Below are 57,671 nucleotides of genomic sequence, written 5' to 3'. Positions count from 1 at the left end.
ACCGCAGCCTGCGTTTGCCCTTCGCCGTGGTGGAAGGCGACGTGAAGGTCGTGGCCTTCGGCGATTCCAACGGCGTGGTCGGTTCCGATGTGCCGTACCCTCAACACGTGACGAACTACCTGGGCGATTTCGCCGACGCGGAATTGGACAACCAGTCGATTGCCGGCAGCCTAGCCCGCGAGTGGGTGCCCGGCGCGCCCGAGGGCTACTTCGACGACAACCTGCTGCCGGCCATTGCCGACGCGGATGTGATTACCTTCACCTTGGGCGGCAACGATCTGCTCGACCATTTCGGCGATCCGCCTTTTGAACTCGCCGACCTGCTTCTCGCCCTGGCGACGTTCCCGCCGGTGTTCAACGAAATCAAGGGCGACATCGAGGAAATCGCGGCGGCGGTACACGCGGCCAATCCGGATGCCGACCTGGTGTATCTCGTCTATCCGGTGTTCGCCAACAGCGAATTGTGGGCTGAGGTCAACGGCGAAGACTTGATCCCCATGGTGCGGCAACTGATGACGACCATTTTCGGCAACATGCGGGTCGAATTCAGCGACATCCCGTACCTGATTCTCGCCGATATTATGGGGTCGGTGAGCCCCGAGGTGATGATCGACGAATTCCTTTACGACGACATCCACCCCAACGACGCGGGGCACATCTGGTACGCGAATGAAGTCTTCAAATCCTTGGGCGGAATCATTGCCGGGGAGGAAAAGGCCACGTTGGAACGGAGCTTCGGTTTCGATGCGGCGGCGCTGACGCCCGGCGAGTCTCTCGACCCGGGCGACTACGAGCCACCGGGGGCAATCGGTGACGATGACGACACTACCGGTGACGATGACGACACTGCCGGTGACGACGATGCGTCGGATGACGACGCTACCGGTGACGATGACGACGCCGACGGCGACGATGATGATGACACCGATGGCGGCTGCGGCTGATCCTCAATCCGACCGTAAATAACGAAGTTGCCGGCCTCTTCGCGGGGCCGGTAATTTTTTTCCAGCCAATCCGTCACCCGGGGTAGAACGCCGCGCAAACGGTTGCGGCTTTTGCCGTCGGTGACGACCCGCTCTTCAATCACCGCGCGGGGCGGTCGGGCTTGCAGGAGTTCGAGAATGCGTTCCTCGCTGATGCCGAGCAGGTTTTCCGGGCGGTCGAAAAGGACGAGGGGCACGACGTTCGGGCGATCGGCCAGTGCGTAAAACATCGGCGCAAAGGGCACGACGAAAATGGGGTCGTCCGGCGCGGGGGCTAGAGCGTGGGTGGCGGCGACGACCGCTTCGATTTCCTTTTTTTCGTTCCGCGTGACTTGCATCGGCGCGAAATCGTTGTCGAGCGTCATCTCGCGACCGCGGCTCATGCCGGGGCCGCCGATGTAGTAGTCGGGTTTTTCCAGCGCCCACCACACGAAGCCAAGCATCCAGATCGCCAGGAGACCGACGGCGATACGCGGCCATTTGCCCTTGACGTGTTTCAGCGTCCATCCACCCAGTACGCCCGCGAGTACCAGAAACGGCGGCCAGTTTTGCAGGAAGTGGCTTTCGTCGAAACGCGCCAGCACTTTGAGCAACCCGGCCGCGGCGATCAGCGCGATGCCGAGCAGGTCGACGGCCCAACCCTCCAGCAGCCACTGCGGTCGACGCCAGTACAGATAGAAAGCGACCGCGAGCAGAATGAGGGCGACATCGAAGAAACTAGCAAAAAACAATCCGCGTTCGGCGCCCGTTATCAAGCTCCAGAAAAATTCCTGAACACCGAGCCAGTCGCTCTTGGCAATCGCCCAATGCCGCACGAAAAAGGCGCTCCACGCCACTTTTCGCGCCCACCAGGCCAGCCCAAAGCCGATGAGGATAAAACCGGACGTAACGAACAACGGGGCTTGCCATCGCCCGGGGTGTCCGGGCGCCGCCGCCACGCCGCGAAAGGCTGCAATAGCCACGACCGGGAACAACAAAAGGCCAGTGTAAGGGTGGATCGCGAACGTCAAACCGCACAAGGCGCCGAGCAGGATCGCCTTGCTTTGCAGGGGTCGGTGCCGAAAGTAAAGAAACGCCGCCATCACCACAAGCGTGAGGAAGGGTATCCAGGCTTTGTGCCACGGGCCCGGTGCCGCAAGAAAGAGCAGCACCATCGGGAACGCGGCGTTCTCCGAGACCATGTAGGCCACGATGGCAAAGATCAGCGCCGCGGTGGCCGCGCGCAACAGTGCCCACAAAATGCGCAGCGTCAGCAAGCTGTTGCCGGCCGCCAGTGCCTTGCTTTCCACCGCGTAGCGGCTGCTGTAATGCGCGAAGACGTCGGGCTGGTACGTTCCGGCCGCATACTGCCGCGCGCCTTCGACCACCAAGCCCTCGTCGGCCAGGTTGATGCCCACGTCCATAATCTGCAGTTGCACCAGCAACACGACGAAAAACACGATCGCCGTGAGGATTTGCCATGTCGAGAATTGAGGCAGCTTTATCACTGGGTCAACAGCCTTTTCGGATTGGCGTATTCACGAATCTTATAGCCTGTCAGTTCACCGCGCCACAGCATACGCAGCGCCATGACTCCCAGGCGAAACCAGCCCAGTCCGTATGCCAGGGCGACGACCGGGCGCGGGTTGCGACGCAAGCGCTCACTGGCCCACGCGCGGCGGATCCAGGAGTAGCGCACGCCCCGGTGCCCGGCCAAGCTGATCAGCGCCGCAAACAGCGACTCTTTCGCCGGGCGCGGCCACGCCAAGGTCAAGCGGAATTGACGCAGGCTACGCATGCTGCGGCCTTCAACGGCTTCGGGCGGCGCAGCCAGGCTGTCTTCGATACCGGTTTGCGGAAAGATGTTCAAGCTGTACAAAAACAAGCGGTACGGCTTGGGCATTTGTTCGAGCAAATCGAGCAGTTCCTCGCGGTCGGCGTCGCCACTCTGCGGATTATCGAGTATCAGATCGTAGACCGCGTCGATTCCCAGATCGCGACAGGCGTGGGCGAAGGCAACGGTTTTGTCCAAACCGGTGCGCTCATATAGGTCGGCGGCTTCGGCGCGGCTTGCCGCTTGAATACCGACCTGTACGCCTACCAATCCCACCTTCCTCAACTGCGTCAGGTGCGATTCCGTGACCGCCTGCGGATGGGCGAGGATGTCGAAAGGCAGGCCCACTTCCTCCGGCCACCGGCGACAGAACTCGTCGAGCCAGCGTTGCGGAAAGATGAACGTGTCGTCGTCGAAGGTGATGCGGCGCACGGCGGGCAGCACCTTCAGCAAGTAGCACACCTCGGCGATCGTCCAATCGACGCTGTGAATGCGATGTCGATTGCCCTGCGCGCCGTACACTTTTTTCAGGCTGGCGTTATAGCAATAGGCGCAGGCGAATGGGCAGCCGCGGCTGGCATGCACCCGCAGCCAACGTTCGCGGCGCAGGGGGTCGCCGGGCACGACGCGCCGCCCGTACTGGGTCATCTTCCCCTCATCGCCGAAATCGCGGAAAGGCAGGGTATCTAAGTCGTCGATCAGCGGGCTGACCGGGTTTTCAATCGTCCGCAATCCCTGGCGCACATGCAGGCCCGCTATATCGGTGGGGTCGCCGCCGTCGCGCAAAGCGGTGGCGAGTTCAACGAGAAGCGCCTCTCCTTCGCCCACGGCTACGAAATCAGCGTGGCCGTGCAAATCCGCCGGTTTCAACGTCGGGTGAATGCCGCCGGCGACGGTCGGCACGCCGAGTCGGTCGCGCACTTCGGCCAACACCCATCGCGCCCAGGCGAGATAGGGGGAGCCGAAACTGAGGCCGACCAGGTTCGGTTTCCGTGCGGCGATCGTGTCGAGAAGGATATCGATTTCCCGCCGGTCGGGCATACGCACGCCGTTGTTGATCCAGCGGTTGAAGAAAATGACATCGCAGCTAAAGCCGGCGCGTTTGAGCACGGCAGCCAAGAGCCGCGGCCCGCTGGCGATCGTGCCGTAGGGCGTCACGAGCACGACATGAAAGCGGGCTGCGGACATCGTAATGGATCAGCCTCCGACGCGCTTTTTCATGGCTTTGACGACTTTGGGCAGGCTGCGCTTAGTCAGGAATTCCTGCACCTTGGACGGGACTTTCAAGCCGGTATCGACATCGGCGTAGTAATAGACGAGAAAGCCTTCTTTGTACGGCTTGAGGGCCCAATAGCCATCAGTGCCGACGATGTCGTTCTCTTTGCTTTTGTCGAGCGTGAAGCGCACGGTGCCGGCTTCGCGATCAACGGTATGGGTCATGTAGTATCGAATCGTAAACAGGAAAACCTTGATGGTGAACTTGACGTTGTGCTCATTGCCGGAGTGGTTCACTTCGGTTTCACTAACCTGCGGCATGAACTGCGGATAGTCTTCGTATTTCAGGATCGTGTCGATAATCTTGTCTTTCGGCGCTTTGAAGTAGCCCACCGCCAAGCCGCCGCCGGACACTTTGCCTTCGGCGTCTTTTTTGGCTTCGCTGCGGAAGTAGATTTCGCCGCTATCCACCTTGGCCAATTCGGCAGCAGGCAGATCCGGTGTCTTGATCTCCATCTCAGCAAGGGCGAACCCGGCGCTCACCACCAATACCAACACGAACAAAAAGGCAATCTTCCCGTAACGCATGAGGACCCCTTTCATTGCAGTTTGATCCACCAAATTCAGAACGGAAATTGTAGGCCAGTTACGACGCTTCCGCAAATGCGAATGACGCCCGTATGACGAGCCGGTAAAGGGCTAAACGAGGGGGCGAATGCGCGGACCGGCGGGGGTGTCGGCAATCTCGAAACCGCGGCGGGCCAACTCGTCGCGAATCGCGTCGGCGGCTTCATAATCGCCGGAGGCGCGGGCTCTTTCGCGTTTCTGCAACAGGTCTTCGATCTCGCGGTCGATGTCGTCGTCGGCGAATTCGAAGATACCCAGCAGGGCGTCGATGCGGTAGAGGGTGGCCAGGATGTCGCGGGCGTCGGCGCGAGCCAGGGGCTCATCGGCCAGCAGCGAGTTGATCTTGCGCTGGAAGTCGTGCAGCGCCGCCAACGCGACCGAGACGTTCATGTTGTCGAACATCGCGGCGAAGAATTCATTCTCGGTTTTGACGGCCAGGGACAGCACGGCGGGGTGACGTTTGGCTCCGCGCACGTGCTTGAGGTGACGCACGAAGGAGTCCAAGCGCGCCAGGGCAATTTTGGATTTCTCGAGGGCTTCGTCGCTGAAGTGCAACGCCTGGCCGTATTGGACGCTGAGCATCCAATGGCGCAGCAGTCGCCCGGGGTAGCCGGCCTCGATCAATTCCCGCACGGTTTTGACGTTGCCGGAGAAGGCGGTCATTTTCTTGCCCCCCGCGTACACGAGCCCGCTGTGCACCCAGGTATGGGCGGGCGGTTGGCCGGTGAGGGCGGAGATCAACGCGATTTCGTTTTCGTGGTGCGGGAAGGCCAGGTCCTTGGTCGAGGCGTGGATGTCGAAACGCATGCCCAGGTAATGAGTGCTCATCGCGGCGCATTGCACGTGCCAGCCGGGGCGCACGTTGCCCCACTTGGATTTCACGCCGATGCCGCGCCGCATTTCCGACAGGTCGCAGCGCTTGAAGACGACGAAATCGCGCGGGTCGTCTTTTTCGTAGTCGTCCAAATCGACGGTGGCGCCGACGCGAATCTTGTCGGTCTTCACGCCTGACAGGCAACCGTAGCTTCGCAGCTTGCTCACGTCGAAATACACGTTGCGCAGCATTTCGTAGCAGTAGCCGGCGTCGATGAGTTTCTGCGTCAGTTCGAGCATCGGCTCGATGTGGTCGCTGGTGCGTGGCGTGTGGTCGGCCGGCAGGCAGCCGAGCGCGGCCATGTCTTCGAAAAAGGCTTCTTCGAAACGCCGGGTATAAGGCTGGATTTCCTCGCCGACTTCCGCGCTGGCGGCGATGGTGCGGTCGTCCAGGTCGGTGATGTTCATCACATGCACGACCCGGTAGCCCTTGGCGATCAGCGTTCGCTTGAGCAGGTCGTTGACGACGATCCGCCGCGCCAGGCCGAGGTGTACATGCGCGTCAACGGTCGGGCCGTCGGTGTACATCTTCACCACGCCCGGTTCGAGCGGCTTGAAAACGGTTTTGCGACGGGTCAGGACGTTTTTCAGCTTCACGTCGTCACTCCTGCGGCACGCGGAACAGGTCGGTCGACAAGTAGCGCTCGCCGCCGTCGGGGAGGATCACCACGATCACACCGCGGTCAACTTCTTGCGCCGCCTGCACCGCCACATGCATCGCCGCGCCGCTGGACATGCCGCAAAGGATGCCCTCCTCGCGGGCCAAACGGCGGGTCATCGCGTAGGCGTCATCATCACTGACGACGTGTTTTTCGTCGACCGCCTGCTTGTTCCAAATACCCGGAACGTACGACGCCTTCAAGCTCTTAAGTCCCTGAATTTTGTGGCTGATATTCGGCTCGGCGGCAATGATGCGGATGGCGGGGTTCTTTTCGCGGAAGAAGCGCGAGTGGCCCATGATCGTGCCTGTCGTGCCCAACGCCGCCACGAAGTGCGTAATTTCGCCGTCGGTCTGCCGCCAGATTTCCGGCCCCGTGCCCCGGTAGTGCGCCATGGGGTTGGCGTCGTTGTTGTACTGATCGACCAGGCAGTAGGTGCCGCCGCCGTCCTCGCGTTCCATTTCGTAGACTTTTTCGATCGCGCCGTCGGTGGCCAGCTCGGCCGGCGTGAGCAGGAATTCGGCGCCGTATGCGGCCAGGATTTTCCGCCGTTCGATCGACACGCCTTCGCTCATCACCAGCAAGCAGCCGTAGCCCTTGACCGCGCAGACCATGGCGATGCCGATGCCCGTGTTGCCGCTGGTGGCTTCCAACACCGTCATGCCGGGCCGCAGGCGGCCGTCGCGCTCCGCCCCTTCGATCATCGATAGCGCCACGCGGTCTTTGATCGAACCGCCCGGATTTGCGCCCTCCAGCTTGGCCATGATTTTGACCCGGCCCGGCTTCGGGTTCAGCCGGCGCACCTCGACCAGCGGCGTGTTGCCGATTAAGTCGAGCACACTGGGGGTCTTGTGATTCACGAATTCTCCTCACCGGTAGTGACGGCAAATCTGATTAGCAATCTTTTGCGGTAGTTGCAAACGGCGAAGGTTTATTCGTTGTCCTGCAACCATGCGAGAATCGAGGTAAAAATCTCCCGCGGCGCGGTGATGCCGATGATCAAATCGCCGTGGCCGTAGTCGGCCAAATCACCGTTGGCCCGCGAGAACATGCGGTATTGTTTCTTGCGGCTGCTTACACGGTCCACGATGCTCTCGTTGGCGCCCGGCGGGCAGAAGTGATCGACCGGCCCGCCCAGGCAGTAGATGGGGCACGTGATGCGGTCGAGTAATTCCTCGTAGGGTTCCTCGCGCTCGCTGCCCCATTGGCGATGCTCCACCCACTGGGCGAACTGAAGAAGCAAATCGCGCGGCATGTTTTCCAGGGCGTTCACTGCGGCGATGGCGACGGTTTTCCCCGTCACGTTTTCCGGATTCACCAGGTTGGTGCCGGCGAATCGCGGCCACAGATAAGCGGGCAGGGCGATGATCGTCGTCCAGAGGCGTTGATGGATCACCTTGAAGGGTCTCATTAAGGGGCGCAGCGGCAGCAGCGAGCGAAACTGTTGCATGTGGCCGAAGATCGCCGGTCCCGCGACGGCGGTCAGGCTTTGCATGCGTTTGCCGTACTCCCCTTCGGCCAGTGCGTAGCCGATCAACCCGCCCATCGAATGCCCCACATAGTGGACCTTCTTGCGACCGGTGGCGCGTTGGATTTCCGCGAACACCGCGGGCAGGTCCTGCTCGACGAAATGTTCGAAGCGGATGTTCCAGCGATCGATGGCGCCCCATTTTCGCGGCAGAGAAAGCCCGCCGCTGCGTAGGTCGGGCGCAAAGACGTCGTAACCTCGCGCCGCCAGATAACGGCACAGGCTGACCTCTTCGTGCATGTCGAAATTAAGGTGATTGGCGCCCAGGCCGTGCTGCAGGATCACCGGGATTTTCTTCGGCGTGTCGCCTTTGGGCAGGAAGCGCCAGATGGCCACCATGCGGTCGTCGTCGGTGAGGGCGAAGAGGATTTGATCCGCGAGCGGTTGCTTCCGAAACAACAGGCGACCCGCCACGTACAAGGCCATCATCGCTATCGCGACGATCGCCACCAGCCAAAGGATGATGGTACCGATCATGTATTCCGCCCTGTTCCAATGTGCGCTGTGCGCCGTGTTGGAAAGCCGGTGCTATACGAAAGTCAGCCAGCCGTATTTATCTTCCGCGTCGCCGTCGATGACCGCGAAGAAGCGCTCTTGCAGGTCCTTGACGACCGGTCCGCGTTTGCCCGCGCCGATCTGGATTTGGTCGATGTTGGCAAGCGGCGTGATTTCGGCCGCCGTGCCGGTGAAGAACACTTCGTCGGCGATGTAGAGCATTTCGCGCGGCATCGGCGCTTCGAGCACTTGGTAGCCGGCTTCGCGGGCCAGGGTCATAACCGAGTCGCGGGTGATGCCGGGTAGCACCGAGTTGCCCAGCGGCGTGGTGGTCAGCGTATTGCCCTGGACGATGAAGATATTCTCGCCGCTGCCTTCGGAGACGTAGCCATAGACATCCAGGGCGATGCCTTCGGCGTAACCGTTCAACAGCGCTTCCATCTTGATCAATTGGCCGTTGGCGTAGTTCGCGCCGCATTTGGCCAGCGCCGGCATGGTGTTGGGGGCGAGGCGGTTCCAACTCGACACGTGCACGTTGACGCCGTTTTCCAGCGCTTCGGGCCCGAGGTAAGAACCCCAAAGCCAACAGCAAACGGCGATGTCGATGGAGTTGTTCATCGGGCTGACGCCGAAGGGGCCGGTGCCGCGGAAGACGATCGGCCGAATGTAGCATTCCTCGAAATTGTTGAGTCGGATCACTTCCAGAACGTTTTCGCTGAGTTCGGCTACCGGAATTTCCGGTGTCATTCGATACATCTTGGCCGAGTTGTAGAGGCGTTTCATGTGCTCGTGGAAGCGGAAGACCGCAGGGCCTTTGGGCGTCTTGTAGCAGCGAATGCCTTCAAAGACGCTGGAGCCGTAGTGCAGGGCGTGTGTCATTACGTGCACGGTGGCGTCTTCCCAATTGATGAATTCTCCGTTCATAAATACTTTGGTGTCACCGGGTACGTCTGCAAACGTCGTCATGGCTTTCCTCCAGACTTGGTCGCGAGGGGTTTACTGTCTCGAAAAAGCATATCCGCCGCCGGCCCTTGGCAGGCTTGGACGGCGGGATTCGACTCACCTTGCTCGCAACTGGGCACGCACTGGGCCACGCATGAGGATGAGGTGTCGAAGGTGCAAGCATCGCGCGAAATGTTGATGCAGGCGTCCTCGCATAGAGCATCGCAAACGTGTTTGGAAGGGGGTGGGGTGACGGTAGGAGTGGATGACTCGGCTCGATCGCAAGACTGTGTGCAAGCGCCGATCCCGACGAGAAAAAAGCACGTCAGGATCAAGCTACGTATTCGATAAGCCATAGAAAAACACCCATATCATCCCAATCCGAGGCGAGTGGATATTTACACTTGCACGGTGCCTTGTCAAACCATACTCTACAAACGCAGCAAGGGGGAAACGTGAGTCGAATTCCGCAGATACCGGTCATTTTGCGTCGTTTGCAGGGCTTTCGATGGGAAGACGTTCCGGACGCGGAATACAAGCCGGCCGGCGACCATTTCCGTAACGTGCGGCGGGTTAATCTGGCCGGTATGCGTGGCGAGAATACGACTTTTCATGTCCGGTATTTCGAGATCGGCAGCGACGGTTTCACATCCCGCGAACACCACCAACACGAGCACGTCATCGTCGTGCTGCGCGGCGAAGGCGAACTGCTGATCGGTGACACCTGGCAGACGCTGCATTTCGGCGACGTCGCCTACGTGCCGCCGGGCGCCTCGCACCAATTGCGCAACAATTTCGACGAACCGTTCGGCTTCTTATGCGTCGTAGACACCCACCGCGATCGGCCCGTGGTGGAAAACTCATCGCCCGGCGAAGACGAGGATAGCCTTTGTCGGTCCTGACCGCAGAAACAGGTGAACACCACATGACACCCAGGCAAGCTCTCGACTTGTTGCTAGCGCACTTGCATGATTTGCGCCGCGCCGAAGTGCCGCTCACCGAGGCCATCGGTCTGACTTTGGCCGAAGACTTAACCACCGTCATCCCTAACCCGCCTTTCGACAGCGCCTTGAAAGACGGCTACGCGATCGCCGGCGACGCGACGCGCACCGCTGCCCCCACAGCGCCCGTGCCGCTGCGCGTCCGCGAAATGATCCCGGCCGGCACGCTTTTTCTGCGGCCGCTGGAAGAAGAACGAGCCGACAAAATCATGACCGGCGCAGCGTTACCGGCCGGCGCCGACGCCGTCGTGGCTGTGGAGCACGCAAACGTGAATGGGGACGTGCTCAGCATGACCGAAGCGGTCGCACCGGGCCACAATGTGCAGCCGCGCGCCGAGTACTGGGATAGCGGTGAAACGCTGCTCGAACGCGGCGCCCGGGTTACTCCGGTGACGTTGTCCTTGGCCGCGTCGGCCGGCGTCGATTCCGTCCACGTGCGGCCGCGGCCCACCGTGGGCATCATCGCCACCGGGAACGAATTGGTGGCGCCCGGCCACCCTCTGGAACACGGGCAGATCCCGGCATCGAGCCCGCCGATGTTGGCCGAACAAATCAAGCTGGCCGGCGGCGTGCCGCGTTACTACGGCATCGTCGGCGACAACGCGCCGCACCTTACCGGCGTGATGCGGCAGGCCTTTTCGGAATGCGACGTCGTGCTCAGCACCGGCGGATCGGGCAAAGGCGATTTCGATTTGATGGCCCGCGTCGCCGCCGATTTGGGCGTCGAACTTCTTTTTGACAGCGTCGCGCAACGTCCGGGCAAATCGATGATCGGCGGCGTGCTGGATAACGCCGTCTATTTGGGACTACCCGGCCGGCCGGTGGCCGCGATGATCTGCTTCGAAATCTATGTGCGCCCGATCATTCGTCGCCTGCTGCGGCAGGAGCCCAATGAGTCGCCGGTGATTCACGGCAAAATCAATCAGGAAGTCGAAAAGCAAGTCGGTGTCACGCAGTGGGTCGGCGTCAGCCAGCGCGCCGATAGCGTCGATGTGCTGCGTTTTGATTTGCGCCGGACGCCGGGCAGCGGCCTGCGCGATTTGATCGACGTGCATGGCTTGGCCGAATTACCGCCGGAGTTGGATCGCGTGGGCACCGAGACCCAGGTGACGATTTACCTCCTGGACGAGGCTTTCCGCACCGGCGTGGTTCGCGAGATGGAGCAAATCGAGCCGGAAAACGAAATAGAACTCTGAACCGCGAGCGAAAAGGTTGTGTCTACCGTGAAACGGTGGCCGAAAAAGGGAGATAACAAGATGCAACTGATCAATCGTAAGTCAATGATTTGGTGCTTGATTTTGGTTATGCCCCTGGTTTTCGCCTGGGCGTGCGGCGGCGATGATGAAGCCGACGACGACGACGATGACGACACCTATCCGGGAAGCGGCGATGACGACATTCCCGGTGGATATGAAGATTTCATCGGTGCCTTGCCCGACAAGGAAACCATGACCCTAACCCTACCGGGTGATGAAAAAATCACTCCCCAAGCGCTCGGCGAACTCGCTGAGTTCTACGACGATACCGTCGATATGACTCGCGAAACCAACGAGTACATTCTGTGGTTCCTGTCGATTATCGACGAAATCGCCAGCTATCCGCCCACGACCTTCGACGGCACCACGGCCGTATGGGGACCGGTGGACGGCACCGGCCTGGAGGCCCACGACTGGAAATTCACCATGGTCTCGACCGGCGGCGACAGTTACACCTACCATTTGGACTGGCGTCCGAAAAATTCGAACGACGACGAAGATTTTATCGTCGTATGGGACGGTAACATCGAGGAATCCGCCGACACCGAACGCCGCGGCATCGGCACCTACGACGTCGATTTCGACGCCGCCTACGCGTTGGATCCGACCGTCAACCTCAGCGGCGGCATCGAGGTCGCGTACGATACGTTGACCACCGGGCGCAGCATACAGATCACCTACATCAATCTCTTGGACCTGGAAGAAGACGACGCCCAACCCGTCAACGGCACCTATGACTATCTCGAAAACGCGGACGGCTCCGGCGAGTTCTTGTTTGATGTGTGGGCCGACGTCAACTTCGAGGAATACCACGGCGCGCAGTATGCGGACGTCGAGCATTTTTGGTTCAACACCCGCTGGCAAACCGACGGCCCCGGCCGTTGCGACGTCGCGGTAACCGACGGCGACCTGCCCGCGATGAACGATGACTATCCGGGTGTGCCGGAAATCGTGCAGGTCAACTTCTCCGAATGCTGGGACGACGGCTTCCTGCGCGTGTATTACTACGACGAACTGCTCGACGAAGAAGGCGGCGCGTGGCCCCTCAACCAAGAGGGCGTGGAGAGTAGCTGCGTGTTCGATCAGCAGTTGCCCGTTGTGAACTAGATCGCGGGATAATCACACTGATCCAAGCCCGGCCTCGCGCCGGGCTTTTTTCGTTAAGGTTCCCGCGGCTTGCCGAAGAACGTCAGCGTCGCCGGCTCGAACCAGACGCGATAATTCTCGGCCACCCAGGCGCGGGTTTCCGGCTGTTTGGCGACTAGGTCCGCCACCGCGTAACTGAACACGATAAGCCTTGGCGGGTGCTGTTCCAGCGCCGTTAAAGCGCGGCGGCCGGGCGTGAACGTGGGATCGCACATGCCGGGCATGAAGGGCCGCAGTGCGCGGCACAACGCGTGGCTTCCTTTTGGGTCGAACTTCAACAAATCGGCGACCACCTGAGTCTTGATTACGCGCAAGGGCTCCGGTCGAACGATGCCGTGACCGGCTTGGCTCAGCACGTACTCACCGGGGTCGGTCAGTTCACTAATGCGCTTGGTCAGGGCGAGCGATTGCCGGAACGAGCGAACGGGGTAGTAATGAATCCAGTCGTGCTCGCCCTCGAGAAACGCCAGGAACTGCTCCGTGTCGACGGCCACGCGCTTGGCCGGCGGCGTTCTGGCGTTCCAGAAATGCGCCACGACTTCTGTGTAATACCCGATCGTGCGTTGCGTCGTGAAGCGCTCGTACGCGACCCCTCCAAGGAGAGGAACCACCAGCATCACGGCGACGAGAATCGCCACGGCGCCGCCACGACGGCGTGGCGAAGTTAGTGGGAGAGGGATCCGCCGCACCAGGAGCATCGCGGCAAGCGGCGTCAGCAACAGTCCCGGCAGGATCAAATCCTGCTGAAACAGGCTCTTTCGGACCAAGATCATCGCCAGGCTGAACCAGCCGAGCAACAACAGCAGGCCCACGGGCCAGGCCGGCTGACGGCGTCGCCAAAGTACCGCCAGGCGAACGTGGCCGTACACAAAGCCCACGACGGCCAACATCCAGAACAAGGGATTGGTGATGAAGGTGCTGAGCACAAACCAATTCGTGCCGTGTTGGCCTTCAGTAATCCGCAAGCCGTGCGCGATGAGCCAAATGTGTTTCAGCGCCGCGAACCAACGGCCGCCGCTCGCCAGCATCATCGTACCTACAATCGCCACGACGGCGCCCCCGGCGAGCAGCAACGCGGCGAAGAGGCTCTCCCGACGGCGACCGCGGCGCGTGAAGGCGTCGATAACAAGCACCACGCCCGGCGCCAACGCGACGAAGGGCGCGGAGTACTTCGTGACCACGGCCGCGCCCAGCAGCAGCCCGGCGAAGAATACCGCGGGCAAGCGACCGGCATCGGCCCGCCAGCGCGCAAAAAGGTACAGCGCGGCGAACAGCAGAAGCAGCAACAACGGTTCGGCGCGCACCTGCGTCGTGCGAACGACGAAGAAATCGAAACAGGACACGGCAATCAACGACCACCAAGCAGCGCGACGGCCCGCCAAGCGGTCGACGAAAAGGAAATAGAAACCCAGCCCCGCCGCCGAGAGAGCGAGCTGCATCGCCCGCGCCGCCCAAATGATGTGCGTCGGACGGTCAAAGAACGCGAACAGCGGTCGCAAAATGAAAAAGGACCACGGCGGCCTGAAACCGGCGGTGTCCAGGTAAGGCACCACACCGTTTGCGAACTGCCACGCCATCTGCAGGGTGTTCATTTCGTCTTCGTTGAATTCACCCATGAATAGGTAAAACAGGCGCACGGCGAAGGAAACCGCCAAGGCAATCAGCCCAATCGAGCGCAGCAGCGGGGGCGTGGCGGGCACACCGTCGGTTGGTTGGCGAGACATGATCCCCGAAACAATGGCACAGCCGCCGCGACGCTTCAACACCGCGAGGCTACCGTCGCGGCTCGCCGTGCGGTACAAAGAGGGCCATGAAATCCTTCTATGCTATCGCCTCGTTGCTGGCCGGGGGCGGTATCGGCAACACCGCCTACCACGCCGTGGCCGGGCTCGAACGCGCCGGGCGACTGCAACGCCTGGTCGCGCTGGGTCACCGGCCTTGCGATATCCCCGAGGAGCGTATTACCGACGTTCGCTTCCTGCCGCGCCGCGCGTTGTTCCCCTTGGGTGATAAAGCGTTTTATTGGTTGAAAAATCGACGCTTCGACCTCGCTTGCCGCCGGGCGCTACGCGGGGATTCCTCAGTCGTGCATCTGTGGAACAGCCAGGCGACCGGCACGGCGCGGCAAGCCAAGGCGGCGGGGCAAAAGCTCGTGATCGACCGCGCCAGCACGCACATTCTCACCCAAACCGATATCTTGGTCGACGCTTACGCGCGATTCGGTATCCACTATTCGCCGACCTACCGCGAAACCATCGAGCGGTGCCGGGAAGAGTACGAACTGGCCGACGTGGTCCTGACGCCCAGCCCGAACAGCTACGAGAGTTTCGCCGCGCACGGTTTTGAGTTGCGCAAAGTCGTGCGTTGCCCCTTCGGCGTCGATTTCACCAAGATCACGCCGCGCCGGGAACCGCCGGAGCGCTTCGTCGCGCTTTTCGTCGGGCAAATCGGCGTGCGTAAAGGCGTGCCGACGCTGCTCGATGCGTGGGATCGCGCCGGCCTGGACGGTGAACTGTGGTTGGCCGGTGGCGAAGAAGAGGCCATTCGTCCGCATCTGGTGCCGTGGCGCGACCGGCCCGACATCCGCTGGTTGGGTTTTCGCCGCGACGTGCCCGAACTGATGCGGCGCGCGTCGGTTTTTGTGTTCCCCTCGTTGGAGGAGGGCAGTGCGCTGGTCACCTACGAGGCGATGGCCGCGGGTCTGCCGCTGATCGTCACGCCGGCCGCCGGTAGTGTCGCACGACCCGGAGAGGAAGCGCTTTTCGTCGACGCTTACGATGCCGACGGCTTGGCTGCGGCCCTCACCGAATTGCAGGCGAATCCGGACCGCGCCGCCACCATGGGCCACCGGGCGCGTGGGCGCGTCGAGCAATTCCCCTGGCAGGCGTACGGGGACCGCGTGGCCGCCGTTCATGCAGCGCTGGAGAGTGGCGAGTCCCTGCCGGTTTTCGAGTAGTCCTTGCAGTCGTCGATGCTTTCATAGAAAGCGCGAAGATACCGCCACTTCGAGTTGGCCGCGGCGGGCGCTCTGGTTTACACTACCGGCGTGATCCGCCATGAACTCACCATCGTCAGCGTGCTTTTATTGATCCTGGCCGTCGTTTATGCCGGGCCGGTATTCACGCCGCTTGATGCCGTCGAGTCCGCCGAGCCGCTCAAAGATTTCGACTGGCTGAAAATCGCCGCTTTCGAACACTACGCGCGGGCGAACCTACTCGAGCATGCTTCGTTGCCGTTGTGGGGCTCGTATTTCGGCGGCGGTTACCCGCTGGCGGCACATCCGGAATTCAACGGCTTCAGCCCGCTCTTTTTGCCCTCGCTGGTTTTCGGCGAAGTCGTGGGGATGAAAATCCAACTGGTCCTCGTGCTGTGGTTGGGGGCGCTCGGCATTTACCTGGTGGCGCGGCGGACGCTTCGGTTGCGGCCGGAGGGCGCGGCGACGGCGGCGGTCGGCCTGCTTGCGGCGGGGTGGATGGCGTGGCGGGTGCACTACGGCTGGCCGATGCACTTCGGCTACTACCTGTTCCCGTGGGCGTTTTACTTCACGTGGAAGGCGGTGACCGACCGGCGTTGGATCGTCGCCGCCGCGGCGGTCATGGTCGTCGTGTTGCAGCAAATCGCCCAGGGTTTGCCGCTCTTTTTCCTCTTTTTGCTGCTTTGGGCGGTGGCGGAAGACGCGGCCGAAAAGCGACTGCGGCGCGTCGGGCTGGTCGTCGCGCTGGCGGCGCTGACGGCTCTGCTGGGGGCCTTCAAGGTGGCGGGATTGCTGCACCTGCTGCAATTCAACCCGCGTTCGGTGCCCTACGAATTGTATATGCCGCTCGACCACTTCTACACCGGCTTGTATCAGTGGCTCCGCTTTACCGTGACCGAGGCGGATGTGTATTACAAAAACATCGGCGTCGGGCCGTGGTTGTTCGGGTTGGCGGTTGTGGGCGCCGTCGTCGAGTTCCGTCGCTTGTGGCCGCTGCTCGTGCCGACCGCCGTGCTGGTGTGGATCGGCCTCGGACCCAACGCGCCGCTGGACGTGTTCGCCCTGCTGCACCGCCTGCCCGTGTTCGACGCGATGCACTGGCCGATGAAATACACGAATTTCTTCGTGGCCTTCGTGCTGGTTCTGCTGGCGGCCGGCGCGGTGCATCATGCCGCCGAACGCGCACCGGTACGCCTGCGCTGGGCGGTGCTGGCCGTGGTGCTCGTTCCGCTGGCGCCGATGATGTGGGCGCACATGCAATTGCTGGACCGCTCGTTCACCAAACCCCTCGACGTGGGCGAACCCGCGCCGCACTTCCGGCAGGTGGCCGCGTTTGCCGGCGCACCGCGGGGTGGGGCCAGGCCGGAGGCGGCGAATCTCTATCGCTTGATGCTGCAAAACGAGGGCACAATCGATTGGGACGGCGATATTCTGCTGCCCGAGCACGCTTCCCCCGCGTTTTGGATTCAAGATAACAACACACGCCGGGCCAATCCGGATTACCGCGGCGAGGCCTACTTGGCGGGGGCGGGGCAGATGTTTTCGCTGGCGTGGCAGGGTGATGGCTGGGAAGTGAGCGGCTTGGCCGCCGAACCCACACGGGTGGTGATCAACCAGAACTATGCGCCCGGCTGGCGCGCGCCGGCCGAATCGTACCAGGGCCTGATTTCGGCCGAAGTGCCGGCGGGGCCGTTTCGGGTCGAGTTCACCTACCGTCCGCTTTGGTGGCGGATCGGCCTGCTGGTTTCGGCGCTGTCGTGGCTTGCTGTACTTGCCTGGCTTGGCTGGACGTGGCGGCGGGCCCGCGCGTCGGCGGCCCCGGGCGTCGGTCGCGCATAAAAAACGGCCCGGCAATCGCCGAGCCGTCGCAGCTTCTAATGAACGAGCGGACTACCCCTTGAGCAGTTCCATCACGCCGTCGAAGATCACGTCGCTGGACTCGCCGGGGAAGCGGTGCAGGTGGCCCTTGGCTTCGTAGTAGGCGATCAGCGGGGACGTGTTTTTGTCGTAGACGTCCAGGCGCTGTTTGACGACCTGCTCGGTTTCATCTTCGCGCACGATGAGTTTGCCGCCGCACAGGTCGCAGACGTCTTCCTGCTTCGGCGGTTTGAACTTCACGTTGTAGATCGCTTGGCAATCGGTGTTGCTGCAGGTACGGCGGGAGAGGATGCGCTCGAGGATGACTTGCTCGGGCACTTCGATGTTGATCACGCCGGTCAGCTCGATGTCCAATTCCTCGAGGATGGCGCCGAGGCCCTCGGCCTGGGGCACGGTGCGCGGGAAGCCGTCGAGGATGAAGCCCTTCTGGGCGTCGTCTTCAGCCAGGCGTTCTTTCATCATGTCCAGGATCAGTTCGTCGGGCACGAGCCCGCCGGTGTCCATGAAAGATTTAGCCTGTCGGCCCAATTCGGTCCCGGCGGCGACGTTGCCGCGCAGGATGTCGCCGGTGCTGATGTGCGCGGCGTCGACGGCGGTGAGCAGTTTTTTCGCGACGGTGCCTTTACCGGCGCCCGGAGCGCCCAAAAGGATCAAGTACATGAGAAACCTCCGAGGTGTTTGTGTCGATGCAAAGCGGCGCAAACATAAGGGAAAAGAGTGCGTGGTGCAAGACGTTCGAATTGACCGTCGCCCGGCCGTGGTTAGGTTGGGGAAGGCAAAAAGGGGGAGATAAAAGATGACTTACCGCAGTGCTGTTTTCACATTGATTGCCGCGTCGTTACTCTTGACGCCGTCGTTTGGGTCGGCAACCGGAAGCGACGGCGAGGCCTACATCGACGAAAACACCGTAGTCGATTGGCTGGAAAACGACACCGTTCCCCGCAACGTCGTATTGTTGGATGTCCGCACGCCGACCGAGTTCGCCGCGGGGCACCTTCCCGACGCGGTCAACATCAACCTGCTTTCGATGGAGTTTCCGGACCGCATCGACCAGCTCGACCGCGACAAGCGCTACGTCCTCTATTGCCGCACGCAAAATCGCAGCGGCTTCGCGTATCGGCTGATGAAAAAAATGGGTTTCGAGAACATACGGATTCTCCAAACCGGCTACGCGACTTGGTTTGCGAAAGGATGGCCCACGACGCAGTAACGACCCTCCGCGTTGACAAATCTCTTGCCGTGTAGAATGGTCGGAAAAACACACCCCATAGTCTGCAATCGGTAAAGGAGTACGATTTGTCGAACGAAAATTATCAACCACCGCAGCCGCCGCAACCGCCGCCCGCACAGTACTACGGACAACCCACCGAACACGTGCCGTTCGCTATTTTGACTACGTTGTTCTGTTGCATGCCTTTCGGTTTGCCGGCGGTGTACTTCACCGCCAAAGCCAACGGCCAGAAGGAATCCGGCAACAACGCCGGCGCGCTGGAATCGGCGCGCAAGGGCAAAATGTGGTGCTGGGTGTCTTTCGGTTCGGGGTTGGTTTTCTGGCTGCTCTACGTGGGCCTGATCGGCTTCGCGGCGATGATGGAAGGCCTCAATTTCTAGAACGAAACCAGTGGAAAAAAAGCGTTATCTTGTCGCCGCCTTGGGGCTCGTAGCCGGGCTCGGGGCGGCGGTGCTTTTGTACTTCCGGAACCCCCACGTACCCGGCGCTTACCCGCCTTGCCCGTTTCACTACTTGACCGGCCTTTGGTGCCCCGGCTGCGGAGTGACGCGCGGCATCCACGACGTGATGCACGGGCGATTTTTAGAAGGCTTGTTGCAGAATCCGTTGCTGATGCTGTTTCTGCCTTTTGCGGTTATCTGGGGCGGACGCGCGGCGTGGCGTCTATTCGTCGATCCCACCGCGGCGCCGATCGTGTTGAAAGACAAGTGGATCAAGGTCGGACTGATCGTGGTTTTAATCTACGGCATCTTGCGTAACCTGCCGTGGTGGCCCTTCACGATCCTCGCTCCGGGAGGATGAGGGGCATGGTGCCGGTAGCAGAGCTATCCAATCCTTGACAATTCGCGTTGCGTAGAATACGTCTTAGGCATAGGGGCAAGAAAGGAAGCGACGGTGACCATTTCGCAACGCTTGCGTGCGCCTTTCCTTCTGCTTTTTTCCGGCATTTTGATTCTTCTTTCGTTGACCGCGGCGGACGGCCGCTCGGACAACTCGTCGAGTGGCTACCAAGAGTGGCGCACCGAGGTCATTTTCGAAAGTGAGGACCTACAGGACGCAATATCGCTGGCGGTCGCGCCCAATCGCGAAGTGGCCGTGGCCTATGTGGAATACGGCACGCCGACGCAGTCTCACATTTCGCGGCTTGCGAGTGCGGAGTGGCGGCACGACACGATCGATATCAGCCCGTGGGCCTACGAACTCGGCGTGTTTTACGACCAAACGAGTCGTCTGCACGCGCACTTGATCGACTCCGGTGATTCCATCGGATACTCCCAGCTTTGGCACCTCTGGGACGCGGGCGATGAGTGGAAATCCGAATTAGCGATGTCGTACTGGGCGATGGAGTTCACCGACATGGCGATGGGACCGAACGGAGAGGTCTACGCGATCGGCCGTTTCGTGACCTACCAATTCTCCGCCGCGACGTTTGTGCTCAAACGCGGCCCCTTCGCGGTTTGGCTGCCCGTGCAATTCCGGTTAATCGACCTTTACTCCGGCGGCCGGAACACGACGCTGGCGGTCGATTCGGCCGGGGAGCCGCACTACACCTATGAAATGGGCTGCTTCGACAACTTCGGACCGCTGCGTCATGTGGAGCGCCGCGGCGCTAAATGGCAGGTCCAATGGTTGGCGTCGCCCTGCAGCGCCGTCGACACCTCGCTGGCCTTGAATTCGGCGGACCGCTCGTACGTCGCATTTTCCGAAACGATCGACGACGAAACCCATTTGATCCTGGCCTACGACGACGGTCAGCAAGGACGCAGGATACGCGTGCCGGGCGGTGAGAACGCCGGCCCCTCCGATATCGCCATCGACGCGCAAGATCGCGTGCACCTGGCGTTCGTCGACAAGGATGCGGGTTTGGTTCGCTACGGTGTGTTGGCCGGTGAAGAGTGGACGACCGTTGTGGTTGACGAAGAGCCCGCGAACATCGTCGCGTTGGAGCTGGTCGTGGATGCGGACGGACAACCGCACCTGGCGTATCTGGATCAGGATGCCGGATTGGTCGTATACGCAACCACCGGAATCTAACCCGCCGCGCTTAGTTGGTGATTTCTTCCATGTCGTAGTGCATGTCTATCGTGAAGGAGAAGGTCGTGCCGTCGGGGCCGGTTTCCTGCAGATGCAGGTCGCAGTCGTGGCCCTTGGTGACGGCTTTCGCGATGGCCAGCCCCAAGCCGAGGCCGTCGGGTTTGGTGGTCATGATGTCGTCGGTTTGGCAAAAGTCTTCAAAGATGAACTCGCGCAGATGCTCGGAAATGCCGGGTCCGGAATCGGCAACGAAAACTTCCAAATGGGTGGGGCGCCCATCACCGACCAGCTTCCCGTAGAGGCGGACCTTGCCGCCTTTGTGGTTGAACTTCACGGCGTTGTCCAGCAGCGCCAGCAGCAGTTCGCGATAGTGTTGCTCGTCGCCCACGACCGCATGCCGCATCGAGGGCGCGTCGATCTCCATGGTCACTTGTTTTACTTTGGCGCGCCCGCGGATTTCGTCGATGCACTTCCAGGCGAAGACGTCGAATTTGAACGGCCGCTTATAGAATTTCGCCAGGCCCGAATCGAGCGCAAAATACGAAACGAGGCGTTCGGCCAGGCGTGAAAGATGCCGGCCGCGTTCGTGTACTTTTTCGAGAACCGCCGATACTTTTCCGGGGTCAATCATGCCGCAGCGCAACAGGTCGACATAACCCTGGATCGCGGTGAGGGGCGTTTTGAGTTCGTGGGAAAGGTTGACGATCAACTCGCTTTTCGCCTGGCTGATGCGTTTGAGTTGCTCGTTCAAACCGGCCAATTCATCGGCGTGCCGCAACAGTTGTTCGAAGAGGCTGGCATTGTCGATGGCGAGCCCCGCCTGGTTGCACAGCGTCGTGAGCAGCGCGAGGTCGCTTTGGTCGAAACCCGTGCCGTTCGTTTTGTTGTTGACGTTAAGCACGCCGATCGTTTGGTTGCGTGCTTTGATGGGCACCGAAAGCAGGCTCTTGTTGGCGTAGCGAGGCCGGTTGGCGGCGACGCCCAGGCCGGCGGTTTCCACATCGGTGATCAACAGCGGTTGCCCCGAGGCGATTACTTTACCGCTGATCGCTTCGCCCACCGCGACCTTCGTATCGCGGCGCACGCTATCTTCCAGACCGCGCGCGGCCTTGATCGTCAACACCTGGCGCTCGTGCTCCTCGTCCTCCTCCAGCAGCATGAGGCTGACCAGATCGACTCCCAGGGATTCGGAGACCACATCGACGATGCGGTCGAAGATGAACGTCAGTTCGGCGCCTTCGGATGCGGCCTCCGATAAATCGCGCAAGTAAAAAAGATCGCCCGCCAGCACTTCGGAGTGCCGCGAGGCGCGGGATTGCTTCAATACGGCGCGAATCGACGTGGCCAGATCCTCGGGGGAACTGGTGCGCGGCAACACGTCAGCGGCGCCGGCGCGAAACCACGCACGCGCGGCCTGAAAATCGTCGGTGGCGGACAATACGATAACCGGCGGCGTATCGTAAAAGGTTTTGAAAAGGATTTCGTCGATGCCGTCGATCACGAGCAGAAGCGCACCGTCGACGCCCTCACACCATGCGAAGTCGTTAAGCGCGCGGGAAAACCGCTGACGCAATATTTCGTCGTTCGTGAGTAGCGCGATGGTGGTTTTGTCTTGTTCCATTTCCTAACCGCTGGCCTGCCGATCCTTATCCCAGCAGCATTTCTTGTATTTCTTTCCGCTGCCGCAGGGGCAAGGTTCGTTGCGTCCGACTTTTGGACGATCCCGTTTGACCGGTTGTTGTTTCGGCCGATCCGTGGGAGCGTTCGCCACTTGTTGCTGTTGGGCCGTCTCCTCGTAGATGTTGCCGGAAGCCTCTTTGACCGTCTTCGCATCCTCGGATAGATCGTCCATGGTCGGTAAATGGACCCGTCCGGTGCGCATGTCGTAGCCGATGTGAAATAGCAGATTCACCGCGGTCTTCTTCACTTCCCACATGACTTCGTCGAAGGCCTCGTAGCCTTCGCGCTTGTATTCCAGCAGCGGGTCGCGTTGCGCGTAACCCCGGAAACTCACGGCGTCGCGCAGGTTGTCCATGCGCCACAGGTGGCGCATCCAGTGATGATCGATGGCCCACAGATAAAGGCGCTGTTCGGCGACGGCGACCATGCGCTGCTGCTTGTGTTTCTTGGCCGAATCCCAATCCTCGCGCACATATTGGGCCACGGCGTCGTGATTGGCCGCGAGGGCTTCCCTCATCCGCGCTTGAATCTGCTTGACCAACCCTTCCAGGCTCATCGTGACGCGCGCCGCGGGCTCGATCGAAAGGGTAAAGCCGTACTTTTGACTCAATACGGCGTCCAATTCCTCGTAGCGCCACTTGCCCGGCGGTAATCCTTCGGGCGCGTAAATGTCGGCATGAAACAGCGCCACCTGGCCGATGAGGGCGTCGAGGAATTTCTCCTGATCGCCCGCGTTTTGTTCGATGCTTTCGTAACGCTTCTTGTCCAAGTCTTTAATGGCGTTGAGGCGCTCTTCGAGCCGCTGGGGCATCACGATGGCCATTTCCTCGGCAATTATATCAGGATTGATGCTGAACACATCGCTGCCTTCGGGCAACTCGATCTCGACGCCGTAACGCCGTTTGAACACGCGCCTCAGCCCATCGAGATCCCACATGTCCGGGGACTTGCCCATGGCCGAGGTGTAGCCCAGCACCGTGTTGCCCGCCACTTCTTGCGCCATTTCGAGAATCTGCTCATGGACGTCGCGTTCCATCAAGCATTGCTGGCGAATCCGGTAGATCACCGTTCGCTGCTGGTTCATGACGTCGTCGTATTCCAGCAGGCGTTTGCGGATATCGAAGTTGTGCCCCTCGACAGCCTTTTGGGCGCGCTCGATGGCGCGGTCCATCATGCGGTGGCTGACGATGGGCATGTCTTTTTCGATTTGCAGGCGCGATAGGATCGATTCCATGCGGTCGCCGAAGATGCGCAGCAGGTCGTCTTCGAGCGAAAGGTAGAAACACGACGACCCGGGGTCACCCTGGCGCCCGCTGCGGCCTCGCAACTGATTGTCGACGCGCCGTGACTCGTGCCGCTCGGTGCCCACGACGCGCAAGCCGCCGACGGCGAGTACTTTTACGCGCTCCTCGCGGCAGATCGGCGTCCACTTCTCGACCGCCCGTTCGAACGCTTTGGGGTGCTGCTCCCGTTCGATGCCGTCTTCGGTCAGGGTCAGGGCTTCGGGATCGCCGCCGAGTTTCACGTCGGTGCCGCGGCCGGCCATGTTGGTGGCGACGGTGACCGAACGGAAGCGCCCGCCCTGGGCGACGATCAATGCCTCAGCGGCGTGGAACTTTGCGTTAAGCAGATGGTGCGGCACCTTGTAGATTTTCGGGTCGAGATCTAGGCCGTATTCCTCGTTTAGGCGCGTAAAGGTTTGCTCGATGCTCGGCCGGTCCAAGATGTCGCGCACGCGTTTTTTCTTGCGGGCGTTGTTGAGCAGGTCGCTGACCAGTTCGTTCATCTCAACGGAAGTCGTACCGACCAGCACCGGCTGACCGCGCAGGTGCGATTCGAGGATATCGACATACACGCCGGCGAATTTTTCGTCGCCTGAGAGGTAGACTTTATCCGGTTGATCGTCGCGGACCATCGGCACGTTGGTAGGAATGACCACGACATCCAGATCGTAAATTTTCTTGAACTCGGCCGCTTCGGTGTCCGCCGTACCGGTCATGCCCGCCAGGCGCGTGTACATGCGGAAGTAGTTTTGCAGCGAGATGGTCGCATACGTTTGGCTCTCGGCCCGGACGGTGACGTTTTCCTTCGCCTCGATCGCCTGGTGCAAGCCTTCGGACAAACGGCGGCCGGGCATCGTGCGGCCGGTGTGCTCGTCGACGAGAATCACCTCGCGCGCTTTGACGATGTAGTGGCGATCGCGCTGGTACAGGGCGTAGGCGCGCAGCATGTTCTCGACTTTGTGCAGCGTGTCGGCGTGTTCGTCTTCAAAAACATTGGCGATTTGCAGACCCTGCTCGACGGCGGTGACGCCCTCGTCGGTCAAGGTGACGTTGCGGTGCTTTTCATCCACTTCGTAATGGTCTTCGCGCTTGAGACGCCGCACCACGTCGCGCACCGTGAACAGCGCTTGCGGGTCTTCGCGGACCGGCCCGCTGATGATCAGGGGCGTGCGCGCCTCGTCGATCAAAATGGAGTCCACTTCATCGACGATGACGAAACAATGGTCGCGCTGCATGAGTTGGCTGAAGTGGGTTTTCATGTTGTCGCGCAAATAATCGAAGCCGAACTCGTTGTTGGTACCGTAGGTGATGTCGGCGCCGTAGCTGGCTTGTCGCTTGTCGGGGTCGACTGCGTGGATGACCAGACCGACGGACAGCCCCATCATGTTGTAAATCGGCCCCATCCACTCCGCGTCGCGCTTGGCCAGGTAGTCGTTGACGGTGACCAGGTGAGCGCCGGTGCCGGCCATCGCGTGCAACGTCATCGGTAATGTCGCCGCCAGCGTTTTTCCCTCGCCGGTTTTCATTTCGGCGATGTTGCCTTCCCATAACACGATGCCGCCGGTTATCTGCACGTCGAAATGCCGCATGCCGGTCGTGCGAACCCCGGCTTCGCGGACCATGGCGAAAACTTCAGGCAGGTTTTGGAGCTGGGCTTCGAACATGGCTTCGTGGGCTTCTTTTTTGTCGTCGATGCCCTCGCCGGTGGCCTGAATATCAGCGGCGATCTCTTTGGCGCGCGCGGTGATCTGCTCGTCGCTCAGCGCCTGGACTCTCTCCTCCCAGGCGTTCACTTCTTCAAGGGTTTTGTCGAGCCGCTTGAGTTCGCGCTCGTTTTTTGTGCCGAAGACTTTGGTCAGTATGCCCATGTTGTTTTTACAATCCGTTTTTCATCAAGCCGTCGCTCGGCGCCCGGCTAGTAATTGCGGCGCGACCAGTCGTAGGGAATCTGGTCGGTATCCCACGGCAATCGGAACTCGTCCGGCTCGTCGTGGTTGTAAGGCTTGGTCGGCACGTTGAGACACATCGCCTCTTGCTCGCCGACGCATTTGAAGCCGTGGTACACGCCGGCCGGTATTTTCACCACCACCGGGTTGTGCACGCCGAGAAAGAACTCGTTGACTTCCCGGAACGTGGCGCTGTTTTCGCGACTGTCGAACAGCACGACCTTCATCATGCCTGTCAGGACGCAGAAGTGATCGTCCTGATTCTTATGGTAGTGCCAAGCTTTGACGACGCCCGGGAAGGCGGTGGTGATATACACCTGACCGAAAGCCTCGAAAATATCGTCGTCGGCCCGCAGAATTTCCATCAAGCGACCGCGCTCGTCCGGGATGGGTTTGAGCTTCTTTGTTTTTACACCTTCAATCATCTTAGCCCTCCGTCGGCCTGCTTTGGTTGAGCACTTTGATCAACGTTGACACCGCTCGCTCATCCTTGCGCATTTGATGAATGCCGCCGGGTAGAACAATGCGCTCGGCTTTGTCGCCGGCGGCCGCCGCGAGCGCGTCCAGATGCGAAAGGGGCACAACGTCGTCGGCGGTGCCGTGTATCAAGACAATCCGCGAGGCGTGCACGTTCCCGATGGCGTCGCGGGGCACCATGCGAGCAAAACGGGACGCCCAACCGGCGGCGTCATCCGGATAACCGTCGCGGATCATATCCAGATCGCGGTAGAAAGCAAACCACGATTCGGCATCGGTCGCCAGGGGCAAAAAGGAATAATCGGCGGGCGCGGCGAAGGTGATGAGCGGGTCGATGCGCCGGTCGTTTTCGGCGGCGAGAATGCTCGCGGCGCCACCGGCGGAAAAACCGGCCACCGCGTAATTGGGGCGGTGCAGTGGCGTGGTGTCCAGGTGATCCAGCACGGCGACCAGATCCTGGGGCCACAAGTCGATATCCAGATGGCCGCCCGATGGACCGGTGCCCCGAAAATTGAAAATCGCGACGTGAAAGCCGTGCGTGGCCACGCGGCGGGCAAGGCCCGGGTAGCCTTCGTCATCCGCCGCGCCTTCGGCCGACGTGGGGCGACCCGCGGGCAGCCCGTGACACAGCACGACCGTTCCGCGAGGCGCACCGATGGCGGAAAAAACCGCGCCGACGATTTCGACGTCGTCAGGAGCTTGGCAGGAAAAGGGATTCATTCCGTTGCGGAGACTTCCACGTTCCCGTCGCCGATGTGGTTTTTGGCCCGCAGCCAAAAGATCAGTACGAGTAGGGCCACCGACCAATCGGCGATCGGCAGTAGCAGGTTGGCCAGATAGGCATAGCTCCAAAGGTAATAGCCAAGCCCGAACAGGCCGGTAAACACGTTGGCGGCGATGAATATCGGCACATAGGGCGCGGCGGTTTCCGGTTTGAAATACGCCAGGAGGCAAACGAAGGCGCCCAGGAGGATGAAGCCGACCGCCGGTGCTAAGAACAGGCCGTGATCGGGAAAAAAGGGCATCATCAACGCCTCGTCCGCTTTCGGTACGCCGACGAACACGAAGTGCCAGATTTCATCCGCCGGAATCCGCCAGATATTCGGTGCTTGCATCTTGGCCGAAAACACGCGGGCGATCACGTTGACCACGCGCAGCAATATGCCGGGCCAAAGGGCGATCCACGCCCCGAGCAACAAGTGGTATACGCCTAGCACACCCAATACCTTGCGGTATTGGTTCACTTCTTTCGGATATTGAGTAGCCATGTTTCTCTCCTACGTATGGGCACGGGAGGGCAATTCATCTTGACACAGGCCACCGCGCCGGGCAAACCGCCGCGCGGCATTTTGCGGGTGCGGCATCAGTTGAGTTTCTTGCCGTAGATGCGCGAGACGAAGCGGACGCGGGCCGCGGCGACTTCCGAGGTTTCCTCGAAGCGTAGTACCACAGCAGCATCGATATACTCGTTGGGCGCCAGCGGCGGGTCGAGTTCGATGTTGTAAGCATAGCTACGGCCGATGCGGCCCGGGCTGGCCCGGCCGGCGGCGTCGGTGGAGTCGACCTTAACTTTGAACGAGGCGATCGGTCGGGAGCCCGCGTTGAGAACGGTGAAACCCACCGCGACATCATGGCCGTCGGCGGGAGCGATCTTCGGATCGAAGGCGACCAGCGAACCCTTAACGGAACGCAGGCGCCGCTGGTGTTGGGCGAGGGTCTTCTGCACCGCGGTCATGCGCGGGTCGTCATCGGCAACGCCGCCTGTGTGCAGGATATGGAGCAGTTGGTCGGTGGCCAAGTGCGCCGCAAGCCAATCACGGTTGGCGACGGCGACATCGATTTGAGCCTGCTGCTTGCCGATCGCGGCCGCGAGGGTTTCTTGTTGGCGCAGCGCGGCGCGTAGCTCGTGAATCAACCGGCGCCCGCGCTTGCCGCACTTGCTTCGGGGTCGCGTGCAATCTTCGACGAGCCCCAGTATGTCCATCGTGGCTTGCAGGTCCCGCTTGCCGTCGAGATTCTCTTGGGCCCAATCCAGAACGTCCTGCATGGCGGTCTTGTCGCCGGCGTTAATAAGTTCGCGCTTGGCATCGTAGAAACGCTCGAATTGGCGAACGTTTCGCGTCGGCTTGTGTTCGGAGCGATCGAGTATGTAGTTATTGCCGGGCACCACGAAAACGCCGCGAATCGTGACTTGTGTACCTTCGTCAAGCGGTTTTAGCCGCACCATGATCACTTCTTTGAGCTTGTTTTGATAGAAGGGAACGAGGGAAATCAACGGTCCGATCATGTCGCCCCGACTGACAATTCGCGCCGTGGGCACGTAATCGAATTCCGAAAAAAGCTGCTGTACGCTGCGGTACACGGTCGTCGCATCCTCGGCGACGGTGAACGTCGTGTTGCGCTCCGGCCGGTAGGTGAAGTCCATGGCCGCTTCGGCGGCCTTTTCCGAAAGGGAAATCGGTTCCCCCGCAGCGGCGGGCAGCGCGACGACAATCAGCAGAAAAACGGCAATGCCGGTTAGAAAGCGCATGTAATTGTGTACCCTGTCCCCGGTTGGGCGTAAGTTGTTTCGTGAGCATCGTTCGTAAATGCCGACGCTATTATTTTCACACCACCCTTCGACCGTCAAACCCTCACAAAAGGGCCGGCGTATTCGGCCCGTGCCCGTTACCTACTCGTGTTGTCGCTTAGGGAACGATAATAGTGACCATTTTGAAGTACGGCAGGAACATCACGATCGCGATGAAACCGACGACCACGCCGAGGCCGACGATCAAAATGGGCTCGATAAGCGTGCCGAAAAAAACGGCCATTTCGCTCGTGCAAGGAGTGCTTGTCGGCCCTGGGGTGCTCTGGTATAGTTCGTTGCCTTTTTTCACAAGGAAGGGGTCATGGGGGAGGTTCTGGACAAGCTGCGGCATATCGTCGTCGAGGGACCTATCGGCGTGGGCAAGACGAGTCTCGTCAAGCTCCTGGCCGAACGGTTTCAAGCGCGGTCCATCTTCGAACAGGCCGACGAAAACCCCTTTCTCTCCAGGTTCTATCGCGACCGGCGAGGCTACGCCTTCCAGACCCAATTATTCTTTCTTATCCAGCGTTTTCACCAGCAACGGGCGCTCATTCAACAGGACCTTTTCAAGCGGAGCACCGTGTGCGATTACATGTTTGCCAAAGACAAGATTTTCGCTTATCTTAACCTGGACGGAGATGAACTGCGTCTCTATGAGCAGATTTACGATCTTTTAGCGCCTGAAACCGTGCGACCCGACTTGGTGATCTACTTGGTTGCCGAACCTCGGGTTCTGTTGGAGCGAATCCGGCACCGCAGTATCGACTATGAAAGGCCGATTACAGCGGATTATCTGTCGGAGCTAAACGCCGCGTACAGCCGTTTCTTTTTCGCGTACGACGACGGTCCGCTCCTTGTGGTCAATACCAACGATATCGATTTCGTCAACAATCCCGACGATTTCGAGGCGTTGGTGGAACACATCCAGACGCACAGGAAGGGCACGAAGCAATTTATCCCGCTTGGATCCGGATAGACCGGACTGAGACGGAGAGGCAGCACAAATCAAGGCCGCACACCTGTGGCCGCGCGTTTGCACACTGACCTCTTTCGCTCGCCAAGCGGAACGCGAAAGGGGTTTGTCGTTAATGCTCGCGCAAGAAATCAAGCTGGCGAAAGTCATCACCACCGTGGCGGACATGCAGGAATGGGCCTACTTCCGCCGCGCCGAGCACCGCACCATCGGCTTCGTCCCCACCATGGGCTACCTGCACGACGGACACCTGTCCCTGGTGCGCATCGCCCGGGAACGCGCCGACGACGTTGTCGTCAGCATCTTCGTCAATCCCACGCAGTTCGGGGCAGGCGAAGACCTCACCGCCTACCCGCGTGATTTCGAACGCGATAAGCGCATGTGCGAGTCCCAGGGCGCCGACGTCATCTTCTTCCCCGACGTGGAGGAGATATACCCACCCGGTTACCAAACGCAGATTACCGTGCCGCAGGTGGCGGGTCCGCTGTGCGGCGTAAGCCGACCGGTGCATTTCGGCGGCGTGGCGACGGTCTGTTGCAAGCTGTTCAACTCTGTGCGGCCGAATTTCGCGGTCTTCGGCGAAAAAGACTACCAGCAGATTCTCGTCGTCGAGCGCATGGTTCGCGACCTGCACATGGACGTCGAGATCGTGCCCGGACCCACCCTGCGTGATCCCGACGGCCTGGCGATGAGCAGCCGCAACGTCTACATGACGCCCGAAGAACGACACCAGGCGCCGATTATCCAACAAACGCTGCAGCGCGCGAAGATTTTGGTCGATAGCGGTGAACGCAGCCGCGACGGCATCCTGGCCGCGGTGCGCGAAATGATTTCCACCGCTCCGGCCGGGCGCATCGATTACATCGAATTGCGCCGCCTGCCGAACTTGGAAGAAGCCGAGGAATCTCCAGCGGGACGCCACCTATTGGCGGTGGCCGTGTATTTCGGAAAGTCCCGTCTGATCGATAACCAGATTTTAGAATTCGTGAAACCGAATTAGGTCCAGGAGGCGCACCATGCGACGCACCATGCTCAAATCCAAGATCCACCGGGCCACCGTGACGCAGGCCGATCTGCACTACGAAGGCTCGGTGACGATCGACGACATCCTGTTGCGGGCCGCGGACATTCTGCCCAACGAGCAGGTATCGGTTTGGAACATCACCAACGGCAACCGTTTCGACACCTACGCCCTGCGCGGCGAAGTCGGCAGCGGCGTGATCTGCGTCAACGGCGCGGCGGCCCGCCTTGTGTCGCCCGGCGACTTGGTCATTATCGCCAGCTATGTCGGCATGGATGATGCCGAAGCCAAGCAGTGGGAGCCGCACTTGGTCTTTGTCGACGAACGAAACCGCATGAAGGCCGAGGCCGACCCGGCCAATCTGCATTCGGTTCAATAGCACTCGGCCCGCGTCCGTCTTCCGCCGGCGCAAGGCATGGATTCGTCGGCGATCCCACGTCCGAACGCTACGAGCTAATCGTCAGGGTTAATCTCACTACTTAGAGGCTGCTGCCTCGCCGGCCGGCGCCGCCTTCGGCTTCGCTTTCTTGCGCCCCAGAATAAACGGCATCCAGCGATTGACCGCGTAAGCGACGGGCACCAGCAGTATCATCGCGCCGAGGCCGAAATACATCGCCCAAGGCGTGGAAGGTAGCTTTTCTTTAGGCAGAATGCCCAAGGCGAAGCGGTTGAAGGTCATGAACAGGCCCATGGTCATCACCTGCGCGCCGACGTACACCACGGCGTTGTTCCCGATGAAGTCGAACATGCGCGGAATGGCGTCCAGCGCGCGTCGCCACCACCGGCGTATCGCCGAGAGCGAGGGTGCGGCGTCGGCGGGCGTTTTGAGTTTGACGAGCATCTGCGCCGTGAGCATGAAGGCGATAACACTCGCGATCGCGCCGAGGTGATACAGGAAGTACTTGCCGAGTTGGTTGAACGACGGATGACTGCCGAAGTTCAGATGGATGACCACGATGCTCACCGCCAACGCCAACACGGTTACGAGGGCCTTGACGGCAACGGGCATCGGCCAGCCTTCGCCGTAGCGTTTCCGGAACAAGTACCCCAATCCGTAGTAAAAGACGACGGAAAATGCCGTGTCGATATTCCACGGCAGGCGCAGCCCGGCGCGGCCCATCAGGTAACCGAAAACGGAGAAGACGATCAGCCATATCAGCAAGGAGCGGTCGGAACCGCTGTTTTTCTGCAGCCAATAAAAGATGCCGTCGATGACGAACAAACCGGGGAAAAACCAGAGCGGAATGTTGTACCACATGAGTGAGGAACTGCCGTACAGCATCGGCAGAACAAAGGCCGCAAGTACGATACCGATCCCCGGCTTGGCCTGTCCGGCGATCCCCCGCGCCCCCTCCAGCGTGATGGCTTGGTCGACGTTCGGCAGCATCTCGGGCCCCAGGGCGCTGCCCAGCGCCTTGAACCCGCCGACGTACACGATCCAGAAGATGAAGCTGAACAACGTGAACCACAAGTAGGGAATCAACAGCACCCGCGCCCGCTTTTTGAAATATGCACCGGCCGTCGGGTACCGGTCGCCGCTGAACAAGAAGCCCGAAGCGAAAATGAAGATGGCCAACATCACTGCCTGCAGGTAGTTGGTCAATTCCAACCCAGGCTTCTGGTGCCCGCAAATCACCAACACGATGGCGAACCCGCGCAGCGTGTCCATCCAAGCGTAATAGGTCTTCGGCGGTGTTGTCCGGCTCATACTTCATTTCGTTGTTTGCGGCATGTGCCGCGTTCATTGTGCCGACTTCGCATTTGTATAGCAGGGTGGGGCGCGAAACACAATTTCGCGCCGCGGTACGCGGTTTTCGGCGCGACGACCCGCCGGGTCTTGCCGCCTCGGAGTCAAACGACTAAATTGCCCCCACAACGAGGCACGGGAGGTCACGGTTTATGGATAAAAAGCAACGGCTGACCCGCATTCTGCACGAACGCAGCTTCCGCACCGGTCGTTTCGTGCTTACCAGTGGCAAAGAAAGCCATTATTACATCGACGTACGCGCCACCTCGACCCACGGCGAAGGCGCGGCGATCATCGGCGATTTGCTGTTGGACCTCGTGACCGAAATGGGTGGCGTCGACGCCATCGCCGGCATGGAACTGGGCGCCGTGCCCGTGGCCATGGGCGCGGTCGCGCGCGCTGCCGACCGCGGCATGAATCTCGACGCCCTGCTGGTGCGCAAAGGGGCCAAGGGTCACGGCGCGGGCAAGCGCGTGGAGGGCGTCATTCGCCCCGGCATGCGCGTGCTGGTGGTCGATGACGTGGCCACGACCGGCGGTTCCACGATCAAGACGATCGAGGCCGTCCTCGCCGAAGTGCCCGACGCGCAGATCGTCGGCGTTGTGGCGATCGTCGATCGGCAGGAAGGTGGGACGGAAAACCTCGCCGAAGCCGGTTACACGTTGCGGTCTTTGGTGAAGGTCGAGGAGTTGTTTGCGCTGGGCGAGCACCCGGTCGACTGACCCGGCTTATTCGAACACGACTGTAGACACACCTTCGGACAGCGCTTTCCAATTCGGCACGGCCAAGCGGCGGCCGTCGAACTCAAATACAACCGAGCGTCTTGTCTGCGTGCCGACGTGCAAATCGTAGAGCTTGATGTAATTGCGGCTGGGCAGTAGCGAGAGAACCGTGTGGTCGCTCAGGCCGTTCGCGTTCAGATCGTCGAACATCACGTACAAGGTCGTGAAATCCGCGTCGGCCACCTCCGGCGTCGCCAGGTCGATGCCGTCCACCGCGAACGTGTCGCGCCCGGTGATCACGGACCGATTGATGCTCGTCCAGGAGATTTTCGCCAGCGAGTCGTCGGTGGGCAGCAGGCTGAACAGCACACCGAACCAACTGTCTTTCGGCGGGTACACGCGGAAGTACACGTTGTTGTTCGAGCGCACGAAGGGCTCGCGGTACGTATGGGCAGGGGGCCACTCGCCCAGCGGATCGAGACAGACGAACTCGTAATACGCGCCGGGTTCGGCGAGGAAGTCGCCCCAGGAACCGTCCGCGTCGGAGGTAAGAACCGCGTCGGGCGCGGCGGACAACCGCTCGCCTGTGGCCGCGTCGACTTCGAAGATGCGAATTTCCGTGCCCGCTATCGGTTCGTTAAACATGTACATCACCGTGCGGCCGGAAAGCAGGATCGGTTCTTCGGGCACAACCTCGGTCGTCGCCGGCTGCCGCCCGTCGTTGAAAAAGGTAAACAGTTCGGCAAACGTTTCGGCCGAAGTGACCGTCTGCAAATGATCGACGCCGCTGAGCACTAGGTTGTCGGCCCCTTCGGGCTCGCAGACGCCGACGATCCGGTCGTCCACCGACGACAAATTGAGTGACGGCACCGTCGGCGGGATCGCCAGGCACGGCACCGCGGCGACCTGGGCGTAGTGGGCGATTCGCGACGCGCCGGCCGGATCGGACAAGCAGCCGACCACAACGCCGGCTCCCAGGGAATGACTGATTACGTCAACCTGAGTTGCGCCCGTGGCGGCCGACACCGCGGCCACGTAGCGCGCGAAACGGGGCGATTCGTTCCAATAACCCGAGAACGCGTTCCAGTCGTAGGTGAACAGGCGGTCGCGGCAATACCCGTTGGAGGTAAAACGCATCGACTGCGTCGAAAAGGAATCGCCGTTTTCCATGATGCCGTAGACGAAGATGACCGGCCGCAAACTCGCGTCGCATGCCGTTTCGTCGTCGTTGTCGTCATTGTCGTCGTCATCATCGCCCGCCACGCCGAAACCCCCGACCTCCGTGCCGGGCGGGGGCGGGTCATAGTCGCCCCTGTCGCAGCACACGCCGAACAAGGCGAACGCGAGTAGCAGAGCGAAAATCGATCGGCGCAGCGAATCTTTCATTAAGGCGTATCCCGTGCACGGTGAGAATTTCCTACTGCTCTTGAAGCATACACGGAGTTGAACGACAAGCCCGGCGCCTTCCCGCACCATGCAGGGGCGAAGGATTTCCGCTCAGTTGCTGTTGAAGACCATAACTGATAATAATCGACGTCTTATTTCTCTTTTGAGAAAGAAAACAAGGAATCGGCATGAACGAAAACCCGCCGCGCTCCGGCGTTTCATTTTATTTCGGCTTGGCGGTGGTAACGGCCGCCACGCTGGCGTTGGAAATCATCCAGACACGCCTGCTCTCGGTCGTGACGTGGTACCACCTCGCCTTTTTCGTCATCAGCATGGCCATGTTCGGCATGACGGCCGGGGCGCTGCGCGTTTACCTGGCGCCGGAAAAATTCAGCCCCGATAATGCGCCGCGCGCCCTGTCGCGGGCCTCCCTGATCGCCGCGGTGGCGATGGTGCTCTCCTATCTCGACCAAATCACGCTCGCGCCCGACGCCATTGCCTCGCCGACGACGGTGATCGTGTTCGCGCGCCTGGCGCTGACGCTTTCCATCCCCTTTTACTTTTCCGGCATCGCCGTGACCTTGGCGCTGACCCGCACCCACTACCGCATCGGTTTGGTATACGGGGCCGATCTGGTCGGCGCCGCGGCGGGCGTATTGTTGGTGCTGCCCATGTTTCGGCTGCTGGACGGGGGCGGTGCGGTGTTTGCCTCGGCCGCTCTCATGGCCGTGGGCGCGTGGCTGTTTGCCCGGTGGGGCGGCGAGCGGAAACTCGCTCGTTGGGCCGGAAGGGCCGCGGCGGTCATGGTCATACTCGCCATCGCCAACGCGGCGACCATCCACAGCTTCGACCCGATTCTCGTCAAAGGCGTTACGGAAAAACGGCGGCGCGTCGCCTACGAAAAGTGGAACAGCTTCTCGCGCGTGGTCGCGTACAAACCGCGCACCAAGCCCTTAACGGGCGTGCTGTGGGAAGCCGGCAAGAACACGCCGAAAGACGCGTCGATGGAAGTGATGGACATGAACATCGACGGCCTGGCGGGCACCATGCTGCCCAAAGCCAACGCCGAAACCGCCCGGGGGTTTCTGTATGACGCCACGAGCCTTGCCTATTCCGTACGGCAGGGAAAAGTCGCGGTAATCGGGGTCGGCGGCGGCAAGGATATATGGACCGCGTTGGCCGCGGGCGCCGACGACGTGCTGGGCGTGGAGATCAACCCTTCCTTCGTGCATATTTTGCTCGACGTGTTTCCCGATTTCGCCAACCTCGCCGGTAATCCGAAAGTGCGTTTGGTGGTCGACGAAGCGCGCAGCTATTTCACCCGTAGCGAGGAAAAGTTCGACGTCATTCAAATGAGCCTGATCGACACTTGGGCCGCGACGGGCGCCGGGGCTTTTTCGCTTAGCGAGAATTCGCTGTACACGGTGGAGGGGTGGCGCGTCTTCCTGCGGCGGCTCAACAAGGGGGGCGTTTTTACCGTCAGTCGCTGGTACGGCAAGGGTAAATTCGACGAAACGGCCCGCCTCATCAGCTTGGCGGCGGGCGCGTTGTTCAACCAAGGCGTCACGAATCCCGCCGATCACATTTTGCTGGCCGGCGGCGAGAAGGTGGCGACGATTCTGGTCAGCAACGAAGCTTTTTCGGCGGCCGATGTTGCGGCGCTGCGCCAACGCGTGGAGGAGATGGGCTTTCACATGATTCTTGCGCCGGGCGAGCCGACCCAGGAGGCGATCATCGGCCGCATCATCGGGGCGCGGAACTACGAAGAGCTGGTCGACATCACCTCCGCGTATCCGCTGGATCTGACCCCGCCGACCGACGACCGCCCTTTCTTCTTCAATCTGTTGCGCCTGACGCGGCCGTGGAAAATTATGGAATACTGGGGCCGTCCTTCCGGCGTGGTGACCGGCAATTTGCTCGCGACGCTCACGCTGCTGTCGATCTTGCTCGTCTCGTTCGTGTTCGCCGGCGCGATTCTCTTGATCCCTCTCAAATATGCACCCGCCGGCGTGAGTAGGCCGCGGACAGTGGAGTTGGCCTATTTCGCGCTCATCGGCCTCGGTTTCATGTTCGCGGAGATCGCTTTCCTGCAACGTCTGTCGGTGTATCTCGGCCACCCCGTGTACGCGCTGGCGGTCGTGCTGTTTTCCTTGATCTTGTTTACCGGCCTGGGCAGCCTGCTCAGCGAAAAAATCCCGCTGAACACCTCGCCGCGCATGATTGCCTACGCGTTGTCGTTGGCGGGTTACTTGGCCCTCGTCGCCTTTTTCCTGCCGGAGATCACCGGCGCGACCGCCGCCGCCAAGCTCGCGGGCCGGGTCGGCGTGTCGTTGCTGCTACTGGCGCCCGCCGGTCTGGCGATGGGCCAGGCCTTCCCCTCGGGCATGCGTCTGGCGCGGCGTGACGCCACCGATCCCACCCCATGGTTGTGGGGCGTCAACGGTGCGGCGGGCGTGTTCGCCTCGGTGCTGGCGGTGATTCTGAGCATTGCCTTCGGCATCACGACGACAATGTTCGTCGGCGCTTTTTGCTACGCGTCGCTGGCTTTGTTGGCGCCGAAGTTGGTCGGCAAGTCGTAAGGAACGACGTCTTACAGCGGGAAGTCGGCGTAAATTCCGTGGTGATCGGAAAGGCCGTTGAGCGGCGCTTCGTATAAAACGCGCCCGCCGGCAGCGTCGAGTCCGCGGCTGAATATCCAATCCAAACGCATGTCGGGAATGGGCGGGTCGTTGCCCACGGTCCAGTTCTCGTTATGGGGCAGGTGGTCGAGCGCGTCGGCGTGACCCGCCTCGAGGATCAGCTCGATCGACGGCTCCCAGCGCAGCACCCACGATATGCCGGTGTTCAGATCGCCGCCCCAGATCGTCGGCGCGGCCGATTCGTCCAGCAAGTCGAGCGTTTCCTGGGCTTGCGTGTTGTGCGCTTCGAAATAGAACAGCACGCCGCTGGTGTAATGCACCGAGGCGAACTGGTAGACGTCCTCGCCGATCAAGATGTCGGCCACCAGCGACATGCGGCCGCCGAGCCGCAGTTGCCCCGGGTCGAGATACCACCGCTCGAAATCCGTGTGGCGCAATTGCCGTACCGACAAAATGGGAAAGCGCGATAGGATCGCCTGGCCGTGCTCGCCGCGGTCCTGGTTGAGCTCGATGAACTCGACCCCGTAGGCGTAATCCATCTCCAGCGCCTCGGCCATATCGCGGGCCACGTTGCGGAAATCGGTGCGCGTGCAGTGGCGATCGACCTCCTGAAAGAGCAGCACGTCGGCCTCGAGAAGATCGGGATGCGATTGGAACTGCGCGATCATTTCGTCGGCCTGCAGACCCCTCAGAATATTCCAGTCGACCACCCGCAGCGTCGCCGGCGCGGGCAAGCCGGTGGGCGCAAAGGAATCGGTTTCAATCAGGCAGTGGATGTTGACGGGGTCCTCGAGGTCGTCCGGATTCAGGTCCCATTCGAGACAAAGCGGCGCGTCGGGGTCGTCGGTGGTCGTGTCGTCGTTGTCGTCATTATCATCGTCGTCATCGTCGTCGTCGTTATCGTCATCGTCATCATTATCGTCGTCGTCGCCTGTGTCGTCGTCATCGATTGTGTCGTCGTCGTCGCCGCCCGTGTCGTCATCGGTGTCGTGATCGGCGTCATCGGTGTCGTCATTAGTGTCGCCGTCGCACGCGGCAGCGGCGATAAACAGCAGGGACGCCGCAAGCAACATCAGTATCCAAGTCCAACGCCGCATGGGGGCCTCCGTGAAAGTTGCTCCGTCGAATGTGACCTTGATTGTCGTGACGAGCGAAAAAACGTTACTCGATTTCGACCTTGGTGATGCGCGGCTTGGCTTCCTTCGGGCCGTGCTCAAGTTCGTGCTCCAGATAACGCTTGAGCGAGACCAGCGCTTCGACTTTGAGCACGTCGCGCTCATCTTCGGCGAAGCGGCCGGTCCGTTCGGCTTCTTTGTCGATCAACGAGATCAACTCCTGCAACGCCTCCTGCCGCGCCTTGAGAATTTCCTCGGGGGGCGGGCCGGGCAGGTAGCTGATCAGGTAGTCGATCATCGCCGCCGACGTCTCGAACAGGTACACCGGCACACCGGCAATGGAATCCGGCGCCTGGCCGGAAATATCGGCGAGAATTTTGATGATCTCCCGCACGGCAATGAGAATTTCACGCTGGCCGACCAGAAAATGCCCCTTGGCGTCTTCCAAGCGGTTGAGCAGTTCGTGCAGACGAATCGATGCCTTTTGCTGCTCCTGGTCGTCTCGTCCGCTGCGGTCGTCGGTTGGGATGTCGCTCACGCCGAATCCTTTGCGAAAATGATCGTGAAAATGTCGCCGTTCAGGCGCGCCTTGGCCACCACATGTTCGTCGAGTTGCCGCGGCAGGAGAATGTGCCGTTTGAAGCCCGCCGCGCCGAGAATCAATTCGCCGTCTTTCACCAACAGCGACACGTCTTTTTTCGTCACGCCCGGCAGGTAGAGGCGCATTTCGTAATAGTCCTGCTTGGCTTCCAACTCGAAGGGCTTGTGCTGGTACATGATCTCCGCCGGATCGCGGTCGCCGAAAACCTCGTCGGCCAATACGCCGACTGCCGGCAGGCCGGTCATCTCGCGCGGGAAGAGCTTGCACTGCAAGCGCGGCAGCGGATGGAACGATGCGTCGATGGTCTGCATGTGGTGTTTCTGGATGCCGACCCATTCGGCCAGGTAGCCGTCAACGTCCGCCGGCAGCACACGATTGACGATCACCGCGTCGAGCGGGTAGCCGTACAGGCCCAGGCAGGTGTGGGCCCGGCGGCTTTCGGCAATGACCATGCGTTCCGGGTTCACGACCAGACGCACGCTGGCGCGCGTGGGATCGGTCAACATCGTTTTGATGGCCATCATCTTTGCGTACAGATCCTCGACTTGGCCGAACACGTCGTCGCCGGGCAGGGGCGCTTGAATGATCCTCTCGGCCACGGGCCGGATGGCGCGCACGAGCCTGCGTTCGATGTCGAAGAAGCGATTCATGTACCAATCGAAGACGTCGGTGAAACCGAGCAACTGCAGCGTAGCGCCGGTCGGGGCGCAATCGATGACGGCCACGTCGTATTCGCCGCTTTCCTCCATCTCCAGTAGGCGCAGCAGCGAAAACAAATCTTCCATGCCCGGCACGACCGAAAGCTCGTCGGCCAGGACTTCGCCGTAGCCGCGGCTGGACAGGAAGTGCTTGATGTAGGCTTGGATCGTGCCCCAGTTTTTCGCCAACTCGTGGTGCACTTCCACTTCGCAGGCGTAGAGGTTTTCGCGGATCTCCGTCGGCTCGGGACCGATTTCGCGGTCGAACAAATCGGCCAGGCTGTGAGCCGCGTCGGTGGAAATCACAATCGTGCGCTTGCCGCGCAGGGCGCACCCGTAGGCGGTCGCCGCACTAATCGTCGTTTTGCCGACGCCGCCTTTGCCCGTGTACAAAATTACGCGCACACACTCTCCTTACGGAAATGGGTGAACGTACGATTGCACTGTCCCGCGGGAAGGTCAAGATACGCCGGGACGGCGCTTAGTCGGTGTACTCGTCGGCGCCGACATCGAAACCGGACCCCTGCGGGCGGCTGTCGCCGTCGATGTCAGAAAAGATCGACGGCCCCGTAAACCAGCCGTTTGGATCCGCGCCCGCATCGATGCAGGGGCTGCCCGCCTTCAGGTGCAGGTCGTTCGGGGCGACAAACAACGGGTCCGCCGTGAAGTTGCCCGCGGCTTCCCCGCAGCCGGGCCAATCGCAGGCGTTGACGGCGCCGACGCTGAGAATCGGCCCGTATTCGGCGAGGTAACCCGGCATACACAGCAAATTCAAGCACGCAAAATCGTTGTTGATCAGCACGTACTCCTCTTCGTCTTGAAACGAGCCGAACAGCACCTGTATCGTCCCGGCGGCGGAGTAAAGAATGTTGTTGATCAACGTGGCGCCGGCCTCGAATTCAACCGCGTAACCTACGGTCGCGTCTCCGGTGAAAATCGTGTTGCCGATCAACACGAGTTCGTCCATGTTAAAGTGAGAATGCACGCCGGCGGCGATCGAAAAGCCGAGTGATCCCGGCTCCGCGCGACCCGGCAGCAGCAGGTTGTTGGTCAGCACGATGTCGCCGGTGTAGAGATCCACCGCGTCGCTGAATGCGATGTAGCCGCCCGAAGCGAGGCCCGAGCTCACGACATTACCGTCGATCAACGCTTCGATAGCGAGTCCGTTCACAAAAATGCCGGCCGAAAAGCCGAGATTGCTGCCGCTGGCGGCGACCTCTCCGGACATGACGGTGTTGTGGCGGACCTCCACGACCTCAGACGGATATTCCAACGCGATGCCGGTGGAAAGGGAGATGCTGCCTAACGCGTCGCCCCCGACGATTTCGTTATCGAGGATCCACACGGTGCCGGGTGCTTTCACGTACACGCCGTGTGCACGCAATTCATATCCTCCGACGGCCTCGCCGAAAATCCGGCAGTTCGATAACGTGGTCCCTCCGCCCGTGATATACACGCCGCTGACAAAATCTCCAGACGCTACGCCATCGCCGGCCACCGTGAAGCCGTCAAAGGTCATCGTCGGACCGGCGCCGCCGACTAGCTGCACCAGGTCGGCATTGTCGCTCAGAATTTCCGAGACGAACACATCGGGCCTGCGCCGCCAGTCGGATTCGCGAAACCCGCCGTACACGGAGGTCGTGACCGCGAGGGCCTCTTCGTATTGGCCTTCAGCGACGTAGACCGAGTCGGCCGCGGGTTCGGCGGCGGCGATCCCGGCGGCGATCGTGCGTTTGGGCAGCAGTTGGGTGCCGGGGTTGGCGTCGTCGCCGTTTACCGAGACGAATATGCCTTCCAGCGGCGGTGTGGTGTCATCATCGTCGTTGTCATCATCGTCGTTGTCATCATCGTCGTTGTTATCATCATCGTCGTTGTCATCATCGTCGTCGTCATCATCATCGTCGTCACCCGGTGTGGTGTCGTTATCGTCATCGCCGGGTGTGGTGTCGTTATCGTCGTCGTCATCATTGTCGTCATCATCGTCGGCCGTGTCGTCATCATCGGCATCGTTGTTATCGTTGTCGTTGTCATCATCGTCGTCGTCGTCGCCACATGCCGCGACGAACGAAAGCAGTAGCGCCAACAGAAGCACCAACAAGGCTGCGTTTTTCATTTCGAAAGCCCTCCGTTAACGTCTTGTATCAGAAAATTCGTCGGCGCCGATATCCCAGTTCGGTCCGGCGGGCCGAGCGTCTCCATCCAAATCCAGATTGATCAACGGGTCGCTGAGCCACGGGGCCGGATCCACGCCTGTCTCCCGCGCCGGGCTGCCGGGCTTGAGGTGCGGGTCGTCGGCCGCGACAAGCAGCGGGTCGCCGTCGATGTTACCCCCGGCCTCTGTGCAGGCACCCCACGTGCAACCGTTGATCAGGTCGAGGCGATTGATGAAATCTTCGACATCAACCAGCACCTTCGTGCAGCCGAATGCGGCGCAATCCAGCAAATTGTTATAGAGGACGTATCCGTGCGTGGCGGTGGTCGTGGTGGCCACCAGATAGGTCGGCCGGATGGCGAGATCCGACCAGACGAGGTTGTCGATGATCACGCCGCCTGCGTCGAGTTGAATGCCCGCGCTGACCGGGGCGTCCCCCATGGCGATCGTATTGCTGATTATGAGCGGCGAGCTCGAATACTCGTGCGAGTGTACGCCCGCGGCGATGCCGAAGCCGTTGACTCCCGCGATCACAGCGCCGGGGTAAAGGGCGTTGGCGATCAGCGCCACTTCGCCGTACTCGATTTCGACGGCATCGGAAAAACCGACGAATACCGTGCTGGCTTCGCCGCCGTAGATCCAATTGCGGGCTAATGTCACCGAACCATTGGCGTTGACGTATACGCCTGCCGAAGTACCGAGGTATTCGGTGTTGACCGGGCCGCCGATCAACGTGTTGTCCGTGGCGATCACGTCCGACGCGTCGCCAAGGACAGCCAATCCGGCGGAAAAAATTTCGTAGCCGTATACCGAGCCGCCGGTGAGGTGGCAGCCTTCGATGCGCACCGCGCCCCCGCCGTTAACCTGAACTGCGGCGCCGTAGTGCGTGCCGTAATAATCGGCGGGCGGGCCGACAACCGTGTTGCGCGCAAACGTGACGTCACCGCCCTCGATGCGCACGCCGAAACCGTACTGATCGGGCGTGACTTCGCCGGGTTGGACGGTGAAGCCCTCCAACAACATCGCGTCTTTGGTCGACGCGTCGATGATCATCAATGTGTTGGCGTCGCTTTGCACGATCGTCGGGTAGGCGTCGATGTCGCGCAGCCAGTCGCCGTCGTGGTATCCGCCGAGGATGGATTGCGAAACGGTCAACGTTTCCTCGTAGGTTCCCTCCGCCACATGCACCGGTCCGCCGTGGATCCAAGCGGCGTCAAGGCCCGCGGCGATGGTCAGCAAGGGTTCGTCGTAGGTTCCGGGGTTGGCGTCGTCGCCGCTTTTGGCGACGAACACGCCCTCGGTGGGCGGGGTGGAGTCGTCGTCATCATCGTCGTCGTCATCATCGTCGTCGTCATCGTCGTCACCGGGTGTGGTGTCGTTATCGTCGTCGTCATCGTCGTCGCCGGGTGTGGTGTCGTTATTGTCGTCGTCATCATTGTCGTCGTCATCGTCGGCCGTGTCGTCATCATCGGCATCGTTGTTATCGTTGTCGTTGTCGTTGTCATCATCGTCGTCGTCGTCGCCACATGCCGCGACGAACAAAAGCAGTAGCGCCAACAGGAGCACCAACAAGGCTGCGTTTTTCATTTCGAAAGCCCTCCGTTAACGACTTATATCAGAAAATTCGTCGGCGCCGACATCCCAACCGGAGCCCTGCGGACGAACGTCGCCGTCGATGTCCATGTAGATTTCCGCGCCCGTGTACCAGGGGTTCGGGTCCGTGCCCGCGTCGATGCACGGGCTGGCGGTGCTCAAGTGCAAATAGCCGCCGGCGAACAGCGGATCGACCGCGATATTGCCGGCCGCCGCCGCGCACCCGTTCCATTGGCAAGCGTTGACTTGATCGACATCCTCGATGAGGAGGGGCCAATGAATCACGAGGTAACAAAGACGCGAGCCGCAGACCAAATCGTTGCGCTGGAGGTCGACTTCCGCCGTACCGGGAACGATCGATAACGGACTGGAAATGCCGTCGCCCCGCGCGATCAAAATGTTGTTCACCAGTGTCGCGTTCGATTCCAACACAACCGCCGCCGTGTCATCCCCGTCGCCGCCGAAAATCGTGTTCCCGATGAAGACGGGCGACTCGCTCGGGGCGCCCACCACCACGCCGGCCGAAAAGTCATCAACGGACCTGCCCGGGCGGATATAATTATTGGTCACCGTCACGCTGCCGTGCTCCAAATGCAGGCCGAGCGCGTTCGCGTCGTAGCTGCTGAAGGCGTAGCCGCTGAAGATCACGTTGCCGTCGATCACCACGTGGCCACCCGGCGTGTCGACGAACATCCCCACACTCTGGGCCGGAAAGGCCAACGCCGCGGCGTCACCCGAGTAAATGCTATTGCCGGTTACCTGCGCCTCCACATCATCGGCCGCAATCGCAACGCCGATGCAACTCGCGCCGTAAAATCCGCCGGCGGCGCCACCGGTGATTTCATTGTCTTCGATGACCCAGGTGCCGCCCCCATCAATCGTCAACCCAACGGCTTGCGTGAAGAAGCCCCACGCGACAGGTCCCAAAACACGATTGCGGGAGAAACGGCCGTTGCCCCCGGAGATCACCACGCCGAAAGCGTCCTCGCCGGGCGTTTCCAGGTCGCGGTCGATCGTGCAGCCGTCAACCACGATGTCCTCTTCCAAGAAACCCAGGATCAGGACCGAATACATGCCGCTAGCGAGAATGGAGGTTTCGTATGCCGCGATATCGCGCCGCCAATCCGTTTCACGGAAGCCGCCGTACAGCGAGGTCGAGACCGTGAGGTCTTCGTGGTATTTCCCGCGTGCGACATACACCGGCAGGCTTTCCGGCGCGGCGGCGCCTAGGCCCGCCTCGATAGTCAGTTTCGGTTGATCGGCTGTGCCGGGGTTGGCGTCGTCGCCGGTGGTGGCGACGTAGATTCCCTCGGGCAGGGGAGATGCGTCGTCGTTGTTATCATCATCATCGTCGTCATCATCGTCGTTGTTGTCATCGTCGTTGTCATCGTCGTTATCGTCGTCGTCATCTGCCGTGTCATCGTCGGCGGTATCGTTATCGTCATTATCGTCATCTTCGATGTCATCATTGTTATCATCGTCATCGTCGGCGGCAGCGTCGGGCGCGGCGTCGTTATCGTCGTCGTCATCGAGGCAGGCGGTGGTGAGCAGGGAAAAAGCGACGAGTAAACAAAGAAAAAAAAGGGCCGTGTGTCGCGTCGTCAGGTGACACTTACACTGTGCCATGTTCGTTCTCTACTTCCCGCCCCCGGGGTGAAAAACGCGATCATCGACTCGAATCAGCATAGGACAGAAAACTACCTTTGTCGCCAAAAAGCAAGCAAATTTTGCAGTTTGGCGGTCAATGGCCAAACGATTATAATGTCGCCGCGCTTACCCCGAAATGAAAGGAACCGCCATGAAGGTCATCGCTTTGAACGGCAGCCCGAAGAAGAACGGAAACACGGCTCTACTACTCAACACGGTCTGCGAGGTTTTTCAGGAAGAGGGGATCGAGACGAGCATTATTCACCTGCCGCCGCTGAAACTGCAGCCGTGCACCGGCTGTTTCAAGTGTAGAAAAACGAAGGACGGCAAGTGCCACGGCGTGACCGACGACACGCTCAACGACGTGCTGGCGCAGGTGATCGAGGCTGAGGGCATGTTGATCGGCTCGCCGGTTTGGTTCTCCAACGTCACCGGCCACGTCAAGAACTTCATCGATCGCGCGGGCATGGTCGTGCGGATGAACGACCACCTGCTGTCGCGCAAGGTCGGCGCGGCGGTCGTGGCGGTGCGGCGCGCGGGCGGGATACCCACGTTTGACGCCATCAATCACTTTTTCCACATCAGCGGCGTGGTCGTGCCCGGGTCCCATTATTGGAATGTCGGCGTGGGCGGCGGGCCCGGCGAATGTCGAGACGACGCCGAGGGTATCGAAACGATGCGCGTGCTTGGACGCAACATGGCGTGGGTGCTCAAGAAGCTGAACGCGTAGGGATTATTTGGCCGCAGCGTCCATTTCCGGCGGCCAGTGGAACTTGAAAAGCTCTTCCAGGCTCTTGATGTAATCGGCGAATTTCTCCGCGCCTTTACCGGCGAAGGAAATGATTTTGAATCCCGCTCCGTAGGGATGGTCCAGGTCGTCGAGATCGCAATCGAAGACGGCTACGACTTCGGCCAGTACGAACAAGGGGTCGGCTAATTCTTCGCTTTCCAACTTGAATTCGTATTGGCTGCCGACCACCAGGGGCGAGCCGGTGCGCACGTACAGACCGCTGGCGGAAACATCGGAAATCGCGGCGTCGAGCAGGTCGAGTACGTCGTCGGCCTGCACGGTCAACACATCGGTGAAACGCGGGTCGGTGCGGCGCTCGTATTCCCTTTTGAGCAGTTCGAGGACGTACGCGTCGTAGATATCGCTGTGCTCGGTCAACCCGATGCCGTACTGGAACTTGTTTTTCGCGATGGACGGCAGGTTACGTTGCCAGGCGACGCGCCCCTTCATGACCATGGTCGGCTTGCTCGGCGCGTTCAGTTTTACTTCCACTTCTTCACCGATCGACAGATTTCGGTTGCACGAAAAGCCGAGGCCGGTTTTGGCCAAGTCTTGAACGTAGGCGAAAAATGCACTCGTTTGGGTCGTGACTTGCGCGAGAAGGTTTTTCGAAACGCGTTTTTGTCGTCTGTTTTCCACGCTCGTTTCCCCCTGTTTAGTACCGGCGAAAGATTGGTCGATTGCTTTGGCAACGCTAGCACAAGGATCGTTCAAGCGGCAAGACCTTTGCCCTTGAAACCGGCGCGCAATTTTAGAATGATGAACTCGGGTTCAAAGCGGGTTACCCGCTTGCTGAGGTGTTTTATATGCGTTGTTTAGTATTTTTCTTTACTCTCTGTTTGCTTTTTACTCTCGTGTTCGGCTGCGACCACCAGGACGGCGGTTCCGCTGACGATGACGTGGTGTCCGACGACGACGACGACAACCTTCCCGACGACGACTCTGCCCCCGACGACGACGATGATACGACCGACGACGATTCCGTCCCCGACGACGATGACTCCGCCGACGATGACGACACGCCCTTTCCGCCCTGCGGCCCCGTATCCCTTTGCGAGCGCGCCGTCCAGGATTGCGGCGTGGATACTTCGGTCGACGACTGCGTTGAGCAGTTGACCGACGCCGATGTTTGTTACGATCCCACGGCGCTTCTCTCGTGCAGTTGCGCCTGCTACCCCGGCGCCGACTGCGGGAGCTTTGTGGCCTGCATCGAACAATGCGAACAAGCCCATTGCCCCTATCCCGCCGCCGTGCCGCCCGAACAACCGGAACCGGCGATCCCGGGCCAAAAAGAACAGCTCCCCGGCAAGGTCGACTACACGATGGATGAGGAAGAAAACAACTTCATCCTCGTTGGCGGCGGATTGCGCGTGACGCTGCGCCGTGACCCCTTCGCTCTTCAAATCGTTCGCATCGCCGACGAAGAAACCTTGCTTGCGACCGTCGACGACCCCCGCGACGAAGGGTTCGCCCCGTTAGCCGTTTCGGCCGACAAGGGCTTCTATTGGAACCAATTTTATTGGGGGTATCGCGGGTACTACCACCACGAAGGGCCGTGGACGAACATGGCGCGGGTCGTCCGCTTTTGGCAGAAAGCCGACCGCATCGTGTTCGACGTGCGCGACCAAAGCGACCGGGCGCGCACCATCATCGCCATCGGACCTTTCTACGACGGCGCCGTTCGCATCGCGGCCGCCACGCAGCCGGGCAACGAAGCCGACGACATCGACCGCATGGCCTTCACCTTCCAATCGCCCAGCGACGAGGCCTACCTGGGTTTCGGCGAGCGTTTCAATCGACTCGATCAGCGGGGCAAGAAGATCGAGTCGTGGCTCGAGGAGGGCGGCATTGAACCCGGTTCGTTGCGGCCGTTGATCGAAGCCCTTTTCCCGGAGGCGACGCCCGAATGGGTGCTGCCCTCGGGCGAAGACGGCAGCTACGCGCCGATCCCCTTCTTCTTGTCCAACCACGGCTATGGTTTTTTGGCCGACGTTCCCGAGCCGACACATTTCGACCTGGCCGCGACCCATGAGGACCTCTGGCAGATCAAGGCGGAATCAAACGAATTGGCCTTTGTGGTGTTTGCCGGGCCGACTCCGGCCGAAGCGCTGGGCCAATACACGGCCCGCACCGGTCGCAGCCAGGTGCCGCGCCCGTGGATGTTGGCGCCGTGGAATTTCTTCGCGGGCTACGGCGGCGAAGATTTCCGGCTGGCCGACATCCCCACCAGCGTCAACCACGAATGGACCAACATCACGCCCACCGGCAGCTTCCGCGGGCATGAGGCCGAAATCGTGGCGCGAAACGAGGCCAAGCACGACCTGGGCTTCAAGGTGCTGTGTTACCTCCAGCCGCGCATCGACGCCGACGACTACCCCGAGTTGTGGCAGGAGGCCGCCGATCTCGACTTGCTCACGCGCGACGAAAACGGCGACGCCTACATACAGACCGTCTACCTGAACATCATCAGTTTCGCCGAGTTTCACGTCAGTCACATCGATTTCACCGCGCCGGATGTGGACCAATGGTGGCATTCGGTGTTGCAGAACATCGTCGACCTCTCCTACGACGGCACGATGTACGATTTCGGCGAGTACACGCCGCCTATGGTGCAGTTCGCCGACGGCCGCGACGGCCATTACTGGCACAACCCGTACCCGCTCATCTACCAGCGTTCCGGCTACAATTTCTTCCGCGAACTCGACGACGACCCCTACGACGGCCTGGCTCCGGATTACCTCTATTTCAATCGTTCGGGCTATGCCGGATCGCAAAACTGGACCTACGCCATGTGGAGCGGTGACCCCAGCGCCGATTGGAACGTCTCCGACGGTCTGCCCGCGCAGGTGAAGGCGGGCTTGAACGTCGGCCTGACGGGCTTCGCGTTTTGGGGGCACGACATCGGCGGCTACCACGCCTACCTGGTTCCCGCGCCGACGCCGGAACTACTCAAGCGCTGGATGCAGTTCGGCGCGTTCTCCGGCCTGATGCGCGACATGGTTAACAGCGAAGTCGTCAACGGCGAGCGCCCGCTCATTTTTGATTCGCCCGATATCACGTACGTCGTGCGCAAGTTCCAAAAGCTGCGCACCCAACTGGTGCCCTACATCTACAACACCGCGTGGCAATATCGTGAAAGCGGGTTGCCGTTGATGCGCCATCCGGTGCTGGTCACCCCCGAGGATCCGGCGGTGTGGGATGTGGAATACCAATACTACTTCGGCGATGACTTCTACGTCGCACCGGTGATTGAAGCCGGCGCCACGACGTGGACCTTCTACCTGCCGGAAGGCGAGTGGATCAACTTCTGGGCGCAAACTGAATACGACGCCGGGGAAACCGGGGGCGGCACCGGCGGCTTCCGCATCGGCGGCGACCAGATCATCGGCGGCGGGCAGGAAATCACGGTGGCGGCGCCGGTCGAGACCATTCCCTTGTTCGTGCGGCTTGGCGCGGCGATTCCGGTCGTGGACCCCTCGGTGGACACTTGGGCCGACGCCGCTCCGGAATCCGGCGTGGTCACCGCCACGGACGTCGCGCACCTGCTGCACGTGTGGGTGTGGCCCGACGAGACGACAACCACGACGCTGAGCGACGGTAGTGAATTGACCGTCAAGGTGAAAAACGGCTCCATCGACGTGGAACGCGACGCCGTCGACGAAGAAGGCGAGCTGTGGGCGCAAATCGCCTGGACCGTTGACGCCGACGCGCCCGAAGCGGTCGGTGACCTACTATTTGTCGAAGGCGGCGATCCCTTGGCGCTGGCGGCGGGTGAATGGACGTGGAGCGAAACGCGTCGCGCCGTGGCGTTTCACGGCAAGGCGGGGCGGAAGAAGTTCGTCATTACCTGGGATTGAACGAGCCGGCGCCGCGCGTCAATTCGGAACGATGCGAATGACGTGAGCGCCCAGGGTCGGATCGGTCCAAATCGACAGCACGCCCGAATCGGCGTCCCATTGGCTGGTCCACGTGTCGGGCGGATCGTCGACTTCCATATCAAAACCATCCGGATAATCGCGCTCGGCCGGGATGAAAATCTCCGTCGGGCCGCTCGCACCGGGGCGGTCGTCAAACTCCAACGTCAGCGTGCGCGTGTCCGGGTCGTAACCGTACGAGGTGGGGAACCCCGCCACGACGCGCGGATAAGCCGATGTGACCAGATCGAAGAAGTGCGCTTCACTGTTGTGCTTTAGCGAACCGCAATCCCAATACGCCCACCCGGCCGTGACGCGCTCGAACATGCGCAACGCTTCGTCGTTCCATTGCGTGCGATTTTCCTCGTCGAACCAGGACAACATTGCCCATTCGCCGGCGAACAACGGCGCGCGCTGCCTCTCACCTTCGGCGCGGCGGAACGCTTCCCACAGCGTCAACGTGTGATCGACCTCCGGGCGGTAACCGCCGAGTAGATCGATGAACGCCGAGTAGAGGTGCGGGAAATACGCCAGGCGCGGCTCGCCCGGACGCGGGTCGCTCAGCGCGCGCAGGTGGTTGGGCAGGCCTTGGTTGGTGGCAAACGCGCACGGTTCGTAGAAAATCCAGTTGTCGGCATCGACCTCGCGGATGGCGTTGATCACTCGCTCGTTGAAATCCGAGTACAGGGTTTGGTCGAATTCCTGGTAGCGGAACATGTTGGTTCCCTGCCACGATTCGTTGAGCGGATCGTAGCCGATGACCGCCGGATGGTCGCCGAATCGCTCGGCCACATGCGCCCACATCGCGGCGAAATGGTCCTGCAATTCGGGGTGGCGATCGTAGGCCCAGAAGTTGTCGAAGGCGCGGTTGATCGCCGGCGACAGGTAATTGAACGCCCAGCCGCCGAAGATTTCATCGAAGGGAATGTGCGGCCAACCGTCGGTGATCGTCGCCCACTCCGGCGCGCCGTCGCTGCCTTCGCCCTGGCGACTGCCGACGAAGGGCCCCCAGAGGTCCTGGTGCATATCGAGCACGACTTTCAGCCCGGCCTCGTGGGCCCAGTCGAGGCGGATTTCCACTTCGTCGAGATAGTCCTCGTCGTACACACCCATTTCCGGCTCGATGCGCGCCCAGAAAATCAGGTACCGGGCGAAGTTGAAGCCCCACTGCTCGCTGAGGGTCAGCACCTCTTCGCGGGTGAATGCCGGGAGACCCGACGCGCCCTTGGCCGAGCCGTCGAGGTTGCAGCCGTGGAAGATGATGGCGCGGCCTTGGTCGTCCCACATGTATCGCCAATCGTCGTTTTCGGGGGGCGTGGTGTCGTTGTCGTCATCGTCGTCGTCATCGTCATCGGTGTCATTGTCATCATTGTCGTCATCAATTGTGTCGTCGTCGTCATCGATCGCGTCGTTGTTGGTGTCGTCGTCGTCATCGTTGGCGTCGTCGATTGTGTCGTCGTCGTCGGTTGAGGGTGACGATTCATCGCCATCACACGCCGGAAACGCGGCGAGAAGCAGCACGAGAACGAGTGTGACAAAACCGAGGGCGGGCGATTTGCGCAGCATGGCGTGGTTCCTTGTGGGTTCAGTTTTCTGGAAACGAACTATACCAGACGGCGGCCTGAATCGTCGATTTGAATTGGCCGGTGTGCTGGATTTCGACGCCTATCACTTTTCCGTTAAAATGTTAACATAACGGTGCCTGGCCCCAACGCAGCGGTGCTAAGAGGTTGAAAACAAAGGCGATCTCAATAGAATATAATTACCGCGACCTTACGTTTCGTAATCGACGGAAATGATTTGGCTGAGGTTCGGCTTGATAAGTTCGTCCACGACACGACGGTGATCGGGGTGCTCGATGTAGCGCTGCAACGCGCTAGCGTCGTCAAACTCGGAAATCAAGCTGATATCGGCGCTGTTGGCACCGCGCTTGCTATCGACGCCCACGTCGTATCCACGTATCTCCTTGATTTTCGACGGTAATTCATTCAACGCCGGCACAATCGCCGACAACGCTTCGGCACGCTTTTGGGGATCCAACTTAATCAAAACAATATGGCGAAGCAATGTGTTTCCCTCCGAAGTCAGATTTGAAAACAACCGTTGAGACTTAAGATACAAAAAAAAAGCCCGGTTGCAACCGGGCTTTTTTCTGCTGGAGAATCAGTGGTTTAGTGGTGACCGTGTCCGTGTCCGCCGTGTCCGCCGTGGCCGTTGCCACCGTGGCCGTTGCCGCCGCGGCAGCCACCGTTGCCGCCGCCTTCGATGCAAAGCACGTCGACGCCGTCGCCGTTGTTGATCGCGTCGGCGAGGTCATTGGCCAAACCCAGGTCGTAGCCGCCCAGGATGAAATCTTCCACTTCGTAGAAGGCGTCGCCGACCGTTTCGGCATCGGTCAACCAGAGATCGAGCGGCGTGTAGAAGCTCAGGCCGGCAGCGAAGGTGCCTTCTTCGTAGGTCAAGAAAGCGGCCAGATTGAGCGTGAAAGCCGCGAATTGCTTCTTGGCGCGAGCCGCCGGGCCCTGGTTGCCGCGGGCGTTCAGGAAGTATCTGAAATCGTCGTAGGTCGCGAAGACCGGAGTCAGATCAAGCGCGGTATCCACGATGACGGCCAGTTCATCAGCCGTGAATTTGGCGGAATTGCCTTGCTTGAACTGCTGCTTCCAGAAACCGATCGTCTTGGGGCAGGTGAAATCAGGTTCTTCGATCTGGCCCTCGTTGAAGCCGAAATCGAAATCCAGGTAATCCACATCGCCCACCGGAGCGCCGAGGAAATCCGGCGTAGTCGGCACGTACGTATCCGGGATGGTGTCGATGTCGACGAAGGTGACGTAGCAGCGACCGCCGAAGGCGGGAATGTAGTAATATCCGGGGTTTCCGAACTCATCTTCGGTCGTGTAATCGTAATCGTAGATTTCGTCGTCGCCGTCGATGACGCCGTTGCAGTTGTAATCGCGATAGGCAATCACGCGTACATCGTTAATGCCGTTTTCCGCGGGCTCGTCCTGCAGGCCGTTGCCGTTGGTGTCGTACCAAACGTAGTCGCCGACCCAAACGGCCGGACCAGCCAGCGCACTGCCGACGCCGAACACGGTAACCAGAATCACAATAAACGCAGCGGTCATCATTTTGTTCGTTGTCATCTGTCCCCCCTGAAACGATTGTTTTGGCGATTTGTCAAATGCTTTCAATCTAAATACCCTTTGTAGGTCGTTTGTTTCGCTTATGCATGTTTCATATCTTCTAATACTTCTTTTGTAAAGAATTTTTTGCATGTTCTTTGTTTTTTTTGTCAAAGGCGGGTAGGAGGGTGTATTTCTTCTATAAATCAACATGTTACAAATGGTGCTCAGGCGCAAAATCGCGTGAAATAAGCAAAATGGCGCGGAAAAAAGGCGGAAATTTCTACCGATCGGTCGGAAATTTCGTTATGCAGATGGTAGCGAAACGGGCCCGCCGCGCAGGACGGACCCGATGCTTCTTTCAACAGGTTAGTCGGCGGGAATCAACTCGACGGGCTCATCCAGTGTACGATCTTCACCTGTAGCCAGGGAAAGCGCTTCCACATATATGCCGGTTTCGTATCCCGGCGCACCGGCAACGATGTCGTAATCGCCGGCCGGCAGCGCCGCGATGGTGAACGCTCCCTGGTCGGGCATCGTCGACTGAATCGCATCCGCGAAGTTGTTACCGGTGAACGAGCCGTTTTCAAACGCATACACCACCGTACGGTCCACAATCGGCTCGACTTCACCAATGATGTTGCCCGCGTCCTCGGCTTGGATGAAGCGGGCGACCGGATTGAGTATGTATTTTCCGTTCCCGGTTTCCGTGATCGACTTCCGCGCATCCAAATCCATGACCAGAATGGTTTCCGCGCCCTCCTGGACGGTAAAATCGCCCTTTAGTTTGAAGCCCGACTGGCAGCCGCTGGGAACCTTCAAGGGGTAGGTTTCCCCGTCGATCACGATCTCGCCGCCGCTATCGCCATCACATTCCAAAATCAAGCGGATCTCACTGTAGTCACCGAACGGCAATTCCTCTTCGGCCAACACGGCGAAGACGTTGTTCTGCAATGCCAGCAAGTCGTACGTGGTTGGCTCGATTTCGAGTTCGATCCACGAGGCGTAGTTTGGTCCATCGTCTCCGGAGTTCATGTCGTCGTCGCCCTGATGGGGTTCTTCGCCGCGCACCGCGATCGAGCTGATCGTCAAATTGACGGCCTCGGCATCGTCGATCGGCGCGTCGATCATGCGAAGTTGAAAGGATGCGGTCGCCGCGTCATCATCGCCGTCATCATCTCCATCACCCCCGCAAGCGAGGATTACGAACACACCCAGCGCGACGAGTGCAATAATAATAAACCATTGTTTTTTCATATTATTTATCTCCTTCGTGTCCGGTTCTGGACAATTATCCACACTAGCTGCCGGTTCCGAGTCGAATCCGGACAGCCCATCTTGCTAATCTACAAATCTAATCACGCAAACGGCTTCGGAATACCTCATATAGCGCCACGGTCGCGGCCTGGGCGACGTTGAGGCTGGCGATGGGGCCGCCGGCGGGAATTCGCAACAATTGATCGCAGGTTTCTTCAACCAGGCGGTGCAGGCCGTCGCCTTCGCTGCCCAGCACCAGGACGATATCGGGCGGCAAGTCGGCGTCCGGCAACGCCGCGTCGGCTTCGGCGGCCAAGCCGAACACCCAAAAGCCTTCTTTTTTCAATAGATTAAGTGAGTTTACCAGGTTGCTTTCGCGAGCGATGGGCACGACTTCAGCGGCCCCCGCGCTGGCTTTGACGACCGCCGGTGTAACCGGAGCGCTGCGTCTCTTGGTAGTCAGCACGAGGTCGGCGCCGAAGGCCCCGGCGGCCCGCAGGCACGCGCCGAAATTCTGGGGATCGGTGATGCCGTCGAGCGCTAAAATGGTGCGGGGCGGCTTCGTCTTGCGCTGCAAAAACATCTTAATGGAAACATAATCGTGCGCTTTTAGTTCCGCTACCGCACCTTGATGGCCGGACCGGCCGGCGATTTTCTCGAGGTTCTTTTTTGACTCCCAGCGGATTTCAAGCTGCGCCGCGGCGGCTAAGTCGATGATGTCCGACAGCGCCGCGCGGCGCCCCGGATCCAAATAGAGGGCCTGGACCGCTTCGATTCGGAATCGCAGCGCTTCGGTCACCGGCCGCTTGCCGTAAACAATATGTGCCATGCGCGTATCATAGACGAGCGAAGGGTACGGGTAAATCGCGGGAGCGGGCGTTTATCGATCGGCATGCCCGAGTGAATAAATTTGAATTAAAAGGTCAATGAAACGTCAAGAAAATCGACAAATGGGCCGAATAAGAAAGTAATTACAACTTGCTGAAAGGGCGCGGGATGTCCGCGTGTATAAACAAGCGAACCGCCGGCTTCACGATGATCGAGCTATTGGTCGTGATGCTGATCCTCAGCTTCCTGATCGGCGTGGGCATTATTTCGACTCGCCACCTGCGCAACCGCGCCATGCTGGCGCTATTCTTCGAAGACATGCGGCGCACGAAGGAAGCGGCCAATCACTTCGCGCAGGATTGCGGATTCATGCCGCCGGACGTGTGGCGGGGTGTGGATCCGTCGTTCGTGGAAATCGACGGATACAAAAAGGGCAACCACAGCGCCGTTTGGCAGCAGGTCGAGAAAGATCTGCAAAAATGCTGGGCCGGCCCCTATTTGCGGGAATGGAAGAATAATCCATGGGGGGGGCTGTATGATTGGGACAATTATCCATCGGATTATTCTGCCTGGGGCATTCCGGGCGGCGGTTGCTATTTGACCCTCAAGCCCGCGACTTGGGGAGGCCAAGACGGTCTGCCCGCCCTTGAATTCGAGGACATTCTGGAAGCACAGGGTGTCGATAAATCCACGGAGGATAATGTTGTGTCGGTCTGGATGGGCAAGGCGCCGGACTTCGGGGTACAAGGCAAGTAGCGTCCATTTATCTTTCTTTTCGAGTTTCACAGGGTCTTTTCCCGCGCGAAGGCTGTGCTACAATCGCGCCGCACAGCCAGCGAGGTGACGGGACATGAACCTGCGGATCGCGCTTGCGCAAATCAACACCGTGGTGGGCGACGTACCGGGCAATGTGGCCCGCATGATCGCCGTGATCGACGAAGCCAAAGCCGCCGGAGCGGAACTGGTGGCGTTTCCGGAGCTTGCGGTCACCGGATACCCCCCCGAAGACCTCGTGTTGCGACCTCATTTCCTACGCCAGAATCTCGAAGCGGTGGAGCGCTTGGCCGTGGCGGCCGAGGGCATCGTCGTGGTCGCCGGTTTCATCGACGTGGCCGACGACGCGTACAACGCAGCGGCCGTGTGCGCCGATGGCGGCGTGCGGGCGGTCTACCGGAAGATCCGCCTGCCCAACTACGGCGTGTTCGACGAATACCGTTATTTTCAGGCGGGCGTGGAGCCGTTGGTCATCCACATGGGCGGGCGCCACATCGGCTTGACGATTTGCGAAGACATCTGGGTGCCGGGCGGCCCGGCCGAGGAGCTGGTTGTCACCGGCGGGTGCGAGGTGGTGCTCAACATCAGCGCCAGCCCCTACCACATGGGCAAAATCGGCGAGCGCGAACGCATGCTTTCCACGCGCGCCTCGGACATGGGCGTGTACCTGGCGTACTGCAATCTGGTGGGCGGTCAAGACGAACTCGTGTTTGACGGCTCGAGCGTCATTTTCGACCAAGACGGCAAGGCGATCGCGCGGGCGCGGTCGTTCGACGAAGACCTGCTGATCTGCGATCTGGATTTGGAGTCCGTATTGGTCGATCGCTTGAGCGATCCGCACTCGCGGCATGATCGGTACGAATCGCATCTGGAGGGGCGGAGCGTGGCGATGGTCGACGTACCGAACCCGCAGGTCGCGCCGGGGCGTCTGGATTGCCAACTGCAACAGCCGCCGGGACCCGAAGAGGAAGTGCTGCGCGCCTTGGTGCTGGGCACCGGCGACTACATTCGCAAAAACGGTTTTGAAAAAGTGGCGCTGGGGCTCTCGGGGGGCATCGATTCGGCGCTTGTTGCGGCCATTGCCGCCGAGGCGCTGGGGCCGGCCAACGTGCATGCCGTGTATATGCCCAGCCCTTATTCAAGCGAGCAAAGCACTAAAGACGCGATCAAACTGGCCGAAAGCCTCGGGATTCCTTACCAGGAAGTTCGCATCGAAGACGGCATGGAGTCTTTTGATCGCATGCTCACGCCGGCGCTGGACGGCAAACCCGAAGGCACCACTGCCGAGAACATCCAAGCCCGGATTCGCGGCACGTTGCTGATGGCGATTTCCAACGCGACGGGCTGCCTGCTGCTTTCCACGGCTAACAAGAGCGAGTCGGCGGTCGGATATTCCACGCTTTACGGCGACATGGCCGGCGGCTTCGCGGTGATCAAAGACTGCCCGAAGCTGTGGGTGTACCGCATTTGCCGGCACATCAACCAGCGAGCCGGGCGCGAGATCATCCCCGAAAGTGTTTTGACCAAAGCGCCGACGGCCGAGTTGCGCCCGGATCAAAAAGACACGGACTCATTGCCGCCTTACGAGGTGCTCGATCCGATTTTGGAGATGCTCGTCGAGAAGGATCGCAGCGTCGCCGATTGCGTGGCGGCCGGTTTCGACGAAGCCACCGTCAAGCGCGTCATGCGGATGGTGCAACTCGCCGAATACAAACGCCGCCAAGCTGCGCCCGGCGTGCGACTCACGCACCGCAATTTCAGCAAAGACCGCCGCTGGCCGATCACCAACCGCTATCGGGACGAGTAGGACAATCTTTTTTCAGGGCTCACGCCCTTTGCTATTTGGTCACGCCCCTGCGGGGGGGGGCGGGGTGCCATAGTCTCACCGCCGCCGGCGGGGAGGCTGTGTGGATGAGCCTTGCGTTCAAACGACCAGAGTCGTAAAGCGGTACGCGTATACGAATAATTAAAATAGGTGATAGACCCGCCCTTGATTTTATATAGGGGGGGGGTAGAATGGGTTTTGTTGGATGCGGCGCGACGTAGATTTCCCACCTGATTTTTCGACAGCGAGTCCTTTCA

48 protein-coding genes (1 of these 48 running past the window's edge) are annotated in these 57,671 nt (G+C 60.5%); 19 read left to right on the top strand and 29 right to left on the bottom strand.

Features of this window, described 5'->3' with window-relative positions; all coding sequences use genetic code 11:
• Nucleotides 1–944: the 3' portion of an SGNH/GDSL hydrolase family protein gene (locus P9L99_17260; protein ID MDP8225113.1), read on the top strand. 307 nt of this gene lie to the left of the window's left edge; the window shows 944 of its 1,251 coding nt (coding positions 308–1,251); the start codon falls outside the window, past its left edge; the stop codon is at nt 942–944.
• 1,522 nt (nt 945–2,466) lie between these two features.
• Here the strand turns inward: P9L99_17260 and P9L99_17255 are convergent.
• The 6 genes from P9L99_17255 to P9L99_17230 form a co-directional block, all read right to left on the bottom strand.
• A complete protein-coding gene (locus P9L99_17255; protein MDP8225112.1) occupies nt 2,467–3,984 on the bottom strand; it encodes a radical SAM protein in 1,518 nt (505 codons plus the stop codon).
• A gap of 9 nt (nt 3,985–3,993) precedes the next feature.
• Nucleotides 3,994–4,599 (bottom strand): hypothetical protein, encoded by a 606-nt coding sequence (locus P9L99_17250; protein MDP8225111.1) that lies wholly within the window; start codon nt 4,597–4,599, stop codon nt 3,994–3,996.
• A gap of 111 nt (nt 4,600–4,710) precedes the next feature.
• Entirely contained in the window at nt 4,711–6,108 is a 1,398-nt protein-coding gene (gene cysS, locus P9L99_17245) for a cysteine--tRNA ligase (GenBank protein MDP8225110.1), read from the bottom strand.
• A gap of 4 nt (nt 6,109–6,112) precedes the next feature.
• The gene (locus P9L99_17240) at nt 6,113–7,030 is read right to left on the bottom strand and encodes a cysteine synthase family protein (protein ID MDP8225109.1); all 918 of its coding nucleotides are present in this window, start codon (nt 7,028–7,030) and stop codon (nt 6,113–6,115) included.
• A gap of 71 nt (nt 7,031–7,101) precedes the next feature.
• Nucleotides 7,102–8,175 (bottom strand): alpha/beta fold hydrolase, encoded by a 1,074-nt coding sequence (locus P9L99_17235; GenBank protein ID MDP8225108.1) that lies wholly within the window; start codon nt 8,173–8,175, stop codon nt 7,102–7,104.
• A gap of 51 nt (nt 8,176–8,226) precedes the next feature.
• Nucleotides 8,227–9,159, bottom strand: a complete 933-nt coding sequence (locus tag P9L99_17230) for a branched-chain amino acid transaminase (protein MDP8225107.1) — start codon at nt 9,157–9,159, stop codon at nt 8,227–8,229.
• 431 nt (nt 9,160–9,590) lie between these two features.
• On the opposite strand from P9L99_17230, the gene P9L99_17225 reads away from it, so the two are divergent.
• The 3 genes from P9L99_17225 to P9L99_17215 are packed head-to-tail and all read left to right on the top strand — an operon-like array spanning nt 9,591 to nt 12,499.
• Complete coding sequence (locus P9L99_17225; protein ID MDP8225106.1) at nt 9,591–10,037, top strand: cupin domain-containing protein; 447 nt, start codon at nt 9,591–9,593, stop codon at nt 10,035–10,037.
• A gap of 23 nt (nt 10,038–10,060) precedes the next feature.
• A complete protein-coding gene (locus P9L99_17220; GenBank protein MDP8225105.1) occupies nt 10,061–11,332 on the top strand; it encodes a molybdopterin molybdotransferase MoeA in 1,272 nt (423 codons plus the stop codon).
• Nucleotides 11,333–11,392: 60 nt separating this feature from the next.
• Nucleotides 11,393–12,499, top strand: a complete 1,107-nt coding sequence (locus P9L99_17215) for a hypothetical protein (GenBank protein ID MDP8225104.1) — start codon at nt 11,393–11,395, stop codon at nt 12,497–12,499.
• A gap of 53 nt (nt 12,500–12,552) precedes the next feature.
• Here P9L99_17215 and P9L99_17210 read toward each other — a convergent pair whose 3' ends face one another.
• The gene (locus P9L99_17210) at nt 12,553–14,340 is read right to left on the bottom strand and encodes a glycosyltransferase family 39 protein (GenBank protein MDP8225103.1); all 1,788 of its coding nucleotides are present in this window, start codon (nt 14,338–14,340) and stop codon (nt 12,553–12,555) included.
• 8 nt (nt 14,341–14,348) lie between these two features.
• Between P9L99_17210 and P9L99_17205 the strand changes: the two genes are divergently transcribed.
• Complete coding sequence (locus P9L99_17205; protein MDP8225102.1) at nt 14,349–15,494, top strand: glycosyltransferase family 4 protein; 1,146 nt, start codon at nt 14,349–14,351, stop codon at nt 15,492–15,494.
• Nucleotides 15,495–15,548: 54 nt separating this feature from the next.
• Nucleotides 15,549–17,351 (top strand): hypothetical protein, encoded by a 1,803-nt coding sequence (locus P9L99_17200; protein MDP8225101.1) that lies wholly within the window; start codon nt 15,549–15,551, stop codon nt 17,349–17,351.
• 51 nt (nt 17,352–17,402) lie between these two features.
• Here the strand turns inward: P9L99_17200 and P9L99_17195 are convergent, their stop codons facing one another.
• A complete protein-coding gene (locus P9L99_17195; protein MDP8225100.1) occupies nt 17,403–18,050 on the bottom strand; it encodes an adenylate kinase in 648 nt (215 codons plus the stop codon).
• Nucleotides 18,051–18,186: 136 nt separating this feature from the next.
• Between P9L99_17195 and P9L99_17190 the strand changes: the two genes are divergently transcribed.
• The 4 genes from P9L99_17190 to P9L99_17175 all read left to right on the top strand — a co-directional run bounded on the left by P9L99_17190 (nt 18,187) and on the right by P9L99_17175 (nt 20,655).
• Nucleotides 18,187–18,600, top strand: a complete 414-nt coding sequence (locus P9L99_17190; protein ID MDP8225099.1) for a rhodanese-like domain-containing protein — start codon at nt 18,187–18,189, stop codon at nt 18,598–18,600.
• Nucleotides 18,601–18,686: 86 nt separating this feature from the next.
• Entirely contained in the window at nt 18,687–19,001 is a 315-nt protein-coding gene (locus P9L99_17185) for a CD225/dispanin family protein (protein ID MDP8225098.1), read from the top strand.
• A 10-nt stretch (nt 19,002–19,011) separates the two neighbouring features.
• Nucleotides 19,012–19,422, top strand: coding sequence for a DUF2752 domain-containing protein (locus tag P9L99_17180; protein MDP8225097.1), 411 nt, complete (start codon nt 19,012–19,014; stop codon nt 19,420–19,422).
• Between the two features lie 93 nt (nt 19,423–19,515).
• Complete coding sequence (locus P9L99_17175) at nt 19,516–20,655, top strand: hypothetical protein (GenBank protein ID MDP8225096.1); 1,140 nt, start codon at nt 19,516–19,518, stop codon at nt 20,653–20,655.
• Between the two features lie 10 nt (nt 20,656–20,665).
• Here P9L99_17175 and P9L99_17170 read toward each other — a convergent pair whose 3' ends face one another.
• From P9L99_17170 to P9L99_17140, 7 genes are all read right to left on the bottom strand, one after another.
• Complete coding sequence (locus P9L99_17170; GenBank protein MDP8225095.1) at nt 20,666–22,276, bottom strand: GAF domain-containing protein; 1,611 nt, start codon at nt 22,274–22,276, stop codon at nt 20,666–20,668.
• Nucleotides 22,277–22,279: 3 nt separating this feature from the next.
• Entirely contained in the window at nt 22,280–25,486 is a 3,207-nt protein-coding gene (gene secA / locus P9L99_17165) for a preprotein translocase subunit SecA (GenBank protein MDP8225094.1), read from the bottom strand.
• Nucleotides 25,487–25,533: 47 nt separating this feature from the next.
• Nucleotides 25,534–25,989, bottom strand: a complete 456-nt coding sequence (locus tag P9L99_17160; protein MDP8225093.1) for a dTDP-4-dehydrorhamnose 3,5-epimerase family protein — start codon at nt 25,987–25,989, stop codon at nt 25,534–25,536.
• 1 nt (nt 25,990) lies between these two features.
• On the bottom strand, nt 25,991–26,761 hold the full coding sequence (locus tag P9L99_17155; protein ID MDP8225092.1) for an alpha/beta fold hydrolase: 771 nt from the start codon (nt 26,759–26,761) through the stop codon (nt 25,991–25,993).
• Nucleotides 26,758–27,309: a hypothetical protein gene (locus P9L99_17150; GenBank protein ID MDP8225091.1), complete on the bottom strand. Its 552-nt coding sequence runs from the start codon at nt 27,307–27,309 to the stop codon at nt 26,758–26,760. Before P9L99_17150 ends, P9L99_17155 begins: the two co-directional genes overlap by 4 nt.
• Before the next feature lie 95 nt (nt 27,310–27,404).
• On the bottom strand, nt 27,405–28,571 hold the full coding sequence (locus tag P9L99_17145; protein MDP8225090.1) for a hypothetical protein: 1,167 nt from the start codon (nt 28,569–28,571) through the stop codon (nt 27,405–27,407).
• Between the two features lie 157 nt (nt 28,572–28,728).
• Complete coding sequence (locus P9L99_17140; protein ID MDP8225089.1) at nt 28,729–28,854, bottom strand: hypothetical protein; 126 nt, start codon at nt 28,852–28,854, stop codon at nt 28,729–28,731.
• Nucleotides 28,855–28,932: 78 nt separating this feature from the next.
• Between P9L99_17140 and P9L99_17135 the strand changes: the two genes are divergently transcribed.
• From P9L99_17135 to P9L99_17125, 3 genes are all read left to right on the top strand, one after another.
• Complete coding sequence (locus tag P9L99_17135; GenBank protein MDP8225088.1) at nt 28,933–29,586, top strand: deoxynucleoside kinase; 654 nt, start codon at nt 28,933–28,935, stop codon at nt 29,584–29,586.
• Nucleotides 29,587–29,698: 112 nt separating this feature from the next.
• On the top strand, nt 29,699–30,583 hold the full coding sequence (panC, locus tag P9L99_17130) for a pantoate--beta-alanine ligase (GenBank protein ID MDP8225087.1): 885 nt from the start codon (nt 29,699–29,701) through the stop codon (nt 30,581–30,583).
• A 16-nt stretch (nt 30,584–30,599) separates the two neighbouring features.
• On the top strand, nt 30,600–30,983 hold the full coding sequence (locus tag P9L99_17125; protein MDP8225086.1) for an aspartate 1-decarboxylase: 384 nt from the start codon (nt 30,600–30,602) through the stop codon (nt 30,981–30,983).
• Between the two features lie 96 nt (nt 30,984–31,079).
• Here the strand turns inward: P9L99_17125 and P9L99_17120 are convergent, their stop codons facing one another.
• Nucleotides 31,080–32,312, bottom strand: coding sequence for an acyltransferase family protein (locus P9L99_17120; GenBank protein ID MDP8225085.1), 1,233 nt, complete (start codon nt 32,310–32,312; stop codon nt 31,080–31,082).
• A 191-nt stretch (nt 32,313–32,503) separates the two neighbouring features.
• Here P9L99_17120 and pyrE point away from each other — a divergent pair, with 191 nt between their 5' ends.
• Nucleotides 32,504–33,073: an orotate phosphoribosyltransferase gene (gene pyrE / locus P9L99_17115; protein MDP8225084.1), complete on the top strand. Its 570-nt coding sequence runs from the start codon at nt 32,504–32,506 to the stop codon at nt 33,071–33,073.
• 6 nt (nt 33,074–33,079) lie between these two features.
• Here pyrE and P9L99_17110 read toward each other — a convergent pair whose 3' ends face one another.
• Nucleotides 33,080–34,459, bottom strand: a complete 1,380-nt coding sequence (locus P9L99_17110) for a hypothetical protein (GenBank protein ID MDP8225083.1) — start codon at nt 34,457–34,459, stop codon at nt 33,080–33,082.
• A 188-nt stretch (nt 34,460–34,647) separates the two neighbouring features.
• Between P9L99_17110 and P9L99_17105 the strand changes: the two genes are divergently transcribed.
• Complete coding sequence (locus P9L99_17105; protein ID MDP8225082.1) at nt 34,648–37,038, top strand: hypothetical protein; 2,391 nt, start codon at nt 34,648–34,650, stop codon at nt 37,036–37,038.
• A gap of 11 nt (nt 37,039–37,049) precedes the next feature.
• Here P9L99_17105 and P9L99_17100 read toward each other — a convergent pair whose 3' ends face one another.
• From P9L99_17100 to P9L99_17075, 6 genes are all read right to left on the bottom strand, one after another.
• Nucleotides 37,050–38,195 (bottom strand): endonuclease/exonuclease/phosphatase family protein, encoded by a 1,146-nt coding sequence (locus tag P9L99_17100; protein ID MDP8225081.1) that lies wholly within the window; start codon nt 38,193–38,195, stop codon nt 37,050–37,052.
• 64 nt (nt 38,196–38,259) lie between these two features.
• Nucleotides 38,260–38,751: a hypothetical protein gene (locus tag P9L99_17095; GenBank protein ID MDP8225080.1), complete on the bottom strand. Its 492-nt coding sequence runs from the start codon at nt 38,749–38,751 to the stop codon at nt 38,260–38,262.
• On the bottom strand, nt 38,748–39,917 hold the full coding sequence (locus tag P9L99_17090) for a TRC40/GET3/ArsA family transport-energizing ATPase (protein MDP8225079.1): 1,170 nt from the start codon (nt 39,915–39,917) through the stop codon (nt 38,748–38,750). The genes P9L99_17095 and P9L99_17090 overlap by 4 nt, the downstream gene beginning before the upstream one ends.
• 76 nt (nt 39,918–39,993) lie before the next feature.
• On the bottom strand, nt 39,994–41,625 hold the full coding sequence (locus P9L99_17085) for a DUF1565 domain-containing protein (GenBank protein MDP8225078.1): 1,632 nt from the start codon (nt 41,623–41,625) through the stop codon (nt 39,994–39,996).
• A 15-nt stretch (nt 41,626–41,640) separates the two neighbouring features.
• Nucleotides 41,641–43,251, bottom strand: coding sequence for a right-handed parallel beta-helix repeat-containing protein (locus tag P9L99_17080; GenBank protein ID MDP8225077.1), 1,611 nt, complete (start codon nt 43,249–43,251; stop codon nt 41,641–41,643).
• A gap of 15 nt (nt 43,252–43,266) precedes the next feature.
• On the bottom strand, nt 43,267–44,883 hold the full coding sequence (locus P9L99_17075; protein ID MDP8225076.1) for a right-handed parallel beta-helix repeat-containing protein: 1,617 nt from the start codon (nt 44,881–44,883) through the stop codon (nt 43,267–43,269).
• Between the two features lie 172 nt (nt 44,884–45,055).
• On the opposite strand from P9L99_17075, the gene P9L99_17070 reads away from it, so the two are divergent.
• Entirely contained in the window at nt 45,056–45,634 is a 579-nt protein-coding gene (locus P9L99_17070) for a flavodoxin family protein (protein MDP8225075.1), read from the top strand.
• 3 nt (nt 45,635–45,637) lie between these two features.
• On the opposite strand, the gene P9L99_17065 is transcribed toward P9L99_17070, so the two are convergent.
• Nucleotides 45,638–46,333, bottom strand: coding sequence for a PilZ domain-containing protein (locus P9L99_17065; protein ID MDP8225074.1), 696 nt, complete (start codon nt 46,331–46,333; stop codon nt 45,638–45,640).
• A gap of 167 nt (nt 46,334–46,500) precedes the next feature.
• Here P9L99_17065 and P9L99_17060 point away from each other — a divergent pair, with 167 nt between their 5' ends.
• Nucleotides 46,501–49,551: a glycoside hydrolase family 31 protein gene (locus P9L99_17060; protein MDP8225073.1), complete on the top strand. Its 3,051-nt coding sequence runs from the start codon at nt 46,501–46,503 to the stop codon at nt 49,549–49,551.
• 18 nt (nt 49,552–49,569) lie between these two features.
• On the opposite strand, the gene P9L99_17055 is transcribed toward P9L99_17060, so the two are convergent.
• From P9L99_17055 to rlmB, 5 genes are all read right to left on the bottom strand, one after another.
• Nucleotides 49,570–51,174, bottom strand: a complete 1,605-nt coding sequence (locus P9L99_17055; protein MDP8225072.1) for a cellulase family glycosylhydrolase — start codon at nt 51,172–51,174, stop codon at nt 49,570–49,572.
• A gap of 207 nt (nt 51,175–51,381) precedes the next feature.
• Nucleotides 51,382–51,675 carry a Dabb family protein gene (locus tag P9L99_17050; protein ID MDP8225071.1) on the bottom strand — a complete coding sequence of 98 codons (294 nt, stop codon included), beginning with the start codon at nt 51,673–51,675 and terminating at the stop codon, nt 51,382–51,384.
• Nucleotides 51,676–51,779: 104 nt separating this feature from the next.
• Nucleotides 51,780–52,751, bottom strand: a complete 972-nt coding sequence (locus tag P9L99_17045) for a hypothetical protein (GenBank protein ID MDP8225070.1) — start codon at nt 52,749–52,751, stop codon at nt 51,780–51,782.
• A gap of 348 nt (nt 52,752–53,099) precedes the next feature.
• Complete coding sequence (locus tag P9L99_17040; protein MDP8225069.1) at nt 53,100–53,987, bottom strand: DUF4382 domain-containing protein; 888 nt, start codon at nt 53,985–53,987, stop codon at nt 53,100–53,102.
• Between the two features lie 97 nt (nt 53,988–54,084).
• The gene (gene rlmB / locus P9L99_17035; GenBank protein MDP8225068.1) at nt 54,085–54,816 is read right to left on the bottom strand and encodes a 23S rRNA (guanosine(2251)-2'-O)-methyltransferase RlmB; all 732 of its coding nucleotides are present in this window, start codon (nt 54,814–54,816) and stop codon (nt 54,085–54,087) included.
• 167 nt (nt 54,817–54,983) lie between these two features.
• On the opposite strand from rlmB, the gene P9L99_17030 reads away from it, so the two are divergent.
• Complete coding sequence (locus P9L99_17030; protein MDP8225067.1) at nt 54,984–55,571, top strand: prepilin-type N-terminal cleavage/methylation domain-containing protein; 588 nt, start codon at nt 54,984–54,986, stop codon at nt 55,569–55,571.
• Between the two features lie 94 nt (nt 55,572–55,665).
• Nucleotides 55,666–57,396 carry an NAD+ synthase gene (locus P9L99_17025; protein ID MDP8225066.1) on the top strand — a complete coding sequence of 577 codons (1,731 nt, stop codon included), beginning with the start codon at nt 55,666–55,668 and terminating at the stop codon, nt 57,394–57,396.
• Nucleotides 57,397–57,671: the final 275 nt, after the last annotated feature.

The organism is Candidatus Lernaella stagnicola (assembly GCA_030765525.1).
GTDB lineage: Bacteria > Lernaellota > Lernaellaia > Lernaellales > Lernaellaceae > Lernaella > Lernaella stagnicola.
This window is presented reverse-complemented; position numbering and strand designations above follow the sequence as displayed.

Coding starts and splice junctions, on each gene's coding strand:
- P9L99_17255 (MDP8225112.1), bottom strand. CDS start 3,984: ATGTCCGCAGCCCGCTTTCATGTCGTGCTCGTGACGCCCTACGGCACG.
- P9L99_17250 (MDP8225111.1), bottom strand. CDS start 4,599: ATGCGTTACGGGAAGATTGCCTTTTTGTTCGTGTTGGTATTGGTGGTG.
- P9L99_17235 (MDP8225108.1), bottom strand. CDS start 8,175: ATGATCGGTACCATCATCCTTTGGCTGGTGGCGATCGTCGCGATAGCG.
- P9L99_17230 (MDP8225107.1), bottom strand. CDS start 9,159: ATGACGACGTTTGCAGACGTACCCGGTGACACCAAAGTATTTATGAAC.
- P9L99_17220 (MDP8225105.1), top strand. CDS start 10,061: ATGACACCCAGGCAAGCTCTCGACTTGTTGCTAGCGCACTTGCATGAT.
- P9L99_17215 (MDP8225104.1), top strand. CDS start 11,393: ATGCAACTGATCAATCGTAAGTCAATGATTTGGTGCTTGATTTTGGTT.
- P9L99_17205 (MDP8225102.1), top strand. CDS start 14,349: ATGAAATCCTTCTATGCTATCGCCTCGTTGCTGGCCGGGGGCGGTATC.
- P9L99_17195 (MDP8225100.1), bottom strand. CDS start 18,050: ATGTACTTGATCCTTTTGGGCGCTCCGGGCGCCGGTAAAGGCACCGTC.
- P9L99_17190 (MDP8225099.1), top strand. CDS start 18,187: ATGACTTACCGCAGTGCTGTTTTCACATTGATTGCCGCGTCGTTACTC.
- P9L99_17170 (MDP8225095.1), bottom strand. CDS start 22,276: ATGGAACAAGACAAAACCACCATCGCGCTACTCACGAACGACGAAATA.
- secA (MDP8225094.1), bottom strand. CDS start 25,486: ATGGGCATACTGACCAAAGTCTTCGGCACAAAAAACGAGCGCGAACTC.
- P9L99_17160 (MDP8225093.1), bottom strand. CDS start 25,989: ATGATTGAAGGTGTAAAAACAAAGAAGCTCAAACCCATCCCGGACGAG.
- P9L99_17155 (MDP8225092.1), bottom strand. CDS start 26,761: ATGAATCCCTTTTCCTGCCAAGCTCCTGACGACGTCGAAATCGTCGGC.
- P9L99_17150 (MDP8225091.1), bottom strand. CDS start 27,309: ATGGCTACTCAATATCCGAAAGAAGTGAACCAATACCGCAAGGTATTG.
- P9L99_17145 (MDP8225090.1), bottom strand. CDS start 28,571: ATGCGCTTTCTAACCGGCATTGCCGTTTTTCTGCTGATTGTCGTCGCG.
- P9L99_17140 (MDP8225089.1), bottom strand. CDS start 28,854: ATGGCCGTTTTTTTCGGCACGCTTATCGAGCCCATTTTGATCGTCGGC.
- P9L99_17135 (MDP8225088.1), top strand. CDS start 28,933: ATGGGGGAGGTTCTGGACAAGCTGCGGCATATCGTCGTCGAGGGACCT.
- panC (MDP8225087.1), top strand. CDS start 29,699: ATGCTCGCGCAAGAAATCAAGCTGGCGAAAGTCATCACCACCGTGGCG.
- P9L99_17125 (MDP8225086.1), top strand. CDS start 30,600: ATGCGACGCACCATGCTCAAATCCAAGATCCACCGGGCCACCGTGACG.
- P9L99_17120 (MDP8225085.1), bottom strand. CDS start 32,312: ATGAGCCGGACAACACCGCCGAAGACCTATTACGCTTGGATGGACACG.
- pyrE (MDP8225084.1), top strand. CDS start 32,504: ATGGATAAAAAGCAACGGCTGACCCGCATTCTGCACGAACGCAGCTTC.
- P9L99_17110 (MDP8225083.1), bottom strand. CDS start 34,459: ATGAAAGATTCGCTGCGCCGATCGATTTTCGCTCTGCTACTCGCGTTC.
- P9L99_17105 (MDP8225082.1), top strand. CDS start 34,648: ATGAACGAAAACCCGCCGCGCTCCGGCGTTTCATTTTATTTCGGCTTG.
- P9L99_17100 (MDP8225081.1), bottom strand. CDS start 38,195: ATGCGGCGTTGGACTTGGATACTGATGTTGCTTGCGGCGTCCCTGCTG.
- P9L99_17085 (MDP8225078.1), bottom strand. CDS start 41,625: ATGAAAAACGCAGCCTTGTTGGTGCTTCTGTTGGCGCTACTGCTTTCG.
- P9L99_17080 (MDP8225077.1), bottom strand. CDS start 43,251: ATGAAAAACGCAGCCTTGTTGGTGCTCCTGTTGGCGCTACTGCTTTTG.
- P9L99_17075 (MDP8225076.1), bottom strand. CDS start 44,883: ATGGCACAGTGTAAGTGTCACCTGACGACGCGACACACGGCCCTTTTT.
- P9L99_17070 (MDP8225075.1), top strand. CDS start 45,056: ATGAAGGTCATCGCTTTGAACGGCAGCCCGAAGAAGAACGGAAACACG.
- P9L99_17060 (MDP8225073.1), top strand. CDS start 46,501: ATGCGTTGTTTAGTATTTTTCTTTACTCTCTGTTTGCTTTTTACTCTC.
- P9L99_17055 (MDP8225072.1), bottom strand. CDS start 51,174: ATGCTGCGCAAATCGCCCGCCCTCGGTTTTGTCACACTCGTTCTCGTG.
- P9L99_17045 (MDP8225070.1), bottom strand. CDS start 52,751: ATGACAACGAACAAAATGATGACCGCTGCGTTTATTGTGATTCTGGTT.
- P9L99_17040 (MDP8225069.1), bottom strand. CDS start 53,987: ATGAAAAAACAATGGTTTATTATTATTGCACTCGTCGCGCTGGGTGTG.
- rlmB (MDP8225068.1), bottom strand. CDS start 54,816: ATGGCACATATTGTTTACGGCAAGCGGCCGGTGACCGAAGCGCTGCGA.
- P9L99_17030 (MDP8225067.1), top strand. CDS start 54,984: ATGTCCGCGTGTATAAACAAGCGAACCGCCGGCTTCACGATGATCGAG.
- P9L99_17025 (MDP8225066.1), top strand. CDS start 55,666: ATGAACCTGCGGATCGCGCTTGCGCAAATCAACACCGTGGTGGGCGAC.